This window comes from Brevibacterium salitolerans, assembly GCF_039531405.1.
GTDB classification, from domain to species: domain Bacteria; phylum Actinomycetota; class Actinomycetes; order Actinomycetales; family Brevibacteriaceae; genus Brevibacterium; species Brevibacterium salitolerans.
This window is the reverse complement of record NZ_BAAAPZ010000003.1, coordinates 1-56,587: the sequence shown is the minus strand read 5'-3', so window position 1 is coordinate 56,587 and position 56,587 is coordinate 1. Positions and strand designations below refer to the sequence as shown.

The 56,587-nt window shown below is 71.1% G+C and carries 49 protein-coding genes and 1 riboswitch (1 of these 50 cut by a window edge); of the genes, 25 read left to right on the top strand and 24 right to left on the bottom strand.

Going from position 1 to position 56,587, the window contains the following annotated elements; translation table 11 throughout:
* Window positions 1-560, top strand: partial view of a hypothetical protein gene (locus tag ABD240_RS04935; RefSeq protein WP_344335746.1) — the 3' portion only. Its footprint begins 205 nt before the window's first position; the window shows 560 of its 765 coding nt (coding positions 206-765); the start codon falls outside the window, past its left edge; its stop codon occupies window positions 558-560.
* Between the two features lie 33 nt (window positions 561-593).
* On the opposite strand, the gene ABD240_RS04930 is transcribed toward ABD240_RS04935, so the two are convergent.
* From ABD240_RS04930 to ABD240_RS04910, 5 genes are all read right to left on the bottom strand, one after another.
* Window positions 594-1,085, bottom strand: a complete 492-nt coding sequence (locus ABD240_RS04930) for a hypothetical protein (RefSeq protein ID WP_291799257.1) — start codon at window positions 1,083-1,085, stop codon at window positions 594-596.
* Between the two features lie 155 nt (window positions 1,086-1,240).
* Entirely contained in the window at window positions 1,241-1,879 is a 639-nt protein-coding gene (locus ABD240_RS04925) for a signal peptidase I (RefSeq protein ID WP_344335743.1), read from the bottom strand.
* Window positions 1,876-2,715 carry a SipW-dependent-type signal peptide-containing protein gene (locus ABD240_RS04920; protein WP_344335740.1) on the bottom strand — a complete coding sequence of 280 codons (840 nt, stop codon included), beginning with the start codon at window positions 2,713-2,715 and terminating at the stop codon, window positions 1,876-1,878. The genes ABD240_RS04925 and ABD240_RS04920 overlap by 4 nt, the downstream gene beginning before the upstream one ends.
* Window positions 2,716-2,722: 7 nt before the next feature.
* On the bottom strand, window positions 2,723-3,331 hold the full coding sequence (locus ABD240_RS04915; protein WP_291799265.1) for a SipW-dependent-type signal peptide-containing protein: 609 nt from the start codon (window positions 3,329-3,331) through the stop codon (window positions 2,723-2,725).
* 281 nt (window positions 3,332-3,612) lie between these two features.
* Window positions 3,613-4,458, bottom strand: a complete 846-nt coding sequence (locus tag ABD240_RS04910) for a GNAT family N-acetyltransferase (protein WP_291799268.1) — start codon at window positions 4,456-4,458, stop codon at window positions 3,613-3,615.
* 61 nt (window positions 4,459-4,519) lie between these two features.
* Between ABD240_RS04910 and ABD240_RS04905 the strand changes: the two genes are divergently transcribed.
* Window positions 4,520-5,281, top strand: coding sequence for a DUF3152 domain-containing protein (locus ABD240_RS04905; protein WP_344335737.1), 762 nt, complete (start codon window positions 4,520-4,522; stop codon window positions 5,279-5,281).
* Between the two features lie 12 nt (window positions 5,282-5,293).
* A complete protein-coding gene (locus ABD240_RS04900; protein ID WP_291799274.1) occupies window positions 5,294-6,226 on the top strand; it encodes a LysR family transcriptional regulator in 933 nt (310 codons plus the stop codon).
* 219 nt (window positions 6,227-6,445) lie between these two features.
* On the opposite strand, the gene ABD240_RS04895 is transcribed toward ABD240_RS04900, so the two are convergent.
* Window positions 6,446-7,099 carry a GntR family transcriptional regulator gene (locus ABD240_RS04895; protein WP_344335733.1) on the bottom strand — a complete coding sequence of 218 codons (654 nt, stop codon included), beginning with the start codon at window positions 7,097-7,099 and terminating at the stop codon, window positions 6,446-6,448.
* Window positions 7,100-7,219: 120 nt separating this feature from the next.
* On the opposite strand from ABD240_RS04895, the gene ABD240_RS04890 reads away from it, so the two are divergent.
* The 4 genes from ABD240_RS04890 to purU all read left to right on the top strand — a co-directional run bounded on the left by ABD240_RS04890 (window position 7,220) and on the right by purU (window position 13,617).
* Window positions 7,220-8,437 (top strand): sarcosine oxidase subunit beta family protein, encoded by a 1,218-nt coding sequence (locus ABD240_RS04890; RefSeq protein WP_344335730.1) that lies wholly within the window; start codon window positions 7,220-7,222, stop codon window positions 8,435-8,437.
* A gap of 39 nt (window positions 8,438-8,476) precedes the next feature.
* On the top strand, window positions 8,477-8,893 hold the full coding sequence (locus ABD240_RS04885; protein WP_344335728.1) for a sarcosine oxidase subunit delta: 417 nt from the start codon (window positions 8,477-8,479) through the stop codon (window positions 8,891-8,893).
* On the top strand, window positions 8,890-12,630 hold the full coding sequence (locus tag ABD240_RS04880) for a sarcosine oxidase subunit gamma family protein (protein ID WP_425546995.1): 3,741 nt from the start codon (window positions 8,890-8,892) through the stop codon (window positions 12,628-12,630). Before ABD240_RS04885 ends, ABD240_RS04880 begins: the two co-directional genes overlap by 4 nt.
* A gap of 120 nt (window positions 12,631-12,750) precedes the next feature.
* Window positions 12,751-13,617: a formyltetrahydrofolate deformylase gene (gene purU / locus ABD240_RS04870; RefSeq protein ID WP_344335725.1), complete on the top strand. Its 867-nt coding sequence runs from the start codon at window positions 12,751-12,753 to the stop codon at window positions 13,615-13,617.
* A 78-nt stretch (window positions 13,618-13,695) separates the two neighbouring features.
* On the opposite strand, the gene fdhA is transcribed toward purU, so the two are convergent.
* Entirely contained in the window at window positions 13,696-14,910 is a 1,215-nt protein-coding gene (gene fdhA / locus ABD240_RS04865; protein WP_344335722.1) for a formaldehyde dehydrogenase, glutathione-independent, read from the bottom strand.
* 388 nt (window positions 14,911-15,298) lie between these two features.
* Between fdhA and ABD240_RS04860 the strand changes: the two genes are divergently transcribed.
* Both ABD240_RS04860 and ABD240_RS04855 read left to right on the top strand, forming a co-directional pair.
* A complete protein-coding gene (locus tag ABD240_RS04860) occupies window positions 15,299-16,603 on the top strand; it encodes an aromatic ring-hydroxylating oxygenase subunit alpha (RefSeq protein WP_291791299.1) in 1,305 nt (434 codons plus the stop codon).
* The gene (locus ABD240_RS04855; RefSeq protein WP_344335718.1) at window positions 16,600-18,075 is read left to right on the top strand and encodes a ferredoxin reductase; all 1,476 of its coding nucleotides are present in this window, start codon (window positions 16,600-16,602) and stop codon (window positions 18,073-18,075) included. The genes ABD240_RS04860 and ABD240_RS04855 overlap by 4 nt, the downstream gene beginning before the upstream one ends.
* A gap of 213 nt (window positions 18,076-18,288) precedes the next feature.
* Here ABD240_RS04855 and ABD240_RS04850 read toward each other — a convergent pair whose 3' ends face one another.
* Window positions 18,289-21,024 (bottom strand): GcvT family protein, encoded by a 2,736-nt coding sequence (locus ABD240_RS04850; RefSeq protein WP_344335716.1) that lies wholly within the window; start codon window positions 21,022-21,024, stop codon window positions 18,289-18,291.
* A 184-nt stretch (window positions 21,025-21,208) separates the two neighbouring features.
* Here ABD240_RS04850 and ABD240_RS04845 point away from each other — a divergent pair, with 184 nt between their 5' ends.
* On the top strand, window positions 21,209-21,943 hold the full coding sequence (locus ABD240_RS04845) for an IclR family transcriptional regulator (protein WP_291791308.1): 735 nt from the start codon (window positions 21,209-21,211) through the stop codon (window positions 21,941-21,943).
* 95 nt (window positions 21,944-22,038) lie between these two features.
* On the opposite strand, the gene ABD240_RS04840 is transcribed toward ABD240_RS04845, so the two are convergent.
* The 3 genes from ABD240_RS04840 to ABD240_RS04830 all read right to left on the bottom strand — a co-directional run bounded on the left by ABD240_RS04840 (window position 22,039) and on the right by ABD240_RS04830 (window position 25,080).
* Window positions 22,039-22,467, bottom strand: a complete 429-nt coding sequence (locus ABD240_RS04840; protein ID WP_291791311.1) for a type II toxin-antitoxin system VapC family toxin — start codon at window positions 22,465-22,467, stop codon at window positions 22,039-22,041.
* Window positions 22,464-22,751, bottom strand: coding sequence for a type II toxin-antitoxin system Phd/YefM family antitoxin (locus ABD240_RS04835; protein WP_291791314.1), 288 nt, complete (start codon window positions 22,749-22,751; stop codon window positions 22,464-22,466). Before ABD240_RS04835 ends, ABD240_RS04840 begins: the two co-directional genes overlap by 4 nt.
* A 139-nt stretch (window positions 22,752-22,890) precedes the next feature.
* Entirely contained in the window at window positions 22,891-25,080 is a 2,190-nt protein-coding gene (locus ABD240_RS04830; RefSeq protein ID WP_344336062.1) for a RecQ family ATP-dependent DNA helicase, read from the bottom strand.
* Between the two features lie 209 nt (window positions 25,081-25,289).
* Here ABD240_RS04830 and ABD240_RS04825 point away from each other — a divergent pair, with 209 nt between their 5' ends.
* From ABD240_RS04825 to ribH, 5 genes are all read left to right on the top strand, one after another.
* On the top strand, window positions 25,290-25,781 hold the full coding sequence (locus ABD240_RS04825; RefSeq protein WP_291791316.1) for a pyrimidine dimer DNA glycosylase/endonuclease V: 492 nt from the start codon (window positions 25,290-25,292) through the stop codon (window positions 25,779-25,781).
* 303 nt (window positions 25,782-26,084) lie between these two features.
* A riboswitch (FMN riboswitch) is annotated at window positions 26,085-26,219 on the top strand.
* A gap of 135 nt (window positions 26,220-26,354) precedes the next feature.
* Window positions 26,355-27,620 (top strand): bifunctional diaminohydroxyphosphoribosylaminopyrimidine deaminase/5-amino-6-(5-phosphoribosylamino)uracil reductase RibD, encoded by a 1,266-nt coding sequence (ribD, locus tag ABD240_RS04820; RefSeq protein ID WP_344335711.1) that lies wholly within the window; start codon window positions 26,355-26,357, stop codon window positions 27,618-27,620.
* Window positions 27,621-27,623: 3 nt separating this feature from the next.
* Window positions 27,624-28,412, top strand: a complete 789-nt coding sequence (locus ABD240_RS04815) for a riboflavin synthase (RefSeq protein WP_291791322.1) — start codon at window positions 27,624-27,626, stop codon at window positions 28,410-28,412.
* Window positions 28,409-30,001 carry a 3,4-dihydroxy-2-butanone-4-phosphate synthase gene (ribB, locus tag ABD240_RS04810; protein WP_291791324.1) on the top strand — a complete coding sequence of 531 codons (1,593 nt, stop codon included), beginning with the start codon at window positions 28,409-28,411 and terminating at the stop codon, window positions 29,999-30,001. Before ABD240_RS04815 ends, ribB begins: the two co-directional genes overlap by 4 nt.
* A gap of 160 nt (window positions 30,002-30,161) precedes the next feature.
* Window positions 30,162-30,689, top strand: a complete 528-nt coding sequence (ribH, locus tag ABD240_RS04805; RefSeq protein ID WP_344335705.1) for a 6,7-dimethyl-8-ribityllumazine synthase — start codon at window positions 30,162-30,164, stop codon at window positions 30,687-30,689.
* Window positions 30,690-30,837: 148 nt separating this feature from the next.
* Here the strand turns inward: ribH and ABD240_RS04800 are convergent, their stop codons facing one another.
* The 4 genes from ABD240_RS04800 to ABD240_RS04785 all read right to left on the bottom strand — a co-directional run bounded on the left by ABD240_RS04800 (window position 30,838) and on the right by ABD240_RS04785 (window position 35,498).
* Window positions 30,838-31,461, bottom strand: a complete 624-nt coding sequence (locus tag ABD240_RS04800; protein ID WP_344335702.1) for a DUF421 domain-containing protein — start codon at window positions 31,459-31,461, stop codon at window positions 30,838-30,840.
* 319 nt (window positions 31,462-31,780) lie between these two features.
* Window positions 31,781-32,050: a YHS domain-containing protein gene (locus ABD240_RS04795; RefSeq protein WP_291794888.1), complete on the bottom strand. Its 270-nt coding sequence runs from the start codon at window positions 32,048-32,050 to the stop codon at window positions 31,781-31,783.
* A 90-nt stretch (window positions 32,051-32,140) separates the two neighbouring features.
* Window positions 32,141-34,471, bottom strand: coding sequence for a heavy metal translocating P-type ATPase (locus tag ABD240_RS04790; RefSeq protein WP_344335698.1), 2,331 nt, complete (start codon window positions 34,469-34,471; stop codon window positions 32,141-32,143).
* Window positions 34,458-35,498, bottom strand: a complete 1,041-nt coding sequence (locus tag ABD240_RS04785) for a heavy-metal-associated domain-containing protein (protein ID WP_344335695.1) — start codon at window positions 35,496-35,498, stop codon at window positions 34,458-34,460. The genes ABD240_RS04790 and ABD240_RS04785 overlap by 14 nt, the downstream gene beginning before the upstream one ends.
* 159 nt (window positions 35,499-35,657) lie before the next feature.
* On the opposite strand from ABD240_RS04785, the gene ABD240_RS04780 reads away from it, so the two are divergent.
* Genes ABD240_RS04780 through ABD240_RS04750 form a run of 7 tightly spaced genes read left to right on the top strand, consistent with a single transcriptional unit; the run spans window position 35,658 to window position 41,772 of the window.
* Window positions 35,658-36,713: a phytoene/squalene synthase family protein gene (locus ABD240_RS04780; protein WP_344335692.1), complete on the top strand. Its 1,056-nt coding sequence runs from the start codon at window positions 35,658-35,660 to the stop codon at window positions 36,711-36,713.
* Window positions 36,710-38,614 carry a phytoene desaturase family protein gene (gene crtI / locus ABD240_RS04775; protein ID WP_344335689.1) on the top strand — a complete coding sequence of 635 codons (1,905 nt, stop codon included), beginning with the start codon at window positions 36,710-36,712 and terminating at the stop codon, window positions 38,612-38,614. The genes ABD240_RS04780 and crtI overlap by 4 nt, the downstream gene beginning before the upstream one ends.
* Complete coding sequence (locus ABD240_RS04770) at window positions 38,611-38,961, top strand: lycopene cyclase domain-containing protein (protein WP_291794878.1); 351 nt, start codon at window positions 38,611-38,613, stop codon at window positions 38,959-38,961. Before crtI ends, ABD240_RS04770 begins: the two co-directional genes overlap by 4 nt.
* Entirely contained in the window at window positions 38,958-39,380 is a 423-nt protein-coding gene (locus ABD240_RS04765) for a lycopene cyclase domain-containing protein (protein WP_344335685.1), read from the top strand. The genes ABD240_RS04770 and ABD240_RS04765 overlap by 4 nt, the downstream gene beginning before the upstream one ends.
* A complete protein-coding gene (locus ABD240_RS04760; protein ID WP_344335683.1) occupies window positions 39,380-40,291 on the top strand; it encodes a prenyltransferase in 912 nt (303 codons plus the stop codon). Before ABD240_RS04765 ends, ABD240_RS04760 begins: the two co-directional genes overlap by 1 nt.
* 45 nt (window positions 40,292-40,336) lie before the next feature.
* Window positions 40,337-41,062 (top strand): SatD family protein, encoded by a 726-nt coding sequence (locus ABD240_RS04755; RefSeq protein ID WP_291794872.1) that lies wholly within the window; start codon window positions 40,337-40,339, stop codon window positions 41,060-41,062.
* Entirely contained in the window at window positions 41,059-41,772 is a 714-nt protein-coding gene (locus ABD240_RS04750; protein ID WP_344335679.1) for a hypothetical protein, read from the top strand. Before ABD240_RS04755 ends, ABD240_RS04750 begins: the two co-directional genes overlap by 4 nt.
* A gap of 212 nt (window positions 41,773-41,984) precedes the next feature.
* On the opposite strand, the gene ABD240_RS04745 is transcribed toward ABD240_RS04750, so the two are convergent.
* Genes ABD240_RS04745 through ABD240_RS04735 form a run of 3 tightly spaced genes read right to left on the bottom strand, consistent with a single transcriptional unit; the run spans window position 41,985 to window position 43,497 of the window.
* Window positions 41,985-42,299 carry a DUF2516 family protein gene (locus ABD240_RS04745; RefSeq protein ID WP_291794369.1) on the bottom strand — a complete coding sequence of 105 codons (315 nt, stop codon included), beginning with the start codon at window positions 42,297-42,299 and terminating at the stop codon, window positions 41,985-41,987.
* Window positions 42,300-42,316: 17 nt separating this feature from the next.
* On the bottom strand, window positions 42,317-42,658 hold the full coding sequence (locus ABD240_RS04740; RefSeq protein ID WP_344335675.1) for an AzlD domain-containing protein: 342 nt from the start codon (window positions 42,656-42,658) through the stop codon (window positions 42,317-42,319).
* Window positions 42,658-43,497 (bottom strand): AzlC family ABC transporter permease, encoded by an 840-nt coding sequence (locus tag ABD240_RS04735; protein WP_344335672.1) that lies wholly within the window; start codon window positions 43,495-43,497, stop codon window positions 42,658-42,660. The genes ABD240_RS04740 and ABD240_RS04735 overlap by 1 nt, the downstream gene beginning before the upstream one ends.
* A 139-nt stretch (window positions 43,498-43,636) precedes the next feature.
* Here ABD240_RS04735 and ABD240_RS04730 point away from each other — a divergent pair, with 139 nt between their 5' ends.
* The gene (locus tag ABD240_RS04730) at window positions 43,637-44,263 is read left to right on the top strand and encodes a helix-turn-helix domain-containing protein (protein WP_291794363.1); all 627 of its coding nucleotides are present in this window, start codon (window positions 43,637-43,639) and stop codon (window positions 44,261-44,263) included.
* 111 nt (window positions 44,264-44,374) lie between these two features.
* Here ABD240_RS04730 and ABD240_RS04725 read toward each other — a convergent pair whose 3' ends face one another.
* The gene (locus ABD240_RS04725; RefSeq protein ID WP_344335667.1) at window positions 44,375-45,550 is read right to left on the bottom strand and encodes an FUSC family protein; all 1,176 of its coding nucleotides are present in this window, start codon (window positions 45,548-45,550) and stop codon (window positions 44,375-44,377) included.
* A 146-nt stretch (window positions 45,551-45,696) separates the two neighbouring features.
* On the opposite strand from ABD240_RS04725, the gene pepN reads away from it, so the two are divergent.
* Complete coding sequence (gene pepN, locus ABD240_RS04720; protein WP_344335664.1) at window positions 45,697-48,441, top strand: aminopeptidase N; 2,745 nt, start codon at window positions 45,697-45,699, stop codon at window positions 48,439-48,441.
* Window positions 48,442-48,705: 264 nt separating this feature from the next.
* Here pepN and ABD240_RS04715 read toward each other — a convergent pair whose 3' ends face one another.
* The 5 genes from ABD240_RS04715 to ABD240_RS04695 all read right to left on the bottom strand — a co-directional run bounded on the left by ABD240_RS04715 (window position 48,706) and on the right by ABD240_RS04695 (window position 55,487).
* Entirely contained in the window at window positions 48,706-49,791 is a 1,086-nt protein-coding gene (locus ABD240_RS04715) for a C40 family peptidase (RefSeq protein WP_344335661.1), read from the bottom strand.
* Between the two features lie 209 nt (window positions 49,792-50,000).
* Window positions 50,001-51,089 (bottom strand): LLM class flavin-dependent oxidoreductase, encoded by a 1,089-nt coding sequence (locus ABD240_RS04710; RefSeq protein ID WP_291794186.1) that lies wholly within the window; start codon window positions 51,087-51,089, stop codon window positions 50,001-50,003.
* A 126-nt stretch (window positions 51,090-51,215) separates the two neighbouring features.
* A complete protein-coding gene (locus ABD240_RS04705; protein ID WP_291794188.1) occupies window positions 51,216-53,180 on the bottom strand; it encodes a tripartite tricarboxylate transporter permease in 1,965 nt (654 codons plus the stop codon).
* A 94-nt stretch (window positions 53,181-53,274) separates the two neighbouring features.
* Window positions 53,275-54,360: a type 2 periplasmic-binding domain-containing protein gene (locus ABD240_RS04700; RefSeq protein WP_291794190.1), complete on the bottom strand. Its 1,086-nt coding sequence runs from the start codon at window positions 54,358-54,360 to the stop codon at window positions 53,275-53,277.
* Window positions 54,361-54,368: 8 nt separating this feature from the next.
* Window positions 54,369-55,487, bottom strand: coding sequence for a PrpF domain-containing protein (locus ABD240_RS04695; RefSeq protein ID WP_344335655.1), 1,119 nt, complete (start codon window positions 55,485-55,487; stop codon window positions 54,369-54,371).
* Window positions 55,488-55,723: 236 nt separating this feature from the next.
* On the opposite strand from ABD240_RS04695, the gene ABD240_RS04690 reads away from it, so the two are divergent.
* The coding region (locus tag ABD240_RS04690) for a LysR family transcriptional regulator (protein ID WP_344335650.1) at window positions 55,724-56,587 on the top strand (864 nt) is incomplete at its 3' end.

Here is a 56,587-nt window from a genome sequence, read left to right as displayed (position 1 = left end):
AGCCGGTCGCGCCCTCCATCGCGGAGGCCGTCGCGGAAGCGGAGGCCGCCGCCGAGGCCGAGGTCGCGGAGGAGGTCGCCGGCGCTCCCGCTCACCCGGAGGAGGCGAACGCACCGCGGACCGAGGCACCGGCTGCCGACGGCCTCGACGCCCCGGTCGCCGGTGACACGCGGGGGCTGGACGACCGGGTGGTTGAGCTGAAGACGAAGGTCATGGAGCTCAACGCCATGCTCACCGAGCTCTCCGTCTCGAACGAAGTCCTTCGCACGGAGAACGCCGCGGCCGCAGGCGTGGCGGAGGAGCTGCGCGCCGAGGCCGCGGAGCTCCGCGCGCGGAACGACGAGCTGCAGGAGCGCCTCTCACAGGCGGAGGCGCGGGTCTCCGCAGAGCAGGACGCTGGCCGGCAGGCGCAGGACCGGCAGGAGTCGCATCAGCAGGAGCAGACCGACAGGATCTCCGAGCTCACGGCGGAGAACGCCGCGCTCTCCGAGGAGAACACCCAGCTCGCAGCCCGCCTGCGGCAGCTGACCTCCGAGGCGTCCTACCGCCTGCGCCGCTAGTTCGGATCCGGAGGGCTTCCGGGAAGAGGCAGCTCAGGAGAGATTGCGGCAGCTGCCGCCGATCCCTGCGAGCAGGCCCGCATTCGTCGCCACCGACGCACGCTGCGAGGTCCAGCCTCCCGGCCCCTTCACCCTGACCGCGATCTCGAGCTCGCTGCCCAGTCCGAGCAATCCGCCCAGCAGATTCGTGGGAACCGTGGTCGTCAGGGTGCCGTCGGAGTTCTGGGCGGTGCTCCCGGAGAGGCTGAACCCGGTGAGGGGCGCGAGCACGGACCCCAGCCCGCTCGTCGAGGCCACCACCTCCGCATCGGAGAGCGCGTACCCGGCGGGCAGTCGCCAGTGGATCAGCACCCTCGCACCGAGGCCCAGGAGTCCGGGCCGGAACTCGCACGCGCGGGTGAGCGCCGGAGCGGGCACCGTCAGCGCACTCGCCTCCGCCTGGACCGCGGCAGTCCTCGTCCAGCCGGCCTCGGTCGCCTCCGCCAGACGCGGCAGCGCGAGACCGGCGCACAGCAGTACGGGCACCAGGAGGCCCGCCAGCAGTGCGCGCAGGCGCGCTCCCCGCCTCGGGTCCGGACCCGGTCTCGTCGCCGAGCCCCGGCTCCACCCTCCACCCCGAGGCTCCATCCGGTTCCGGGACCGGCGTCGAATCCCGCTCCGACCCCGGATCAGCCTCCGGCTCACGTTGCCTCCGAGCGTGGAGCAGGAACCTCGGCCTCTCGCGCGTCTGGCTTGGTCCCTGTCCCCGTCCCTGCCTCAACACCAGCACCAGCGCCCCCGTCGTCGCGCCGGCGGGGCCACAGCGCCCAGACCACCAGGGCGCTCACCGCCAGGGTGACGGAGCCCAGTACGTACGGGGAGCCGAGTGCCGCCACCGGCGCGGCGAGCCCCGGCACTGCGAAGAGCACGGTGCGCACGGTGGTGACGTCGTAGGGGGCCGGATCCGGGACCGGGTTCGCATCGCCCTGCAGGGTGAGGCGCGTGGCACCGCCGTCCGTGTCCTCGAGGCCGATGACGCGGTGGGTGACCGGCAGTCGGCCCTCCCGGTCCACGGTCACGATGTCACCCACGGAGACCTCGGAGGCGGGGATCTCCTTCACCACGGCGAGCGATCCCTGGGGGATCGTGGGATCCATCGAACCCGTGCGGAACAGGATGAGGCTGATATGCATCGCCACGGCCAGGATCACCAGCAGGATGCAGATCGCCCCGCCCACCGCCACCGCGTTGAGCACGCCTCCCAGCAGCAGGGAGAGCGCCCGCCGCCGGGGCGCGCGGCGGGGACGGGTGGCAGGTGCCGAATGCACTGCGCGATTCATGGCGTCTCCGAGATCGCGGTGATCCGCCAGTTCGCGGTGGCGGTCCCGCCCTGCAGCGCATTCGGCGCACCGGCGGGCAGGGTCAGCTCGAAGCACATCCGGACGGGAGTGCCCGGTGCGCTCGCCGCCGCGGCGGGGAGGGCCAAGGGTGTCGCCTCGTCCTGGCCCGTGGTCAGCCGCACGGCCCCGGAGGCTCCAGCAGCCCCCACGAGGTAGCGGGCGCCGGAGGAGAAGGCTGTCTCCGCACAGGTGTCCGCGACGACGACCCGATACCGCAGTGCGGCGCCGAGATCCGCCTCTCCGGCCCCCGAGGAGGTGACCTGCGCCGGCCCGAGGACGGCGCTCCCTCCCAGCGACCCAGCGCCGGTGCGCAGAGCCAGCGGCGCATACCGCACGGAGCCGGGGGCGAGGCCGCTCGCGTCGAAGCGGAGCACCGCGACGTCGGAATCCGCGGAGGTCCACGGGCCGGAGACGGAGTACGGCTTCGAGGCGTTGGCCTGCACGGAGAAGGTCGAGGCCGCGAACTCACCCTTCACCACCGCCTCGTCCGTCCAGGCGGCCAGCGTGCTCGTCGCACCGGCGCCCAGCACGAGGCCGCCGGCGAGGAGCGCGCGGACGCGCAGGAACAGACGCCGCCGGGCGGCTGCCGAGCCGCGCACAGGGCCCGAGCCCGCACGTCCGGAAGCGGTGCGTCCGGGCTCCGTGCGGCCGGAGGCCGTACCGCTGGAGGACGTGCCGCCGGACGGCCTGCGCCCGGAAGCGGCCGCACGCATCAGGTCGAGTGCGGACCCGACGACGCCGCCCGTGCGGCGCGCCGCATGCCTGCCGGTGCCCACAGCCGTGTCAGCTGTCCGATTCGGCCGCGAACTCCCAGGTCGCGGTCCCCGACTGGCCCTGCTCCAGCGAGGAGCCGGCCGTCACGGTGAAGCACACGTTCACGGGAGCGCCGGCGGCACCACCGCTCCCCGCCGCGAGGGTGAGCGGCGCATCGCTGGCTCCCGAACCCAGGGCGGTTCCGGGGGCCACCAGCACCGTGCCCGCCTGGGCCGCGTCACACCCGAAGGCGCTCTGGACGGTCAGCCGATAGGTGAGACCGGAGACAGAGCCCTGGGTCCCGGCCGCCCGCACCCGCAGAGCGGCGTCGTAGGTGGTGTCCGCATCGAGACGGACGGCGAACGGCGCGGAGACCACATCACCGGGAGAGAGGTTCGCCGCGTCCACGCTGAAGCTCAGCGGCGCGGCGGCGGTGGAGGGGTGCTCTCCGTAGGCGCTGCCGTCGGTGCTCCCCTCCAGGTTGAAGGAGCCCGAGTCGAACTCGCCGAGGGCGAACTCGGAATCGTTCCAGTTGGCCAGGGTGATGGCGGCTCCCACGCCGAGCACGAGACCCCCGGCGAGCAGCGCGCGGATCTTCTTGGAACGGGCAGGACGGGCTGAGGTGGTGTTCTGGGACATGGATTCCCCTCATTGGGAAAGGCACACGGGATGCGGTGGATGAGACGAGTGGACATGCCCTGCGGAAGAGGGCCGGAAATGCACACTCGCGAGGATCGTACAGCAGCCTCGGGCGCGCGGACCCCGCTTTCGGCGCTCCGTTCCCAAACCGATATGAACCTTGTCGTCAGCGGGCCACGCGGCGCGGGAACACGACCGCCGTGAGCCAGACGGCCGCGACCCCGGAGGAGAGATGGGGCAGGCAGAGGAGGACACCGCAGACCCGCCTGGCGGGCGCAACCTCAGGCCGAGTGGAACGCGCGGCTGGACGCGCCTTCGCGGAAGCCCAGGGCCGTGTACATGGCCCGCGCCGCGGCCTGCTCCTCGCTCACCGTCAGCCGCATACGGTCCCCGCCCAGCAGGCCCACCATGCCTGCGAGCAGCGAAGCGCCCACGCCCTGCCTGCGCGCCTCCGGATCCACGGCGAGGAAATCGATGTAGAGCGCATCGCCTTCGGACTGTGCCGCGATGTAGCCGGCCGCACGTCCGTCCATCTGCGCGACCAGCACCGCGTACGGCTGACCGGGATCCAGCAGCTGCCGGGCGGTGGCGTAGGCGTGGGGGAACTCCGCCTCATGGAGCCTGGCGATGTGCGGTTCGTCCTCGTCGTGCGGCAGCCGCAGCACCAGGGAGGGATCCTGCGCAGGAGCCTCCACCGGGCCGGCGAGCACGTACTCGAAGTGGGCGGGCCCCGCCTTCCAGCCGGCCGCCTCCGCCAGGCGCGCGATCCGCTGATTCCGTGTGGAGGCGTACATCTCATGCGCCGTGACCGGGGACTGCGCGATCACCGAGCCCAGCAGGGCATGCGCCTCCTCACAGGTGACCTCGTCGCTCAGCCAGGGCCCGTGGACCCACGAGCGGCCCACCTCCTCATCCCATTCGATGACGGCCGCACCCGTGATCTCCCCCTGCGCGCCCGTCGTCACCCGCAGCGTCTGCGCCCACGGCTGGTCGAGATCGAGGAGATCGGCCTCGACGCTGGCGGCGTCCGTTCCCAGATATGCGCAGGCTGTGGCCGGGTGACGCTGCTGCTCCGCGATGAACTGCAGCGCACCTGTGCGATCAGCCGTGTGATGCGGTTGGCCCATGCTTCGATACTAGCCCTGATGTGACGCAGCACACCACAGGCGCATCTGCGATCCTTGCCCCATGCCCCACGCACACCCCTTCGCCCTCACCAGCGCCGTCGCCGCGGCACTGGTGGTAACGGGCTGTGCTCCGGCGGGTGCGCGGCCACCGGAGGAGGACTCCGGGACCGTCTCGCCGCTGGCCGCGGAGGAGGTGGGAGGCCTCCGCGAGGACTCCGCCGAGGCGGCCCCTGCAGGGGAGGATTTCGCCGCGCCCTCACTCGCCGACCCCTCGCCCCTGCCCACGGATGTGCCCGCGGCGGGCAGCGGAACCTGGACCTTCGCCGATCCCGCACGCGACTCCGGCCCCACCGGCGAGGGACGACGCTTCGCCGTGGCCGTCCGCGTGGAGGACGGCCTGCCCGTCCCACTGGAGGAGACCGCGGACTTCACCATGGCGACGCTGCGGGACGAGCGGGGCTGGCAGGACCGTGACGGCGTGTCGTTCGCCCTGGTGGGCGCGGCCTCGGGCGCGGATGCGATCATCTCCGTAGCGAGCCCGGACACCACCGACCGCCTCTGCAGCCCCCTGAGCACGCACGGCGAGCTCTCCTGCCGCAGCGGCGACGACGTGGTGCTCAACGCACGTCGCTGGCTGTCCGCCACGGCGGAGTTCGACTCGCTGACCGTCTACAGGCAGTACCTTGTCAATCACGAGGTGGGCCACGCACTGGGTCACGGGCACGAGAGCTGCCCGGGACCCGGCGAGCCCGCACCCCTCATGCAGCAGCAGACCAAGGGTCTGCACGGCTGCACGCCCAACCCCTGGCCCTCTGCGGACTGAGAGGCATCAATCATGCTGGACCACCGTCTCGTCGTTCTGCGCACGTTCGCCGTGTGCGGCACCGTCACCGCCGCTGCCGCCGCGCTGGGCTACTCGCCCTCCGCGGTGTCCGCACAGCTGCGGGAGTACCAGCGTGCGCTGGGCGTGAAGCTCGTCGTCAAGGATGGACGCGGACTGCGGCTCACCGCGGCCGGCGCCGCCCTCGTGGAGCGGGCGGACGACCTCATCGCCCTCTGGGAGGAGGTCCACGGCCAGGTCCGCGCGGCCGACCGCGAGGTCGCGCCCGCGCTCATCCGGCTCGGCGGCTTCTCCACGGCCACGGCCTCGCTCCTCTCCCCCGTCGCCGCCCGCCTGCGCCGCGACCACCCGTCCCTCGACGTGCACATCATCGAGGCCGACCCGGAGCGATGCGTGGACCTGCTCATCGCGGAGCGCCTCGACCTCGCCGTGATCGTGAGCATGCAGGCCCGGCCCGAGGCCACGGACAGCATGATCGAGCAGGTCCCCCTGCTGGACGACCCCCTCGACGTGCTCGTGCCCGCGGCCCACCCGCTCGCGGAGAGGAGCGCGGTGAGCCTGGAGGAGCTCGCCGGGGAGCCGTGGATCACCGACCGTCCGGGCACGCCCTACCGCGCGCTCTTCGTCACGGCCTTCACCTCGGTCGGAGCCACGCCCAAGGTGGTGCACCAGGTCTCGGACTGGGGCTCGCAGGAATCGCTGGTGAGCAACGGACTGGGCGTGGCCTTCATCCCCCGGCTCATGCGGCTGGGCAGCGACTCCGGCGCGGTCCGGATACCGCTGAAGGGGGACACGGCACCCACCCGCCGGATCCTCGCGGTGCTGCGCCGCGGCTCGCGCTCCCACCAGATCTTCGCGGAGGCGCTCGACGCGCTGGGTGCCGCAGCTCGGGAGATCCAGTCCCTCACCGCCCCGCAGGGCGGCTGAGGCACGGCACACGCACGCCGCCGCTGCGCGAGGTGCTGCGTGAGGCACCACAGGTCCGCAACCCGGCTCCGACGCCACGCAACCCGGGCGCAAGGCCCCTCCTCCGTAGGTTACGTCTGCGTAGCGGCCGTGTAGGGCGGCCGCTACGCAGACGTAACTTGCCGGATTGGGGTGCGGGGTGCAGAGCTGCGGGCTCACGGAGTCACGCGCCCCGCGGGCTCAGAGAACGGCGCGGACCTCGGCGTCGAAGTGGCGCACGTGCTCACGGGCGAGGCGCTCCGCCTCCCCCTCGTCCCCGTCGAGGATCGCCTGCATGAGCGGGAGGTGCTCCTCGATGTGGTCGCGCATGACGGGGAGGCGTTCCATCATGAGGCACCAGAGGCGGGTGATGAGTCCGTCGAGCCGCACGAGGATCTCCTCGAGGTGCGGGCTGCCCGCCGCAGAGGTGATCTGCCGGTGGATGCGGGCATCGAGCTCCATGAGCGCACGGCGGCTCTCCTGACCGCTCAGCGACCGCACCTCCGCGATCGACTCCGCCAGTGCCTCGGCGACCGCACCTCCGCCGCTCGCGGCCGCGGAACGAGCCGCCAGCGGGAACAGCGCCTCGCGGATATCGGTGATCTCCGCGAGGTCCGTGAGGTCCACGCTGGCCGCGAAGGTGCCGCGCCGGGGGTAGGAGACCACCAGATGATCCGCCTCGAGGCGCTTGAGCGCCTCACGCAGCGGGGTCCGGCCCACACCCACCTCGTCCGTGAGCGCCGCCTCGGAGATGGGCTCGCCGGGAGCGATGTCCAGCATGATGAGCCGGTCGCGGATGATCCTGTACGCACGGTCCGCCAGGGACTCCGCCTCGATGGCATCCAGCCGGCTCACATCTGCTCCGCTCTCTTGCGTCATCTCTCTTGCATCGTCGGATCCGACGGATCTACTATAGATGCACTTCTGATATATCAGTTGCCTTCCACCATCCGACCAGCGCGAAGGAGCGCATCCGTGGCCGATCTCCTGCCCGAACACCCGGCGTTCCTGTGGCGGAACCCCGACCCCAGGCCCAGCTACGACGTCGTCATCGTGGGCGGTGGAGGGCACGGCCTCGCCACCGCCTACTACCTCGCCAAGGAGCACGGCATCACCAATGTCGCGATCCTCGAGCGCGGCTGGCTGGCCGGCGGCAACATGGCCCGCAACACCACGATCATCCGCTCGAACTACCTGTGGGACGAGTCGGCGGGGATGTACGAGAAGTCACTCAGGCTGTGGGAGGGGCTGCCGGAGGAGCTCGAGTACGACTTCCTCTTCTCCCAGCGCGGCGTGCTGAACGTGGCGCACACGCTGCAGGACGTCCGCGAGTCCCGCCGCCGGGTGAACGCCAACGTCCTCAACGGCGTGGACGCGGAGTACCTCGACCCCCGGCAGGTGAAGGAGGTGTGCCCCATCATCAACATCTCCGACGGCATCCGCTACCCCGTCATGGGCGCCACCTACCAGCCGCGGGCCGGGATCGCCAAGCACGACCACGTGGCCTGGGCCTTTGCGCGCAAGTGCGACGAGATGGGCGTGGACATCATCCAGAACTGCGAGGTCACCGGCTTCGTCAAGGACGGCAACCGCGTGGTGGGCGTGGAGACCAGCCGCGGCCGGATCAGCGCCGGCAAGGTGGGCCTCGCCGCCGCCGGGCACTCCTCCGTGCTCGCAGAGCTGGCCGGCTTCAGGCTGCCCATCCAGTCGCACCCGCTGCAGGCGCTCGTCTCCGAGCTGTTCGAGCCGGTCCACCCCACCGTCGTCATGTCCAACCACGTGCACGTCTACGTCTCCCAGGCGCACAAGGGCGAACTCGTCATGGGCGCCGGCGTGGACTCCTACAACGGATACGGCCAGCGCGGCGGCTTCCACGTCATCGAGGAGCAGATGGCCGCGGCCGTGGAGCTGTTCCCCATCTTCTCCCGGGCCCACCTCCTGCGCACCTGGGGAGGCATCGTCGACACGACCTTCGACGCCTCGCCCATCGTCTCCCCCACTCCCATCGACGAGCTCTACGTCAACTGCGGCTGGGGCACGGGCGGCTTCAAGGGCACACCGGGCGCGGGCTTCACCTTCGCCCACACCATCGCCACCGGCTCCCCGCATCCGCTCAACGCGCCCTTCGTCCTCGACCGGTTCGAGACGGGACACCTCATCGACGAGCACGGCGCCGCAGCCGTCGCCCACTGACGCGCCCGGCAGCACGCAGATCCCAGAAAGGCACAGATCATGCTTCTCATCGACTGCCCCCACTGCGGGCCGCGCGACGAGGTCGAGTTCCACTACGGCGGGCAGGCGCACGTGGCCTACCCCGAGGACCCCGCCGCGCTCAGCGACCGCGAATGGGCGGAGTACCTCTTCTACCGCGAGAACCCCAAGGGCCTGTACGCGGAGCGCTGGCAGCACTCCGTGGGCTGCCGCAAGTGGTTCAACGCCGTCCGCGACACCGCCACCTACGAGTTCCTCGCGGTCTATCACATGGGCGAGCCCTCACCGGATCTCGCCTCCCTCGCCGCGGCGCGTGCCTCCGAGGCCGGGACCGCGCCCGAGGTGCCGGCAGGCTCCTCCGGCACCCCCACCTCGGCGGACGCCCCCTCCAGCCCCACCCCTCAGACCTCCGCACACCTCGGGAGTGACCGCGCATGACCCTCACACGACTGGGAGCGGAGAGCGCTCCGGGGCACAGCATCGACCGGAACCGGCCGCTGACCCTCACCCTCGACGGCAGCACCCTCCCCGCCTTCGCCGGTGACACCGTCGCCAGCGCAGCGGTCGCCGCGGGCCGCCTGGGCTGCGGCCCCTCCCTCTACCTCGCCCGTCCCCGCGGCATCCTCGCCGCCGGCGTGGAGGAGCCCAACGCCCTCCTCCGGGTGGACGGCGCGGTCCCCGGAGCGCCCTCGGAGTCCATGCTCGCCGCCACCACGGTGGAGGCCGCCGACGGCCTCACCGCGCACTGGCTGCAGGGCATGGGCGTCCTCGATCCCGCAGGCGACGATGCCCGCTACGAGCACCGCCACGTCCACACGGACGTCCTGGTCGTGGGCGCGGGCCCGGCAGGTCTGGCCGCCGCGCGCGAGGCCGCGAAGACGGGCGCCCGCACCCTCCTCGTCGACGAGCAGCCGGAGGCGGGCGGTTCGCTGCTCTCCGGCCGCGGCGAGCGCATCGACGACGAACCCGCTGTGGACTGGGCCCGGCGGACGCTCAGCCGCGCCCAGGAGCAGCCCGAGTTCACGTGGCTGCCGCGCACCACCGCGATCGGGGCCTACGACTCCAACTACGTGGTCGCCGTCGAACGGCGGGCGGACGATGCCGCCGTCGCCGCGCGCCCGGGGCTGGCGCGCCAGCGGGTCTGGCACATCCGCGCCGCACGCGTGGTGCTCGCCACCGGCGCACACGAACGTCCGCTCGTCTTCGCGGACAACGACCGGCCCGGCGTCATGCTCGCCGGTGCCGTGCGCACCTACCTCAACCGCTACGCCGCTGCCGCCGGTGAGTCCGTCGCCGTCGCCACGACCAATGACAGCGCCTACGACCTCGTCGAGGACCTCGCCGCCTCCGGCATCGCGGTGGCCGTGGTCGCGGACTCCCGCCCCCAGCCGTCCGCACGGGCCCGGCAGGTGCTGGAGTCCACGGGTGCGCGCGGCGTGTTCGGCGCAGCGGTGGTGGGCACGGACGCCGCCGAGGCCGGAACGGCTGCCGGCGACGAGGCAGGCTCCGGCCGCCTCACCGCCGTGCGCATCTCCGCGCTCGACCCCGAGGGCCTGCCCACAGGAGAGGTCGAGACCGTCGCGGCGGACACGCTGGCCGTCTCCGGCGGGCACTCCCCCGTCCTCCACCTCCACACGAACCGGCAGGGCCGTGTCACGTGGAACGAGGAGCTCGCCGCCTTCGTGCCCGCCGCCGGCGTCCGTGATCAGGCCGTCGCCGGCGCGGCGAACGGCTCCTTCTCCCTCGCCGCGGCTCTGGCCGAGGGCGCACGCGCCGGCAGCGATGCCGCGGCCGCCACCGGGCACACCGCCCCGCTCGTGGTGCCCGCGGCACCGGAGACGGCCTCGGGCCCGGTGCGTCCGCTCTGGCTCATGCCCGCGGCCGGCGACGGCGGCGCCGCCACCGGTGAGGCCCTGCACTCGCCGGAACTCTGGCGCACCCACTTCGTGGACCTGCAGCGTGACCAGACGGTGGCGGACGTGCTCCGTGCGACGGGCGCCGGCATGCGCTCGGTGGAGCACATCAAGCGCTACACCTCCATCTCCACCGCCAACGACCAGGGCAAGACGAGCAGTGTGGCGTCGATGGGCGTGATCTCCGCGCTGCTGGCCGACGCGGGCGTCCCGGACGCCTCCCCCGGCGCCGTGGGCACCTCGTCCAACCGCCCGCCCTACACGCCCGTGCCCTTCGCGGCGCTGGCCGGACGCCGCCGCGGGGAGCTCTTCGACCCCGCTCGCGTGACCAACATCCAGCCCTGGCACGTGGCCCACGGCGCGGAGTTCGAGGACGTGGGCCAGTGGAAGCGCCCCTGGTACTACCCGCAGCCGGGCGAGGACATGGACGCGGCGGTGGCGCGCGAGTGCCTGGCCGTCCGCACCTCCGTGGGCATGCAGGACGCCTCCACGCTGGGGAAGATCGAGATCCGCGGCGAGGACGCGGCGGAGTTCGTCAACCGCATCTACACCAACGGCTTCAAGAAGCTGAAGCCGGGCAGGGGCCGCTACGGTCTCATGTGCACCCCGGACGGCATGCTGTTCGACGACGGTGTGACGCTGCGGATCGCGGACAACCGCTTCTACATGACGACCACCTCCGGCGGCGCCGCGAAGGTCCTCGACTGGCTCGAGGAGTGGCACCAGACGGAGTGGCCGGAGCTCGACGCCTGCTTCACCTCCGTCACGGAGCAGTGGAACACCATCGCCGTGGCGGGCCCCAGGTCGCGTGAGGTCATCCGGAGGATCGCGCCGGGGATCGACGTCTCCAACGAGGGCTTCGGGTTCATGGAGTACCGCGAGACGGTGCTGTCGAACGGCATCCCCGCGCGGATCGCCCGCGTCTCCTTCTCCGGCGAGCTCGCCTACGAGGTCAACGTCGAGAACTTCTTCGGGCTGGCCGCCTGGGAGCTCGTGGCCGAGGCCGGGGCGGAGTTCGACATCACGCCCTACGGCACGGAGACCATGCACGTCCTCCGCGCGGAGAAGGGCCTCATCATCATCGGCCAGGACACGGACGGCACCGTGACCCCGCAGGACGCGGGCATGGAGTGGGCCGTGTCCAAGCTGAAGAAGGACTTCATCGGCATGCGCTCGTACTCGCGAGCGAACACGGCGCGCGAGGACCGCAAGCACCTGGTGGGCGTCCTCACCGCGGACGGGCGGACCCGCCTGGACGAGGGCGCGCAGCTCATCGCCGCAGGCACCCCGGTCACACCCGAGGCCGGCCCGGTGCCGATGATCGGCCACGTCACCTCCTCCTACCACTCCCCCGTGCTGGGCCGGCCGTTCGGCCTCGCGCTCGTGGAGAACGGCCGCAACCGCCTGGGCGAGATCGTGCAGTCCCCGGTGATCACCGCGGACGGGAGCACGGAACTCATCGACGCGGAGCTCGTCTCCTCCGTCCTCTACGACCCGGAGGGGCTGCGCCGTGACGGCGACCCCGAGGAGGTGGCCGCGGAGACTGCCGCGCGCGAGGCCGCGGGGGCAGACGCCACGGGTGCGGACGCCACGGGTGCGGCTGCGGAGGGCGCGGATCCTGCCGCCGGCACCGCGGACTACGATCCCGAGGCAGTGCGCGCCCTCCGCCGTTCCCCCGCCCAGGACCGTGCCGAGGAGATGGCTGCGGCCTCCGTCGAGGGCGCGGTCACGCTGCGGGAGCTCCCGTTCCGCCCCCAGCTGGGCGTGCGTGCGGTTCCGGGGTCGGCCTCGGGCGCACGGGTGGAGCGCGCGCTGGGCGTGGCGCTGCCCACCCGCAGCGGCCAGGTCACGGGTGAGGCGCGGGGCCTGCACTGCATCTGGATCTCCCCGGACGAGTTCCTCGCGGTGGACGCCTCCCGGGAGCAGGAGCACGGGGAGGCCGAGGCCCTCGCCGCCGTCCTCGACGACGACCGTCCGGGTGCGGGCAGGCTGCCGGGCCAGATCATGGACCTCTCCGGCAACCGCACGATCCTCGAGCTGGCCGGGCCCCGCTCCCGCGAGGTGCTGGAGAAGGGCGCTCACGTCGATCTGCACCCGCGTGCGTTCGCAGTGGGACAGGCCGCCTCCACGTTGCTGGGTCCGGTGCCCGTGATCATCCACCGGACCGAGGAGCAGACCTACCGGATCTACCCGCGGTCCTCGTTCGCGGACTACATGGTCCGGTGGCTGCTCGACGGCATGCTCGAGTTCCAGCCCGTCTGAGGCGGTCCGTCCGGCGCGGGCCTGACTCGGCCGGCCCCGGGCCGGCCGGGTCCTCACCCACCGGCCCGTCAGGTCGGTCATCACCATCCACACCCAGCCCCAGAACCCCAGGAGGTCTTCATGACCGCTCAGCCTCCCGCTCACGACCAGGTCCTCACCTTCGCCTGCCCGCAGCGCGCGGGCATCGTCCACGCGCTCACCGGCGTGCTCGTGGAGCACGGCGGGGACATCATCGAGCTCAAGCAGTTCGACGATCCGCGCACCTCCCGCTTCTTCTCCCGCATCCGCTTCTCGCTGGACGCGGGGGCGGACCTCGCGCAGGTCCACGCCGAGTTCGCGGCGCTGGCGGAGGAGATGGACGCCGAATGGGGCCTGCGCCCCGCGGACCAGAAGCAGCGCGTGCTGATCATGGTCTCCAAGTTCGGGCACTGCCTCAACGACCTGCTGTTCCGCGCGCGGATGGGCGAGCTCAACGCGGAGATCGTCGCGGTGGTGTCCAACCACCCGGACCACCGGCAGACCGTCGAGTGGCACGGCGTGCCCTTCTTCCACGTGCCCGTCACCAAGGACACCAAGCCGGAGGCGGAGCAGCGCCTCCTCGACCTCGTGGACCGCTTCGAGGTGGATCTGGTGGTGCTCGCCCGCTACATGCAGATCCTCTCCGACGAGCTCTCGCACGAGCTCACGGGCAGGGCGATCAACATCCACCACTCGTTCCTGCCCTCGTTCAAGGGGGCCAAGCCCTACCACCAGGCGTACGAGCGCGGTGTGAAGACGGTGGGCGCCACGGCCCACTACGTCAACGACGAGCTGGACGAGGGCCCGATCATCGCGCAGCAGGTCATCCCCGTCGACCACACCTACGGGCCCGAGGACCTCGTCGCGGCCGGGCGCGGCTCGGAGAGCAGGGCGCTGGCGGACGCCGTGAAGTGGCACTGCGACTCGCGGGTGTTCCTCAACGGTGCGAGGACGGTCATCCTCACCTGACTGGAAGCGCAGAAGCTCGGGTGCGCCATGCAATTGCATGGCGCACCCGAGCTTCTGCGCTTCCGGACGGTCAGACCGTCAGCGGGCGATCATCCCGTGCGGGTCGAGGACGAACTTGCGTGCCGCTCCCTCGTCGAACGCGGCGTAGGCGGCCGGGGCGTCGTCGAGCGCGATGGGAGTGGCCTTCACGTTCGCCGCGATGCTCACCTTGTCGTGCAGGATCGCCTGCATGAGACCGCGGTGGTACTTCATGACCGGGCACTGTCCCGTGACGAAGGTGTGGGACTTGGCGAAGCCCAGACCGAACCGCATGGACAGCGAGCCCTCCTGGGCGGCCTTGTCGACGGCACCGGGGTCGCCCGTCACATAGAGGCCGGGGATCCCGAGGCTGCCGCCGGCGCGCGTGATCTCCATGAGGGAGTTGAGCACGGTGGCCGGGGCCTCGGTCGCGGCGTCGCTGCCGTGCCCGCGGGCCTCGAAGCCCACCGCGTCGATGCCGCAGTCCACCTCCGGCACACCGAGGATCTGCTCGATCTGGTCCGCGGGGTTCCCCAGCGAGACGTCCACGGTCTCGCAGCCGAAGCTGCGGGCCTGCTCCAGCCGGTCCGCGTTGAGGTCGCCCACGATGACCACGGCGGCGCCCAGCAGCTGCGCCGAAGTCGCCGCGGCCAGACCCACGGGCCCCGCTCCCGCCACGTAGACCGTGGAGCCCACCGTCACCCCGGCGCCCACCGCACCGTGGAAGCCGGTGGGGAAGATGTCGGAGAGCATCGTGAGGTCAAGGATCTTCTCCATCGCCTGCTCGCGGTCCGGGAACTTCAGCACGTTCCAGTCCGCGTACGGCACGAGCACGTACTCGGCCTGGCCGCCCACCCAGCCGCCCATGTCCACGTAGCCGTAGGCGGAACCGGGACGGTCCGGGTTGACGTTGAGGCAGATCCCCGTCTGCCGCTCCTTGCAGTTGCGGCAGCGCCCGCAGGAGATGTTGAAGGGGACGGAGACGACGTCGCCCACCTTCACGAACTCCACGTCGCGCCCCACCTCGACCACCTCACCGGTGATCTCGTGCCCGAGCACCAGCCCGGCCGGCGCGGTCGTGCGCCCGCGGACCATGTGCTGGTCGGAACCGCAGATGTTGGTCGCGATGGTCCGGAGGATGACGCCGTGGTCCACCTTCCTGCCCACGTTGGCCGGGTTCACGCCTGGCCCGTCCTTGAGCTCGAACTCCGGGTACGGGGTGTCGATGACCTCGACCTTGCCGGGTCCTACGTAGCTGACCGCCTTGTTGCTCACCGTTGAGCCTCCGATCTGGAGATATATCAGTGTGTGGATCAGTGGGATATCCCACCGTCCCGAGCAGTCTGTGCGGCGTGGAAACCCGCTGTCAAGGCTCCCGGGAGGCACGCCGACCCCACTGAGCGGGAGCCCGCGAGAGGCTTCCGCGCGATGCCGCGGATGCGTGCCCGTTCATGCGTCCGCACCGCACGGTTTCCCGCACAGACTCGCGCTTTTCGCGCAGGAACGGATTCTCTACTCTTGCCTGTGAGCAACCGCACCCTCGGCATACGGTGCTCACTCCGGTCGCACGGGCACTGAGGCCCCACGCGCCCACCCCGTCCACCCGCATCCCGGATGCTCGGCACCCGTCCGCTCCTCCCCTCACCGCTCCAGGAGAGTACCTATGGCACCTGCAGTGAACCTGACCCCCAAGACGCGGGGACGCCTCACCGCCTCGCTTCCCGAGGACCGTCTCGCCGAGCTGCGCAGTCTGCTCGACACGCGCAGGAAGGGCTTCTCCCTCGAGGCGCCCTTCTACACGGACCCCGCCGTCTTCACGGCGGACATGGAGGGGATCTTCGGGAATCACTGGGTCTTCGCCGCCAGCGTGGCGGAGGTGCCGGAGCCCGGCGACTACGTGACCGTGGACTACGGCCCGTACTCGCTCATCGTGCTCCGCAACGACGACGGCGGCATCAACGTCCTGCACAACGTCTGCCGGCACCGCGGCGCGCGGGTCCTCACGGAGGACTCCGGCACGACGGGCAACCTCGTCTGTCAGTACCACTCGTGGACCTACAACGCGGAGGGCACCCTCATCCACGCCTCGGCCCCGGGCGAGGCCGACTTCGCCAAGGGCTGCTACAACCTCAAGCGCGCGCACTCCCGCGAGGTCGCCGGGCTCATCTTCGTGTGCCTGGCGGACGAGCCGCCGGAGGACTTCGACGAGGTCGCGAAGATCTTCGAGCCCTACCTGGGACCCCACGAGCTGGCGAAGACCAAGGTCGCCTACCAGCAGAACATCGTGGAGGAGGGCAACTGGAAGCTCGTCATGGAGAACAACCGGGAGTGCTACCACTGCGACGGCCACCCGGAGCTCGCCTGTTCGCTCTTCCCCACCTGGGGCCTCACGGACGGGATCATCCCGAACCACCTCGAGGACGTCTGGCAGCGCAATCTCAATGCGCAGGACGCCCTCGAGGAGCGGTGCAGGCGCTACGGTCTGCCGTACGAGGTGGTCGAGGAGCTGGACACCCGGATCGCCGGGATCCGCATCTCCCGCGAGTCCCTGGACGGGGCGGGCGAGTCCTTCTCCGCCACGGGCCGCCGTCTGTCCAAGAAGCTGCTGGGCGATCTGCGCGACTTCCGCCTGGGCCGCTGCTCCATGCACCTGCAGCCCAACTCCTGGTTCCACTTCCTCTCCGACCACGTCATCACCTTCTCCGCGTTCCCCATCAACGAGCACCAGACGCTGGTCCGCACCACCTGGCTCGTCGCCGACGACGCCGTGGAGGGAGTCGACTACGACCTCGACGAGCTCACCCACACCTGGAAGCAGACGAACCTCCAGGACAAGAACTTCGTCGAACTCTGCCAGCGGGGTGCGGCGAGCCCCGCCTACGAATCCGGCCCGTACATGAAGAGCGAGTACCAGGTGGAGGCATTCATCAGCTGGTACGTGGCTCGGATGCAGGAGCACATGGCATGACGGTGGAGATCTCGACCTCCGCTCTGCCCTTCGCCCAGCGCATCCGCGGCCTGGAGATGCCGTGGAACCGGGTCCTCCAGGCCACCTCGGGCCCTGCCGGTGCCGCCACCGCACTGGGACCCTGGCACCCCCAGGAATTCACCGCCGAGTGCGTGGAGACCGTGCCGGAGGTCGGCGACATGATGACCTTCGTGTTCCGCCGCACGGACGGGGCACCGCTCGCCTTCCGCTCCGGGCAGTATCTGAACATCGCCTTCCCGGTGGACGGGCCGGACGCGGAGCCGGTGGACCGCAGCTACTCCCTCTCCAGCGCGCCCACGCAGCCGTGGACCTTCTCCATCACGGTCAAGCGCGAGGCGGGCGGACGGGTCTCACCGTGGATGCACGAGAACGTGCGGCCGGGCACCGTGCTGGAGATGCTCGGCCCGGTGGGGGCCTTCCACCTGCCGGACGCGGACAGGCGGGCACGGTACCTCTTCCTCGCCGCAGGCTCCGGCATCACCCCACTCATGTCCATGATCCGCACCATCCACACGCTCCCGGGCTCCGCGGACATCGTCATGCTCTACCACGGCGCCGCGCCCGGGACCTTCGCGTTCTCCCGCGAGCTCGAGTACCTCGCCTCCGTCGACTACCGCATCGTCGTCTACTACTCGCTGGGCGACCGCAGCGTGGAGGGCACGTGGGAGGGGATGGTCGGCAGGCTGACCAGCTCCATGATCGAGGAGATCGCCCCTGACGCCAACGGCAGGCACGTCTACGCCTGCGGCCCGGAGGGCTACCTCAATGCCGCGGAGGAGCTGCTGCGCGAGCTGGGCGTGGACGACACCTCGGTGCACATGGAGTTCTTCTCCGGCACCCGCGAGACCAAGCTCGAGTACAAGGAAGAGGTGGCGATGGCCGGGGAGCTGGCCGAGGAGATCGCCGCCTCCGAGGAGCTGCTGGAGGGTCAGCCCGCGGCCTTCGACGTGTACGGCATGGGCCTGAGCACGGATGCGCCCCCGCCCGAGGCCGTGCCGGCGGAGGACGGCGATGCCGAGGCGCCGTTCGACTGGGACGACCCCTCCCCGTCCACCGGGGCACTCCCCCTCGTCGCAGTGGACGGCAGCGGGCTGCTGGCGGAGGACGCGGCCGCCGGCGCGACGGACTCCGCCTCCGCGGAGGAGCAGGCGCCGGCCGATCCGTCCGGCTTCGAGACGGTGGGCGAAGGCGGACTCACGATGTCCTTCATGCGCAGCCGTCTCAACGTGCGCATCGACGAGGGCGAGAACGTCCTCGAGAGGGCCTCCGCTGCAGGCATCCGGATCGCGATGAACTGCAAGGAGGGCATGTGCGGCTCCTGCAAGTCGGTCAAGCTCTCCGGTGAGGTCGAGATGAACCACCAGGGCGGGATCCGCGCACGCGAGATCGACGCGGGCAAGTTCCTCCCCTGCTGCTCCACCGCCCAGTCGGATCTCGTCATCGACGCCTGAGACCGAGGCCGCCCGCAGGAAGGGTGCTGACGCGGAGCCGGCCCGCGGGCGTGCAGCCGAGGCCGTTTGCAGAAGGGTGCCCGCCTCCGTCACGGAGGCGGGCACCCTTCTGCGTATGCCGGGCGGGAGACGAGGCACGCCGCCTCCGGAGTCCCCGGAGGCGGCGTGTGCGGGTGTTCTCGTGTCAGCTGCGCCGGCAGCCGCACCCCGGCCTCAGCGGCGGATGCGTGCCATGCCTGCGTCGTAGACCGGCTCCGCGAGCACCTCTGCCGTGTGCACCCGGCCGAAGCGCATGATGCCGAGCTCCGTGCCCGGTTCGGAGAGCTCGCTCGGCACCCAGGCCAGCCCGATGACCTGCCCGGTGACGTAGCCGAAGTCCGCGCTCGTCACCCAGCCCACGGCGTCGCCCTCGGCTCCCAGCCGGGCAGCTGAGCCCGCGCCGGCCGCGAAGACGGGCGAGCCGGCCTCGGGCCTGCCCGCGTCCATCCGCATGCCGAACGCCACCAGCCTGCGGCCGCGGGACGGCTGCGCGGCCAGCGCCTCCTGACCCAGGAACCCGCCGTCCTTCTCCATGCGGACGGCGAAGCCCAGGCCGGAGTCCTCCGGGGTGTCCTCCCGCGTCATGTCCGAACCCCAGGAGCGGTAGCCCTTCTCCAGCCGGAGGCTGCTGAAGGCGGACCGTCCCGCAGGGATGATGCCGTACTCCGCGCCCGACTCGAAGATCGCATCCCACAGCCGGAGCCCGTGGGCGGCCTCGGTGTAGAGCTCCCAGCCCAGCTCACCCACGTAGCTCACCCGCAGAGCGAGGACCGGCACGCCGGCCACCCTGATCCGAGCGGTGCGGAAGTACCGCAGGCCCTCGTGGCTGATGTCGCCCTCGGTGAGCGGGGAGAGGACATCGCGGGCGTGGGGACCCCACAGTCCGATGCAGCAGGTGGAGGTGGTGATGTCGTCGATCACCACGGAGCCGTCCTCCGGCAGGAGGCGCGAGAGGCGATCGAGATCGAGCGGACCGTTGGCGCCGATGAAGTAGTCGCCCTCGCCCAGCACGGCCACCGTGATGTCCGAGAGGATGCCGCCGTTCTCATCGAGCATGAGCGAATATGTGACGGCACCCGGCTTCTTGCCCACCTTGTTCGAGTTGAGACGCTCGAGGAACTCCTTCGCACCGGCACCGCGCACACGGTAGCGGGTCAGGGAGGACATGTCGTAGGCGGCTACCCGGTTGCGGGTGGCCCAGGCCTCGGCTGCCGCGATGGGCGACCAGTTGGCCTGGTCCCAGGCGTCCCTGCGCGGCACGGCGACCGGGACCGGCGCGGAGAGGTCCTCGCTCAGCGCAGGGTCGTCCAGCGCGAAACCGGAGCGCGCCGCCTCACCGAAGGCCTTGACCGGACGCGAGCAGAACTCCGGGTCGTCGAACAGCGCCGCATTGCCGGCGTGCCACAGAGCCCGCTCCCAGCCGTTGGCCTCGGCCATGTAACCGCCGGCGTCGAGAATCCTGGTGTGGAACGGACTGGTCTTGAGACCGCGCGTGACCAGGGTGGACTGGTGGGAGAACGAGACGTCGTAGACCTCGTCATAGGCCTCGGCGGCCCGTCCGCGGATCCACGCGTCGCTGAGGAGAGCGGGGTCGAACCGGGCGAAGTCGAGCTCATGGGTGTCGAGGCCCGGGTTGCCGCTGACGATCCAGTCCGCCAGGACCTGTGCGCAGCCCGCCGACTGCGTCACCCAGATGGCCTGCGCGGCCCAGAAGCCCTCGAGCTGCGGCGACGGTCCCAGCATGGGGCCGCCGTCCGGCGTGAACGAGAAGACGCCGTTGAACTCGTCCTCGAGCGGGAGGTCCGCGACCGCCGGCAGCACGCGCGCCACCTCGGACCGGCAGAACTCGAAGTCCTCGACGGTGAATGCCCGCTTCGCCGGCTCCTGGCCGGTCTCCAGCAGGTGCGCGGTGTCCGTGAGGTCCTCCGGCGCCACCGGGATGGGCCGGTGCTCATAGGCACCGATCCCGATCCTGTCGCCGAACTCCCGGAAGTAGAGGCCCGAGCCCTGGTGCCGGACCATGGGGCGACCGGCCTGATCGTCCCCGAGGGCGGTGCCGTCCGGCGCGGTGCCGGGCAGCGCGGGCACCGGAGCCGTCCAGGCGAAGCCGTGCTCCATGGGGTGCATGGGCAAACGCAGCCCGCCGAGCTTGCCGAGGAGGTGGCCCCAGATGCCGCCGGTGGCGACGACGACGTCCGCCGGCAGCGTCCGGCGGTTCTCCCCGGTCTCCGCGTCCTCGACGATCACACCGGTCACGCGGGCGTCCGCGGACTCGACGTCGACCACGCGGGTGAGTGCGTGGAACTGTGCGCCGCCGGCTTCTGCGCGCTTGGCCTGGTACTCGACGGCACGGGAGGAGAAGACGACGCCGTCCGTAGGTGTGTGCAGCGCGCCGATGATCTCCGAGACGTCGAGGTCCGGCCAGAGCTCCGCCACCCTCTCCGGGCCGATGAGCTCGGCGGGGACGCCCCAGGCCCGGGCGTACCCGTAGCGGCGACGCAGCTCCTGGAGCTGGCCGTCCGTCGTCGCGATCTCGATGCCGCCCACGCGGTCGAGGAGCTTCCGTCCGTCGAGCTCCAGTCCGTCGAGCTTGTCCAGCGTCCGCTGGGCGAGCTGGCACATGATGCGCGAGCCGTTGGTCTGGAACACGAAGCCGGGTGCGTGTGAGGACGAGCCGCCCGTCTTGTAGAGCGGGCCCTGATCCACGACCGTGACGTCCGTGCAGCCGCGCGAGACGAGCTCGTCCGCCAACGCGGCACCGACGACGCCGGCGCCGATCACGACGATCCGCGCCGCTGGATCGACCGGCTGAGGCTCTCGTGCGGTCACGCGTGAGGGAACCGTGAGGGACGCGCTGGTGGGCGGCGCGCCCGCAGGAGCGCCGGCGGTGGAGGGGGCGGGGACGGTCATGGTGCCTCCTTGCAGATGACTGTGTGCCGAGGGTGGGTTGTGCCGATGGTGGCGGTGAGATGTTCACCCGAGTGGGTTGCACATTGAGCAACAAACGCTTATTGTGCAACCATTCAATCGTCTCTCCACGGACCAGTCAAGAGACGATCCGTGCCGGTTCGAAGAGTTTCAGGAAGGGATCCGGATGGGCATCCAATCCGTCGATCGCGCGATGGAGGCGCTGGAGGTCCTCGCCGCCCTCGGAGAGGCAGGGGTGGGCGATGTCGCCGGCCGGCTGGAGGTGCACAAGTCCACGGCCTCCCGCCTGCTGTCCTCGCTCTCCGATCACGGTCTCGTGGAGCAGCAGGTGCCCGGCGGCGCCTACCGCCTGGGCTTCGGTCTCGTGAGGCTCGCCAGCGCGGTGACCAGCCGGATGGACTTCTCACAGGTGGGGCAGGCCCTGTGCGACGCCACGGCGAAGGAGCTGCATCTGACCAGCAACGTCGCGGTCCTCGACGACGTCTTCGCCGTCAACGTCTCGCAGGCGGTGGGTGACGGGCTCATGGCGCCGCGCCACTACGTGGGCCTGCGGACGCCGGGGCACGCCACGAGCTCCGGCAAGGTGCTGCTGGCCTGGGACGAGGCCGCAGCCCAGCGGGCGGCGGCCGGCGAGCTCGAAGCCCATACGGCGTACACGCTCGTGACCGCAGGCGCGCTGCAGCGCGAGCTCGAGTACGTCCGTCAGCGGGACTGGGCGGCCTCGAACGAGGAGTGGGAGGAGCACGTCACCGCCGTGGCCATTCCGCTGCGACTCCCCTCCGGCGCGGTCGAGGCCGCGCTCACCGTCACCGGTCCGGTCCACAGCCTGCCGCCGGAGTCGTTCGTCCAGACTGCGGAACGCCTGCACGAGCTGGCCGCGGCCTCCGGCAGGTGGGTCTGAGCCGGCTTCAGGTGGGCGGGTCTGAGCAGCAGCCTCCGGCAGATGGGGCTGGCGCTGCTGGCTGCAGGAGGGGCTGGTGGGTCCGAGCAGCGGCCTCAGACGGCCTCCGGCAGATCCTCCGGATAGACGATGTCGATCTCCCGGATGTCCCGCGAGAAGTCCTTGCGGTTGTTCGTGAGAAAGCGATCGGCACCGCCGGCCACTGCAGTTGCGAGGTGTGCAGCATCGGCACCGCGGAGGCCATAGGCGATGGAGAGCGTCAATGCCAGCCGAGCCGTGGCCGCATCACAGGGCAGGAGCGTGAGCCGCCCGAGGAGCCCCAGAAGCACGCGCACTTCAGCGGAATCAGGGTTGTCCCGCATAGGCTTGGCAAGCGTCTCCGTGAGCAGCAGGACTGAGCCGATGCCGGCCGCCGCCGCGCCCGCTTCTGCCGCGAACAGCCTTCTCACCCGGGAACCGAGAGGGTGACCCTTCGACGCCGCATAGATGAGCACATCAGCATCGAACGCCGTTCGCACGCTCATCGCGCAGCACGAGCGGCCCGCACGTCCTCCGCAAGCTCCTCAGCTCGCTGCCGGGTGAGCACCGGCTCAGGGAGAGCCTCCGCAGCCGCACGCTGCAGCATGGCATCAACGCGGTCCGCCTCCGCCCAGGCATCAGCTGCCCTGCGCGTCCTGAGCACGTCCGGATGCACGAGCACGGCGACGACCCGGCCATGTCGGGTGATCGAGACCTCTTCACCGGCCTCGACCAGATCAAGCTGTGCCGGAAGGTTCTGCCGCGCAGCGCTTGCGCTGATAGTGGACATGTACGACATTGTACGCTCCTGTACGTTCGACCGTGCTTCTTGCTGAGAAGAAGTCCGCCACCTGCCTCCGCAGCCGCAGGCTGCAGCCGCAACCGCACTCTGCAGCATGGCATCAACACGGTCCGCCTCCGACCGGCTTTCAGCCCCGCAGCGCCAGCGCGAAGGGCAGCACTGCCTGCGCGCCGGCCAGTCGCAGCTCACGGGCACAGACGGTCATGGTCCAGCGGGAGACCACCACGTCGTCGACGAGGAGCACCACCCGGCCGCGCACAGCCTCGGCCTGTTCCGGGGAGAGCGCATACGCGGCGTGCACATCGCGCAGCCGGAAGGCACTGTTGACGTCAGGACCGCCGTGGTCGCGCACCAGCTGGAGGTCCCCCAGATCCTCGAGCCGACCCGCAGCGGCGAGGTTGGCGGCGAGTGAGCGCACCGTGACAGGACGACGGGTGCTCGGAACCGCGATCACGCAGTCCGGCCGCTGCTGCCAGCGCCAGCCCTTGAGCGTCTGGATGCAGAGCCCGCCGATGTCGTCCGGCACCGGCGCGTCCGGCGCGGTGGGGGCGAGGAACTCCCGCAGCCGCTGCCCCGCGCCCAGATCCGTGAAGCGCGCGATGGCACGCCCCTCCTCCGCGCGCTCCTCCGGCGGGATCTTCCCCTTGAGGCTCACCCCAAGGTTGGCCATGCCCGTGGGCCACTGCCCGCGCACCTCGATGGGCAGACCCACGCCGCCGAGCACCTCGCGGGCGCGGTGGCGCGAATCGTCGCTCACGTGTTCGTCCCACCACTGGGCGTCACAGTTATCGCACCGGCCGCAGTCCTGCGGATCCGGGTCGTCGAGCGCCTCGGTGAGGAAGCGCATGCGGCAGGTGGTCGCGGACTCGTAGTCCAGCATGGCCTGCGCCTCCGCTCGCCGCACCTGGGCCACGTGTGCGTAGCGCTCCGCATCGTAGTGCCAGCCGGCGCCGGTCGATTCGTAGCCGCCGCGCACCCGCCGCACCGCGCCGTCGACGCTCAGCGTCTTCAGCAGCAGTTCGAGACGGCCGCGGCGCACGCCCACGCGCGTCTCCAGCGCCGGGACGGAGAGCACGCCCTCCGCGTCCAGTGCGGCCAGCACCCCGCGCGCGTCCTCCTCCGCGGGCATGGACGCCGTAGCGAAGTACTCCCAGATGTCCTTGTCCTCCGCGCCCGGCAGGAGCAGCACGTCCGCCGAGGCCGCCGCACGGCCGGCACGGCCCACCTGCTGGTAGTAGGCCACGGGTGAGGAGGGCGCACCCAGGTGGATGACGAAGCCCAGGTCCGGCTTGTCGAAGCCCATACCCAGGGCCGAGGTCGCGACGAGCGCCTTGAGCTCGTTGTCCTTGAGCGCCTGCTCCAGCCGCTCGCGCTCCTCCGGATCCGTGCCGCCGGTGTAGGTCGCCACGTCCCAGCCCGCGTCCCTGAGCGCCCGCGTGGTGTCCTCAGCGGCGGAGACCGTGAGGGTGTAGATGATGCCGGAGCCCCAGAAATCGCCCAGGTGCTCGGACAGCCAGGCCAGGCGCACGGTGGGCGGACGCACCGGGGAGACGCCCAGCCGCAGGGAATCACGCGCGAGCCTGCCGCGGATCACGAGGGTGTCGTCGCCCAACTGCTCCGCCACGTCCGCGACGACGCGGGAGTTCGCAGTGGCGGTGGTCGCCAGCACCGGCGTCTGTGCGGGGAGCTCGCGGATCATCGAGCCTATCCGCCGGTAGTCCGGGCGGAAGTCGTGTCCCCAGTCGGAGATGCAGTGCGCCTCGTCCACGACGATCATGCCGATGGACGCGAGCAGATCCGGCAGCACGGTGTCCCGGAAGGAGGGGTTGGTCAGGCGCTCCGGCGACACGAGGAGGACGTCGACGATGCCGGCGCGCAGATCCTCCTGCACGGAGTCCCACTCCGCGGCATTGGCGGAGTTCAGCGTCCGTGCGACCACACCGGCGCGTGCGGCGGCCCCCACCTGGTCGCGCATGAGCGCGAGCAGCGGTGAGACGATGAGCGACGGACCGCGGCCGGCCTGCCGCATGAGCTTGGCTGCCAGGAAGTAGACCGCGGACTTGCCCCAGCCGGTCCGCTGCACCACCAGCACGCGGCTGCGGCGGGCGACCAGCGCCTCGATCGCCTCGTACTGACCGTCCCGCAGCTGTGCATCCGCTCTGCCGGTGAGGTGCGTGAGCAGCCGCGTCGCCTCTGCGTGCAGCGAGCTCTCCGGTGCGCTCTGGCCGCCAGGCACACCCTGGTCTCCCAGCGCGTCCCGCCCATCCGGCACGCCCAGTGCGTCCCTGCCGCCCTGCATGTCCTGCGCGTCCTGCATGTCCACCCTGCTCACCTCGGCCTCGGTCGGTTTCCGGTGTCCGGCGTCCGAGAGCGGCACCCGGTCTCCGGTAGTCTGCCCACCACTCTAGGAGGACCCACGGACATGGCGGGTTCGCGCCCTGCGGGGACGACTCCGCGTACACAGCGCAGTGCGAACTCGTCACGGCGAACGGCGGCTGCACCGGCAGCTGCAGAAGGAGGAGCACCATGAGGCTCTGGACAGTGCACCCCCGGCATCTCGACCGGCAGGGTCTGCTCGCATGCTGGCGGGAGAGCCTGCTGGCCCAGGCCGTACTGCACGACCCGAGCCGCGGCTACAGCCGCCATCCGCAGCTGATCCGCTTCCGCGCGCATTCCGATCCGGCCGCGGCCATCCGCGCGTTCCTCCTGGGGCTCCAGATGGAGGCGACGGTACGGGGCTACCGCTTCGACGCCTCCCGGATCCTCGATGCGGACGAACTGACCGCGCAGCTCCCCGCGACGGACGGCCAGCTCGCGTTCGAATGGCAGCACCTCATGGCGAAGCTCCACCACCGCAGCCCCGCCCTCGCACAGCGGTGGAGCGGGATCGAACTGCCGGAGGCCCACCCCGTCTTCAGCATCGTCCCCGGTCCCGTGGAGTCCTGGGAACGCGGTGCACCAGCCGAAAGCACAGGACCCACAGACGCCGGCGTCTCTACCTCCAACAGCAGCAGCTGAGGGAAGTCCTCGAGGACTTCGTCCACCGAAACACCCTCGGCGAGGAGTCCCAGCACATCGCCCACGCGCATGCGAGTCCCGCGCACCACCGGACGTCAGTGGGCAACCGCAGGATCGACGACGATTCGCTCGTGCAGATTCATGTCCCCATGGCATCTGTGTGTGATCGGCAGCGGAATGACCGGTCACGGCATCAGGCATCGCGCATCGCGGGCCGTCAAGTCCCACCACCGGCACCGCATCGTGACCTCGCATGACGAGCCCGTTGACGGTGCCGAGGACTCCACTGCTATGATCAGCAACACAATGTTCCGGGGACGGTGAGATTCCGTACCGGCGGTGACAGTCCGCGACCCGGCTCCGCTCTCACGGGCGGATCCGGCTGATTCGGTGAAATTCCGAGACCGACAGTGAAAGTCTGGATGGGAGGAACATCGTGATCGCTCAGCGCACCCGCGCAGATCACGGTCGGCAGTCCGTTCGGCTCGCCGCACCCTGATCAACGGCGACGGCGCGCGGCACCCGCCGCGCAGCACCTCCCATGCATCCCGGCCGAGGGATCGGGAGGGATGGATGAGCCGCACGCCGCAGCCTCATTCCACTGCCGCGCTGGAACGCGCCATGAATGCCGCGCTCTCCGCCGCGCTCCGCGGCCCACGAGGGGCGAATCCGCTGGTGGGGGCCTCCGTCCTCGCCGCTGACGGCACACTCGTCACCGGCCACCACGCCGGCGCGGGCACGCCGCACGCAGAGGTCGAGGCCGTCCGCGCCGCGCATGCCGCCGGCATCGACCTCACGACGGCGACGATGTGCGTGACCCTCGAACCGTGCACACACCACGGCCGCACCGGCCCGTGTGCACAGCTCCTCCTGGAGGCCGGAGTGCCCGAGGTCGTGATCGCCCGGAAGGACCCCAACCCCGGCGCCGCCGGCGGCATCGCGGTGCTGGAATCCGCGGGGGTGCGTGTGCGCACCGGCCTGCTCGAGGACCGCGCCACCGCCCTCAACGACAGATGGCTCAGCGCCGTGGAGCAGTCCCGCCCCTTCGTCACGCTCAAGCTCGCCCAGAGCCTCGACGGCAGGATCGCCGCGGCCGACGGCACCTCGCAGTGGATCACCTCACCCGCCTCGCGGGAGCGCGTGCACCGCCTGCGCGCCCTGGCCGACGGCGTCGTCGTGGGCACGGGCACCGCGCTGGCTGACGACCCCCGCCTCACCGCACGCATCGCCGCACGCGCCGGCACGGACGGGAGCCCGCACGACAGCACCGGCCTGCACTCCCGCACGGGCGGGAACACAGAGGAGGACACGCCCGCCTCCCAGCCCGTCCCGGTGGTCGTGGGTCTGCGCGCACCGGCCCCGAACTCGCACCTGGCCCGGAATCCGCGCACGGTGCATCTGCGCACCCGCGATCCCCTGGCAGCCCTGCAGGACCTGCACGCCCGAGGCCTCGAACACGTGCTCGTGGAAGGAGGCGCAGGCCTGGCAGGAGCGCTCGTCCGTGCTGACCTCGTCGACAGCCTCGAGGTCCACCTCGCTCCTGTGCTGCTGGGCGAGGGACGCCCTGCGCTCGCGGGGCTGGGCGTCTCCACCCTCGCCGAGGCCGTCCGCTGGCTGCCTGATCCCGCGGCGGACTGGGACACCGCCCCGCCTGCCGCTGCCACGGACACCGTGCTCCGGCTCGTTCCCGCAGCTCGGGATCGCGGCAGCAGCACACCGGACCACGCTCCTCACACCGGCACCGCTCCGCCCGGTCCCGGCGTCGCAGCCCCGGAGGCAGTTCCCGCAGCCTCGGCTCCCGCGGCCTCGGCCGCCCCGCACTCCCCCAGGAAGGACTGACACATGTTCACCGGAATCATCGAAGAGAAGGGGACCGTCACGTCCCTCACCCGCACCGAGCACGGCTCTGCGATCCTCATCATCCGTGCCGGCGCCGTGCTCGCCGGGCTGCCGGAGGGCGGCTCACTCGCCGTCAACGGCGTCTGCCTCACCCAGGCCGCGGCCGAGGCGAACGCGGCTCCGGCGGCCACCACGGCCTCGGCTGCGGAGCAGGTTCCCCCGGAGGCGCCCGGGGCCGGCCCGGCACCGAGCCCTGACACAGGATCCGCCCCGGAGGCGGCCACCGAGTTCCGCGCGCACGTCATGGGAGAGACGCTCGACCGCACGACGATCGGCACCCTGGCACCCGGCGACACCGTCAACCTGGAACGCTGCCCGCGCGCCGGCGACCGCTTCGACGGCCACATCGTGCAGGGCCACGTGGACGGCACCGGCGAGGTGCTCGCCAAGGAGGACCTGGGCGACTGGGTCCGCCTGCGGGTGAGTCTGCCCGCCCGCCTGGCGCCCTTCACCGCGGAGAAGGGCTCGATCGCCCTCGACGGCATCTCACTCACCCTCACCGCCGTGAGCCCGCCGGCCACCCAGCCGCACTGGGTCGAGGTGGGGCTCATCCCCGCCACCCTCGCCGCCACGCGCATGGGAGACATCCGCCCCGGCGACCCGGTGAACATCGAGGTGGACGTGATGGCGAAGTACGCCGCCCGCCTCGCGGAGTTCGACCGCCCGGCGGGCTCGCACCCCGCCACGACCAGCGGGGACGCCTCGCACACGCACGAAGGAGCACACGCATGATCCGCCTCGACAGCATCGACGCCGCCCTCGCCTCGCTCCGGGACGGCCGCCCCGTAGTGGTCGTCGACGACGAGGACCGCGAGAACGAGGGCGACCTCATCCTGCCCGCCGGCACGACCACCCCGGAGTGGATGGGCTTCGTGGTGCGGCACACCTCGGGAGTGGTCTGTGCCCCCATGCCCGCGGCTCGCGCCCGCGCCCTGGAGCTGCCGCCCATGACCGCGGTCAACGAGGACGCCAAGGGCACCGCCTACACCGTCTCCTGTGATGCGCGCGAGGGCGTGAGCACCGGCATCTCCGCGGCTGACAGGACCGTGACGGTCCACGCACTGGCGGCGGGCACACCGGATCCCCGCGCGATCACCCGCCCCGGCCACGTCTTTCCGCTCATCGCCCGCGACGGCGGCGTGCGGGAGCGCGCCGGCCACACGGAGGCCGGCGTGGAGCTGTGCCGGCTCGCGGATCTGGGCGAGGTCGCGGTGATCGCGGAGCTCGTCCACGACGCCGGTGACATGATGCGCGCACCCGCGCTGCGGGAGTTCGCGGACGACCACGGGCTCACGATGATCTCGATCGCAGATCTCATCGCCTGGCTGGAGGCGCGCGAGGCCGGGCGGGCAGATGCCGAGGTACCGGCTGCTCGCGAGGCCGCACCCTCCGCAGACCCGCAGGCAGGCGCAGACTCGCGGATCGCCGCAGGCGAGCAGGCTGCTGCCCGGGAACCGGCCAGTGCCTTCGACCATGCCGCCGCCGAGGTGGCGGGCACCGAGCCGATCGCGCTCCCCACCCCCTATGGCACCTTCACCACGCGCGCGTGGCGCGCGCTGGACGGGGCCGGAGCTCCCACGGGGCCGGAGCATCTCACCCTGGTCAGCCCGGGAACCGGCGCACCTGCGGGTGCAGCCTCGGGTGCCGGCGCAGGCGCAGCTGCGGATCCGACGGCTCTGCTGCCGGGCGCGGTGCGCGGGGCAGGCACGGCAGCGGAGGCGGCCTCGGGCACAGGGGCATCTGCAGGCACCGCGCCGCTGGTCCGGGTGCACTCGGAATGCCTCACCGGCGACGTCCTGGGCTCGCACCGCTGCGACTGCGGGGAGCAGCTCACAGCCTCGCTGCGGATGATCGCGGAGCGCGGCGGCGTGCTCGTGTACATGCGCGGGCACGAAGGGCGCGGGATCGGGCTGTGGGAGAAGCTGCGGGCCTATGCGCTGCAGGATTCCGGCGCGGACACCGTCGAGGCGAACCTCCGCCTGGGCCATCCGGCCGATGCCCGCGACTACCGCGACGCCGCCGCGATCCTCCGGGAGCTGGGGGCGAGCACCGGCATCCGCCTCCTCACCAACAACCCGGCGAAGATCGCGGGCCTGCGCGCGCTGGGCATCGAGGTGGTGGAGCGGGTTCCCGTCGAGGTCCCCAGCCGCGAGGAGAACGCCCGCTACCTGGCGACCAAGCGGGACAGGATGCAGCACCTCCTGGGCGGTTCCGTGCTGCCTTCCAGCGCTCAGCCGTCTGCGATGCAGCCGCCCAGCAACCAGCCGTCTGCGACGCAGCCGCCTCGCACCCAGCCGCCCGGCGCGCTCACCTGCGCCTGACAGGTCTCGCTCGCGCACCGACCGGTCACCGCGTGGTCCTCCGGGCACTGCGCTGACCTCCGGGGCAGAGCAGGACAGCCCGCGCGGACGTACCCGCGCACCTCCCCGGCGGCATCCCACCGCCTCCCCACACCCCCCCCAGCAGAAGGAACAGACACCCATGGCACACCACGGAGCACCCACCACCGCCCTCTCCCCCACCGACCCGACGTCCCCGGAGGACTCACTCAGCGATCTGCGGCTGGCCGTCGTGGCCGCCTCCTGGCATGAGACCGTCATGGACGGCCTGCTCGCCGGCGCACGGAGGGCGGCTGCGGACGCCGGCATCGAACCGCACATCGTCCGCGCGCCCGGCAGCTTCGAGCTGCCGGTGGTGGCGGCGGAGCTCGCACGGCGCTTCGACGCCGTGGTGGCGCTGGGAGTGGTGATCCGCGGAGGCACCCCGCACTTCGACTACGTCTGCTCTGCCGCGACCGAGGGGCTCGGCCGCGTGGCCCTGGACTCCGGCACACCGGTGGGCTTCGGGCTCCTCACCTGTGACGACGATGCGCAGGCCCTGAACCGCGCGGGCCTCGCGGATCGCGGGGACGGACAGCCGTCCGCCGAGGACAAGGGCTATGAGGCAACGGCCGCGGCCCTGGAGACGGCCGCCGTGCTGCGCCGGGAGAGGCGCACGGCAGGGAACTGAACTGGGGAGGTCTGCCGGGCCAGGCGGCCTGGCGAGGGCAGGACCGCCGCCGAGGCCGGGGCTGGACCTGGGCCGGTCCGGCCGGGGCAGGGAAGGGTGGGGTCGTGAGGCAGTGAGGGGCACTGAGCCGCCCGCGCAGGCCTGCCGCTCAGTCCCGCCGCTCTTCCGCGTCCGGGTCCGGGTCCGCGTTCGAGTCCGCGTCCGGCTCCGGCTCCGCGAGGATGCGCGCGGCACCCTCGACGTGCGCCAGGACCTCGAGGCTCACACGCGCTCCCACACGGATGACGGAGTAGCTGCCGTTGGACTCCATGATGATGCCGCGCACCTCGGCCGGATGGGCGATGCCGGCCCGGCGCATGGCGGAGTGGAGGTCCGCAGGGGAGGTGTGCGTGCGGCGGCAGGCCTCCTCGAGAGGGGCGCCGTGCGCGAACACCGCGATGGGACCGGCGCTGATCAGACGTTTGGCCTGCCACGTCCGCTCCACCGCCCCGAAGACGGCCTCCATGAGCATGAGCGTGCACAGGCCGACGACGCCCGCAGCGACGGTGGGCGGATGGCCCAGGACCACGCGCCCGGCGACCGCCCCGAACATCACGAACACGACGGCGTCGAACCCGCTCGTCACCGTGAGCACACGCGGGCCGAAGAGGCGCACGAGCAGGAGGAACACGAGGTAGATGACCACCGCGGAGAGCACCACCACCGGTACCCGATAGGGCTCCATGCCCACGTGCTCGAGCAGATAGGCGCCCCAGCCCTCCTCCGGCTGCATCGCAGGCGTTCTCCCTTCTCCGTGCCCCGCCTCCCGGAAGGCACGGTGCACTGCTCCGCGCTCTCCGGCAGTTCCGGCAGTTCCGGCAGTTCCGGCAGTTCCGGCAGTTCCGGCAGTTCCGGCAGTTCCGGCAGTTCCGGCAGTTCCGGCAGTTCCGGCAGAAGCCTACGCCGCAGGCGCCCGACCGCTGGGCGCGGGGCGCGGGGCGGCCGGCCGCTCGGCGCCCAGCGCGGGGGCTGCGTGCTGAGTGCGGACCTGCGCGGAACGACCGCCGCCCTCCCCGTACGGCGGCGGGGAGGGCGGAGGCGCGCGGACAGTCCTATGCCGCGTAGGCGTAGCGCTCCGGCTCAGCATCGAACCGAGGCCCGCAGGCAGCGCAGCAGAACCAGTAGCGCTGCCCCTCGTAGTCGCGGTAGAGTCCGGCGGCCTCGGCGTCGGCCTTCACGACCGGTGTGCCGGCCATGACCTGGCACTCGGCCATCTCCTCGGCCGGGGTCTGTGCGAGGGCGGCGGCGCTGGGCGCGTGTCCGCAGCAGCTGCCCGCTCCTGCGGATGCGTCGGTCAGGTTCAGATCCTCGTGTGCAGTCATCAGTGGTTCCTTTCGCCGGTGGTGTCGGTGTGCAGTGTGTCGATATGCGGCATAGCGGTGTGCTGCCAAGTGATGCACAGCAGGCGGCACTCAGGCCGTCTGCGGCTCGCGGGCCTGTGGCGGCACGGTGTCCGCCTGCAGGGTCCGCTCGTCCGCGCGGGCCCTGAAGGTGCGCAGCCGGAGGCTGTTCGAGACGACGAACACGCTGGACAGGGCCATCGCCGCACCCGCGAGCATGGGGTTGAGCAGCCCGAACGCGGCCAGCGGGATCGCCGCCGTGTTGTAGGCGAACGCCCAGAACAGGTTGGTCCTGATCGTGCCCAGCGTCTTCCGCGAGAGCCGGATCGCGTCCGCCGCCGCCCGCAGGTCGCCGCGCACCAGGGTGATGTCCGCGGCCTCGATGGCGACATCCGTGCCGGTGCCCATCGCCAGCCCCAGGTCCGCCTGTGCGAGGGCGGGGGCGTCATTGACGCCGTCTCCCACCATCGCCACGACCTTCCCCTCGTCCTGCAGGCGGGTGACGACGTCGACCTTGTCCCCGGGCAGCACCTCGGCGATGACCTGAGAGATGCCGACCTCGGCGGCGACCTGCTCCGCCACGGCCCGGTTGTCTCCCGTCAGCAGCACCGGGGTAAGACCCAGCTCGGTGAACTGGGCGACGGCCTCGGCGCTGGTGGCCTTGATCCGGTCGGAGACGACCAGCACGCCCTGCGCGGCACCGTCCCAACCGACTGCGATCGCGGTCCTGCCTGCCGCCTCGGCGGTCTGCTTGGCGGTCCGGAGATCCTCGTCGAGACGGATGGACCAGTCCTCCAGCAGGGACTCGCGTCCGGCAACGACGGCATGGCCGGCGACGACGCCCTGCACGCCCTTGCCCTCGACATTGCCGAACGACTCCGGTGTGGGCAGCTCTCCCACCTCGCCTGCGGCCCCGGCGGCGATGGCCTGCGCGATGGGGTGCTCCGAATAGCCCTCCAGCCCGCCGGCCACCCGCAGCAGCTCGGCACGGTCCGTGCCCGCGGCGGGAATGACCTCCGTGAGCGTCATCCTGCCGGTGGTGACGGTGCCGGTCTTGTCGAGCACGATGGTGTCGACCCGCTTGGTGGACTCCAGCACCTCAGGCCCCTTGATGAGCACGCCCATCTGCGCGCCGCGGCCCGTGCCCACCAGCAGGGCGGTGGGGGTGGCGAGGCCCAGTGCGCAGGGGCAGGCGATGATGAGCACCGCGACCGCGGCCGTGAAGCCGGCGGAGAGCGGGAAGCCCGCACCGATCCACGCGCCCAGGGTGGCGACGGCGACGGCGATCGCGATGGGCACGAACACGCCGGAGACGCGATCCGCCAGCCGCTGGATCTCGGCCTTGCCCGACTGTGCGTCCTCGACCATCTGCGCCATCTGCGCGAGCTGCGTGTCGGTCCCCACCCGGGTGGCCTTCACGACCAGGCGTCCGCCGGCATTCACCGTGGCGCCGGTGACGGTGTCGCCCTCCCCCACCTCGACCGGCACGGACTCGCCGGTGAGCATCGAGGCGTCGATCGCGGAGCTGCCCGAGGTGACCACGCCGTCGGTGGCGATCTTCTCACCGGGCCGCACGACGAACTCGTCGCCCACCGCGAGCTCGTCGATGGAGACGCGCTGCTCCACGCCGCCCCGGAGGACGGTGACCTCCTTGGCGCCGAGCTCCAGCAGGGCGCGCAGTGCGGCTCCCGCGCGGCGCTTGGAGCGCTTCTCGAAGTAGCGGCCCATGAGGATGAACGTGATCACCCCGGCCGCGACCTCGAGGTAGATGTGCCCCATCCCGTCCGAGGGCGAGATGGTCAGCTCGAAGGGGTGCACCACGCCGCGGTCCCCGGCAGTGCCGAAGAAGAGGGCGACGAGCGACCAGAGCATCGCCGCCGTGGTGCCGACGGAGATGAGGGTGTCCATCGTCGCCTCGCCGTGGCGCAGGTTCATCCAGGCGGCACGGTGGAACGGCCAGCCCGCCCACACCACGACGGGCGCGGCGAGGACGAGGGAGGCGAAGCCCCAGTAGTCGAACTGCAGCGCGGGGATCATCGCCATCGCGATGACGGGCACCGCCAGGACGGCCGCACCGATGAGGCGCTGCCGCAGGGACCGCAGCTCGGCGTCCTCGCGGGATTCGCCCTCCTCGCCGTCGCCGGCCTCGCCCGCGCTGTTCTTGGGAACGGGGAGCTCAGCGGTGTAGCCGGTCTTCTCCACCTCCGCGATGAGCAGCTGCGGATCGTAGTCCGCGGGCACGGTGACGCTGGCCTTCTCCGTCGCGTAGTTCACGCTCGCGCTCACGCCGTCGAGCTTGTTGAGCTTCCTCTCGATCCTGTTGGCGCAGGAAGCGCACGTCATGCCGCCGATCTGCAGCTCGATGCCCGTGCCGTCCGCAGTGGTGTGCTCAGCCGTGCTCATGTCCGCTCCCCTCCTCGTGCTCCGTCTCGTCCTGGGTGCTTCCATGCTGGGTGGTCTCGTCCTGCGCAGGCGTGCTCTTGGCGGGCGCCTCACCGGCCGTCGCCGTGTCCAGCACGAGCGGGGCGGTGTGGACCTGTCCGTCCACCTGGAAGTCCAGGTAGAGCAGGTACCGGCCCTCGGTGGGGGCATTCGCCTCGAAGACGATCTCCGGGCCCGAGGTCTCGCCCGGCTCCGGCGCATCGCCGTGCGGGTGGACGTGCAGGTAGGCGAGGTCCCCGTCGCGCAGGGCGACCAGGTGCCCGAACGCACCCAGGTACGGTTCCAGCGCAGTGACCGGTTCGCCCTCCCGGGTGACCGTCATCGTGAGCTCCGAGCTCTCGCCCGCCACGAGGTCACCGGCGACGGAGACGGTGTAGCCGTCGACCTCGGTCTCCGTCACCGCCCCCTTCGCGGGTGCCGGGGCGACGTCACCGGCGACCTGGACCGTGGTCGAGAGGGTGAGTCCTTCCTCGGCGCCTCCGGGAACGAAGTCGGTGAAGACCCGGTAGGAGCCTGCGGCCTCCCACTCCCAGGGGATCGACCAGGTGCCGTCCTCGTCCCGCTCGGGATGGACGTGGCGGAAGTGCTGCCCGTCGGAGCGGACCACGATCAGGTGCAGCTCCTTCTCGTGCTCCGGTTCGTAGTCCGTGACGGTGCCCCCGTCAGGGCCGGTGACCGTCAGTGCCAGCTCCCCGGCCTCACCGGTCTCGGCGGGGGCCGTGACGCCGGTGAGCCGGTAGCCGTCCTGCTCCAGCCCGAGGCCCGGGGAGGCGGCGCCTCCGGCCTCATGGCCCGCGTGCGCATCGTCGTCCGTCATGGCCTGTCCTCCTGTGTGCTCGCCCCCGGCCGCGTGGCCGCCCTCGGCGGACTCCTCCGCCCAGGCCCGCACGGTGTCCTCGGGAACCACCGCGTGCGCCGTGAACGCGGCGACCGCGAACACCGCCACGAGGACGAGCCCGTACAGACCGAGCCGTACTGGTGCCTTCATCTGAACTCCTTCGCCGCGTGCTGACCACTCCAACATATACCCCCTGGGGGTATATTTCAATGGTGTGTGTGCTCGTGGTCACCATGCTCACCTCCTCCCCGCCGGAACCCGCCCCTCCCGCGGTGCCGCACGTCCGTGCCATCGGGGACAATGGAGACCATGCGCCCACGTCCTCGCCTGCCCTTCCTGCCCGCCCGGAGCGCAGAGCCTTCGCACGCCTCGGATCCGCAGACGGGCACACAGCGGGACGCACGGCTGGCCGCCCGCGCCGATGCGTCCGCGCAAGCGGCCGCACGCTATGCCGCGGCCTCCCAGTCAGCCGCACGCACCGTCATCAAGCGGTACTCCTCCTCGTTCTCCCTGGCCTCCTCCGCCCTCCCCCGCGCCGTCCGCGCACACATCAAGGCGATCTATGCGATGGTCCGCGTCGCCGACGAGACCGTCGACGGCGCCTGGACCGGGGCCTCCCCAGCGCAGGTCCGCGCGGAGCTCGACGCCTTCGAGTCCCGCATCGCCCGGGCGGTGGAGACCGGCTTCTCCTCGGATCTCCTCGCGCACTCCTTCGCACGCACCGCCCGCGCCACCGGGATCAGCAGCACGCAGTGGGGACCGTTCTTCGACTCGATGCGCGCGGATGCCATCCCCGCCCCCGATCCCGCCTCGCCGGCGCACTCCCGCAGGGACCTCTCCGCCTACATCCACGGTTCGGCCGAGGTGGTGGGCGAGATGTGCGTCCTCGCCTTCTTCAACGGCGCCCCGCTGCCGGCGGATGCGCAGACCACCCTCCTGCCCGGTGCCCGCGCCCTGGGCTCCGCATTCCAGAAGGTCAACTTCCTGCGCGACCTCGCCCACGACTCCCACGGCCTCGCGCGCGGCTACCTCTCCTCCCCCGGTCGCGCCGCGACGGACTTCACGGAGGAGGACAAGGAGGCGCTCACCGCGGAGATCTTCGCGGAGCTCTCCACCGCCGCCGAGGCCGTCGACCTGCTGCCGCCGCCCGTGCGCCCCGCCGTGTGGACGGCTTTCGGGATCTTCGGGGATCTCACGCACCGGCTCGCCGGCACCTCGGTGGAGACGATCCTCTCCGGGCGGGTCCGCGTGCCGGGCGCCGTCAAGCTGCGCTACGCGGCGCTGGCGGCAGCCGGACGCCCCGTGCGCACATGGCCCGGAATGCCGGCGCGGTATACGTCAGAGCGCCCGGGGACGCAGCCATGAGCAGCATCGTCGTCGTGGGCGCCGGCATCTCAGGGCTGGCGGCGGCCGCGCTCATGGCCCGTGACGGCCACGAGGTCACCGTGCTGGAGCAGTCCGGGACCGTGGGCGGCAGGGCCGGACGACTCACGGACTCCGGCTTCGTCTTCGACACCGGCCCCTCCTGGTACCTCATGCCCGAGGTGTTCGACGCCTTCTTCCGGCGCTTCGGCACCACGGCCGCGGAGCAGCTGGACCTCGTGCCGCTCGACCCGTCCTATCGCCTCTACCCGCACCACGGCGCATCCGCAGGAGCACAGCCACTCGACGTCCGTGCCGATCGCACCCACCTCCACGCGCTCTTCGAGTCCCGCGAACCAGGCTCCGCCGCAGCCCTCGACGCCCACCTCGCCGAGGCCTCGGCTCTCTACGACCTCGCCTCGGACCATGCGCTCCGCACGGATTTCGGCCGCGAGCACCGTGGGCTCACCGGGCTTCCCCGCCGTCTGCACTCCCTGGTGCGCACGCTCACGGCGGCGGCCGCGAGCAGGCGTGCGGGCACCGGCATCCCTGCCGGCACAGGCGCGGCGGCAGACACAGGTGCGCCGGCAGACACAGGCGCCCCCGCCTCGGCCGCGTTCCTCACCCGTCTCCCCGGCCTGCTCGCAGGCTCCTACCAGGACCTCGTGCACTCCCGCTTCCGCGACCCCCTGCTGCGGCAGATCCTCCTCTATCCCTCCGTCTTCCTCGCGACGGACCCCGCTCGTGCGCCCGCGCTCTACCACCTCATGAGTCGCATGGACCTCATGGACGGCGTGGCCTATCCGCGCGGGGGCATGCACCGGATCGTCGCCGCGTTCGCCTCCCTGGCGCGCCGGGAGGGCGCGCGGATCAGGACGGGCGCGGAGGTCGTCGCGCTCACGCAGGATCCCCGCGGCAGCCGCACCGTCGCCGAGGTGGTCGCTCGCGTCCGGGCTCCCGGCACCTCGCCCGCGGGCACTGCGCCCACAGACACCGTGCGCGCGGAGGCCTTGCGCGCGGGCGCCCCGCCCGCAGCCACCTCGCACACGCGGCTGGAGACCTTCACTCCGGACTGGGTGGTGGCCGCCTGCGATCTGCACCATCTCGAGACCCGGCTGCTGCCTCCCGCACTGCGCAGCGTGTCCGCGCGCCGCTGGCATCGCCGCGACCCGGGGATGGGGGCGCTCGTCGTCATGCTGGGGATCGAGGGGCGGATCCCGGGCCTTGCCCACCACTCGCTGTTCTTCACCGACGACTGGGACGCGAACTTCGCCCAGGTGTTCGGCGGCCGCACGGCGGAACTGCCGGAGCCGGCGAGCGTCTACGTGTGCGCCCCTTCCGTGACCGACCCGGCCGTCGCTCCACCGGGCTGCGAGAACCTCTTCGTGCTCGTGCCCGCACCGGCGAATCCGTCGCTGCGCGCGGGGCAGAAGCAGGTGGAGGAGTACGTGGACAGAGTCATCGACGCCGTGGGCGAGCGCGTGGGAGCTCCGGATCTGGCCGCGCGCGTGCGGGTGCGGCATGTGCGCGCACCCGGCGACTACGCGGGTGGGGACGCAGCGGACGGTGACCGCGTGAGCGGCTTCCACGCATGGTCCGGGACCGCGCTGGGACCGGCTCACACCCTGGGCCAGAGCGCGATGTTCCGCGACTCCGTGGTGTCTCCGCGCGCCAGGAACCTCCTGCGCACCGGGGCGTTCACCGCTCCCGGCGTGGGCCTGCCCATGTGCGTCATGAGCGCGGAGAACGCCGCCGAGGCCCTGCGGACTCTTGAGGGCGAGTCCTCCATGGTCAGGGCTCACCCGGCCACGCAGGCCGTGGAACAGGAGGCAGACTGCCCTGCAGCGCGCACTGCCTGTGGAGGGCCGCCCGCAGACACGGCCCTGAGAGGAGCACCGCAGTGAGCGCGCTCGAACCCTTCGCATACCTCGCGTGCCTGCTGTTCAGCATGTTCGGCATGCTCATGCTGGACTGGCGCCACCGGCTGTTCTGGTTCGCGGACCCCGGGCGTGCGGCGATCGTCCACTCCGCGGGCCTCGCGACGTTCCTGGTGTGGGACGCGTTCGGGATCGGGTTCGGCGTGTTCTTCCGCGGCGAGACCTCGTACATGACCGGCCTGCAGCTGGCCCCCGAGCTGCCCGTCGAGGAAGTCTTCTTCCTCACCTTCCTCTGCTGGCTGACGATGAACGTCTACACCGGCAGCCGGCGTCTGCTGGAACACCGTCGTGCACGGCGCGGAGGGACCCCATGACCTACTGGCTCATCAACGCCGGCTTCCTCCTCGCGGCTGCGGTGCTCTTCGCCTGCGCCTGCCGCCGCGGTCCGGACTCCACCCGGCGGACACCTCGGGCACAGCTGTCCCGCGCCGCCGCCCTCCTCACCGCCGCGGTCCTGCTCACGCTCACCGCAGTGTTCGACAACATCATGATCAGCGTGGGGCTCGTGGACTACGGCGATGCCCAGATCTCAGGCATCCGACTGGGCGTCATGCCCGTCGAGGACTTCTCCTACACCGTGTTCGCCGTGCTCGCCCTGCCCGCGCTGTGGACGCTGCTGGGCAGGCGGATGCAGCGGTCGGCCGGCTCGGCCTCGGCAGCGGACACCGCCCCCGAGGCTGACCGGTCGGAGGGCGAACGGCCGGGACGTGCTCAGCAGGGAGACACACGCTGATGCCGGCGCAGGAGCCTCGCCCCCGGGAGACCCCGCGGTCCGCCCCGCTCACCGTGCGCCGCGCGCTGCGGCATCTGCTCATGGCCTCGCGCCCGCTGTCGTGGATCAACACCGCCTACCCCTTCGGCGCGGCCTGGCTGCTGTCCGGCGGTGGGCTCGACGTCCGCTTCTGGGTGGGCTGCCTCTTCTTCCTCGTGCCCTACAACCTCGCGATGTACGGGATCAACGACGTGTTCGACTACGAGTCGGACCTGCGCAATCCGCGCAAGGGAGGCGTCGAGGGCGATGTGCTCGACCGGCGGATGCACCGCACGGTGCTGTGGGCCTCTGCGCTCACCTGTGTGCCTCCGGCCGCGTTCCTGCTCGCAACCTCGCACGTCGCGCTCCTCCCGGTGCTGGGGCTGAGCCTGTTCGCGGTGGTCGCGTACAGTGCGCGCGGCCTGCGGTTCAAGGAGGTGCCCGTCCTGGACGCGGTCACCTCGTCGACCCATTTCTCCTCCCCCGCCTGGTGCGCGCTCGCGGCCCTGGGAATCTGGCCGAGCGCGGCGGGGTGGTGTGCTCTCGCGGCGTTCTTCGTGTGGGGCATGGCCAGCCAGGCCTTCGGTGCGGTCCAGGACATCGGGCCGGACCGCGAGGCCGGGCTCGCCTCCGTCGCCACGGTCCTGGGCGCACGGACGACTGTCCGGCTCTCACTGTGCGGGTATGCCGCTGCCGGGATCCTCGCCGCCTTCACCGGCCCGCTCACCGACTGGGCGGCACTGGGCGCGATCCCCTACCTCGTCTCCGTGGCCCGGTTCGCACGGATCACGGATGCGACAGCCGCACAGGCGCATCGCGGCTGGACCACGTTCCTCTGGCTCAACTACGCGGTGGGTTTCGCGGTCACGATGCTTCTCATCGCTCAAATATAAGCAGATAGCTTATACCTTCAGACTTATAAGGCATACGCTACTCTCATGTCCGCAGATGTCCCGACGCTCACCGATCCCGGCACGAGCCCCCCGGACGAGGCCCGCACGGTCGCCGTCATCGCCGACATCGTGCGCTCCCGCTCCCACGCGGACCGCTCGCGCCTGCAGGAGCAGATCGAAGCCGTGCTCCTCGACGCGGAGGAGGCCGCAGAGGCCCATGAGCCGTTCACCGCCACGGTCGGCGACGAGTTCCAGGCGGTCTACGGCTCCCTCACCGCAGCGCTCGCCGCCACACTGCACATTATGCTGGCACTCCCCTCCGGCACCTCACTCCGGTTCGGCCTCGGCCTCGGCGGCGTCACACCCGTGGACAGCCGCACCTCGACGGCCATCCAGGACGGGCCCGGCTGGTGGCGCGCACGCGAGGCGCTCGTCCGGGCGGAGGAGGCAGAGGCACACCGCCCCAGCCGCCGCACATGGCTGCGAGGGCCGGACCCGGCACAGGAGGCGACCGTGAATGCGTATCTGCTCCTCCGCGACATGCTCATCGACGGCATGAACGACCGCACCCGCAGCTATGCGCGCGGCGCGGCGCAAGGGAAGCCCCAGGCCGCCATAGCCGAGGCGCACGGGGTCTCGCAGTCCGCGGTCTCGCAGGCGCTCCGGCGCTCCGGCGCCTCCGAACTGCTCGAGGGGATGCGCCTGCTGGAGCAGGCGAGCGCGGCCGCAGACCCGAACGCAGCGGAGGAACAGGAGGCGGATCCCGCATGACGCTCCTCGGCCTCCTCCTGCTGGGCATCGGCAGCACCGACGCCGTACGGGCTTCCGGCACGCGCCGGCGGCGGCTCGCCTCCGCCGCCGTCTGGCTCGCGGTGCTCCTCGCGGCCGGCCTGCTCCACGCCGCGCCCTGGTGGCTGCTGCCCGTCCCGCTCGTGGCCGGCCTCGCCTGGAGCGCCGGGGTGCAGGTGGGCGAAGGGCCGCCCTCCGACCGCCGGTCCCCACGTCCCCGCGCACTGCTGCTGGTGAGCGCGGCGCTGCTCGCGGCGACCGCGACGGTGACCGCGGAGACGCTCTCCGCGGGGGACCTCGCCGGGCGCGTGCATCTCGGCGATCTGGGCGGCGACACCCTCGTCCTCGCCGCCGGACTCACGGCCTTCCTCGTCGTCAGCTCCAACGCCCTGGTGCGCGGGGCGCTCCGGAGGGATGCGCGGCCGGGCGCAGAGGAACGCCTGAGAACGGCCTCCCAGCTCAAGGGCGGGCGCTGGATCGGGCCCCTCGAACGGATCGCGCTGGCAGGACTGCTCGTCGCCGGCGCCTTCCCGGTGGCGGCCGGCGTCATCGCTGCGAAGGGCATCGTCCGTTTCCCCGAGATCCAGCAGGACTCCGGCGGCACGAAGGCGGAGCAGTTCCTCGTGGGGAGCCTCGTGAGCTGGGTGCTCGCGCTCGCCGCAGCGGGGCTGCTCCGGCTCTCGATGCAGTAGCACGCCTCCCCACACCCGCCCACCCACAAGTTACGTCTGCGTAGCGGCCGCCCTGCACGGCCGCTACGCAGACGTAACTTCCGAGGAGGAGGGCGGGGACGGAGCGCAGACGCCGCGCGAACCGCCCGGAAGGCTCAAAGGTTCAGACGTTCGGCAGTCCAGAGGCTCAGCAGCTCAGACGCAGCGGCCCAGGACTCCCGCGTCCCGGACGTTCAGCGGCCGCGGCGACGAGGATCCACCTGACGGAGCCGGGGCCGCACGTCCAGCCAGTAGACCGCAGCGGCCACCAGACCGGCGATCGAGAGGAAGCCCAGACGCCCGCCGCCCAGCGGCGGCAGCGCCAGGAACGCCACGACCGCGGCGGCGACGAGGATGAGCGACCAGAACTTCTTCGACTTCCTGTCCGCGGCCCGGTACATCTCGTCCGTGTACAGCAGAGAGGAGATCAGCGATGCGACGGACAGCGCGAAGATGCCCACCACGATCGCGAGCATGAGGATTCCCTGAAGCGAGCCGAGCATCTGCATGCCCCCAGCCTACCCAGTCACCATCCGAACCCGCTGAGCCGGATGAGCGCGCACACCGCCATCCCCAGCAGCACGCAGAGCAGCATGGGCACACGCAGCAGCCCCGCGGCCATGCCCGCACCCACTCCCAGCACGTGGCCGGCATCCGCGATCTCCTTGCCGTCGAACAGCCCGCCCGTCACCGCGACCGCGAGGATGAGGACCACGACGGCGCGATCCATCCAGATGCGCGCGGCAGAGGCCTCGGTGCCCTCGCCGCCGGCACGGGCGCGTGCCCCCAGCCGGACCCCCAGCAGGCGCATGAGATAGGTGACCCCGGCCAGCCCCGCAAGGGCGAGCAGGAAGGGTGTCGTCTCCATCAGGGCCGCCTTCCTTCCGCATCGGACGCATCGGACGCACCTGCGGCGCCGAGGACACCTGCAGCACCCGAGACGTCCTCTCCATCCCGGGAATCCACAGCACCGGACGAGCCTGCAGCGCCGGCGGTTCCCGAGGCCTCGGGAACCTCGTGCCACAGTCCGACCTCCGCAGCATCCCCGGCAGCGGCCGCAGCAGCATCCACGGCCTCCGCACCTCTCCGCCTCCGCACGGCGAGGAAGCCGGCGGCGGTCAGCAGCGCGAGCAGCGCCGCGACGGAGCCCAGCCCCAGTGGCAGCGCCGGCGTAAGGGCGATCGCCAGGACCGCACCGCCGGCCGCGGCCACACCCAGGAACGGCGAGCGGATGTCACCCACCACCAGGCAGAACAGCAGGACGGGCAGAGCGGTGTCCAGGCCCAGCACCTCGGCGTCGATGACGGAACCCAGCAGCTGCCCCAGGGCCGCACCGCACACCCAGCAGACGAACAGCATGACGGCGGAGACGACGAAGCGATGCCAGCGCTCACGGTCCGTAGTACCCGCGCGGCCGAAGGCAGTGGTCTCGTCGTTCGCCAGATGCGCGGCGAGGAACGACCGCCAGCCCGACGGCGCGTACTGTCCGATGCTCAGCCCGAACGCGAAGTTCCGCGCGTTCACCAGCAGCCCGCCCAGCACCGCCAGCACGGGTGCGCCGCCGGCCGCGATCACTCCGACGAACGTCAGCTCCGCGGCCCCGCCGAGCGCGAGAGCCGCAAGGAGGAGCGTCTGCCAGAGCGGGAACCCCGCCGCCTGGCTGATGGCCCCGTAGGACAGCGCGACGAACAGGATCATGAGGTTCATGACTGCGGAATCGCGATACACGCGCAGGCGCGCACCTCTACTGTCCGTTCGTTTGAGTGAACTCACGTTCTCTATAGTGGTCGATGCGGACGGGGCCGTCAAGGCATCGGGGACGGCCCCGTTCCATAGAATGAACAGCATGGAACCCGCGCCGCACACTCCGGACGACGAACCGGCCACCGCATGCAGAACCGCCGCCGGTGCGGAGGTCTCAGCGGAGCCCTCCCCTGTCCTTCAGCTCGCGACGGCCCTGCGGCGGGAACGGGAGCGGCTGGGACTCTCGCTCACGGAGACCGCGAAGCGCGCGGGCGTGGGCAAGTCCACGCTGTCCCAGCTGGAGAACGGCAACGGGAACCCCAGCATCGAGACGCTGTGGGCGCTCGCGACGGCGCTGAACGTGCAGCTCTCCCAGCTCATCGCACCCGCACGGGAACCGCTCTCCGTCATCCGCATGGGCGAGGGGACGACACTGCCGTCCTCCGCGGCGGAGTACTCCGCGACGCTGCTCTCCGCCTGCCCGCCCGGGGCGCGCAGGGACGTCTACCAGATCCGGATGGAGCCCGGCTCCCCGCGGGAGGCCCAGCCGCATCCGCCCGGCACCGTGGAGCACCTCATCGTGTGCGCCGGCAGCCTCACCCTCACCGCGGACGGCGAGACGGTGGAGCTGCACCCCGGCGACTACGCCCGCCATGCCGGCGACGTGCCGCACGTCTACTCGACCGCTGAGGCGGGGACCGTCATGCTCACCATCGTCGAATCACAGTAGGCCTCCGCAGGACGATGACGCCCGTTTCTCACCCAGACACCCAGTTGTTCCACGAGAAACGCGGGTGTCTGGGCGAGAAGCGGGTGCCGTCGCGGAGAGAATCAGGACTGATCACCCCTCGTCCTCCCTGTCCGGCTCCTCGACGACGCGCAGGGCACCGGTCTCCGGTTCCACCTCCAGCGCGGGCAGGCGGGAGTTCGCCTCCTCGAGCGAGGCGCCGGCGGCCTGCAGGAGGTCCACGGCGAGCGGCCGGAACAGGAGGAGCATGGTGGTCTGCTCGAGGTCCGCACGCACTCCCGGTGCCGGCCGGAGGGTGCGGGCGGCGTCCGTGAAGACCTCCTCTGCCTGGGCCCGGTCACGGCCCTCCAGCAGTGCGAGCCGCAGCAGACGCGTACCCTCCGCGAGCCTGCCCGCCGCAGCGGCGAGGAGCGGGTCCACGTGCCCGTGCTCGGTGGCCGTCACCGCCCGGCGGAGGATCACGCGGATGAGCCGGAGGGCGCGGTCCGCGAACTCGCAGGCGCGGGCCAGGCGGGAGACCTCGGCCGCGTAGCGCCGCGAGTTCGCGTTGATGCGCGCGGTCTCCTCGGAGATCCGCAGCGATGCCCGCCAGGAGTCCACATAGCTCTGGGAGTCCCGCGCGCGGGAGAGCGCTCTGCGCGCGGCCTGGGGGTCCTCGCGGCGGAGCGCGTCCTCGGTCTCGCTGAGCAGGCGCGCGATCTCATCGAGCAGCGCCGCCGCCTGGGACCGCGGCCGCTTGCGCGCGTCCGAGGGCATGATGAGCGCCAGGAGGATCGCGGTGGCCACGCCCACGGCGGCGTCCGCGGTGCGGCTGAACGTCCCGGTGGCGAGCTGCGCGGGGACGGTCACGACGAAGATCGACTGGATGCCGATCTGCGTGACGAAGATGGCGCCGGAGTTGAGGAACATTCCCGTGCAGACCGCGAGGAACAGGATGGTGCCCAGCTGCCAGATGCCGCCGCCGAAGAGGTGGACGAACAGATCGCCGAACAGCACGCCCAGCACCGCTCCGCAGCCGATCTCCGTCGCCCTGCGCAGCCGCCGGTCCTGCATGGGGCCGATCCCCACGACGGCCGCCACCGCGGCGAAGAACGGATAGGTGTGCCCGAGGACGAAGTAGCTGAACGAATACGCGGCCATCGCCGCGACGGTGAGCTGGAGGATCTGACCGAAGTTGTTGCGGATCCGCAGGCCGCCCATGCGCAGGCGGTTGCGGAGCACCGGCCCCGCTTCCTGTCCCCATTGCCTCAGCTTTGCGCTCGGGCCCACGGCGCTCCTCTCCTCGGATCCGCATCTCACTCTAGTCCGCCCGCCCCTCCCGCCCGCTCAGCCGTCTCCCACCCGTACGCCCGGACCCCTGCATGACTGCCGTGCCTTTTGTGTGCAATGCTTCAGCAAGGCTCACAGGAGGGACGATGCCGCACACCATGGCGACGACGACGGCGACCAATCTGACCAGGGCGGAAGCGCGCGAGCGCAGCGCCCTGCTCCGCACTTCCCACTACGCGGTCGACCTCGACCTCTCCACGGCCGCAGATCCCCACGCACCCACGTTCGGCACCCGCACCACGGCGGACTTCACGGCGGCCGACGACGGCGAGACCTTCATCGACCTCATCGCCCCGGCGGTGGAGTCCGTGACGATCAACGGCGAGGCACTCGACCCGGCCTCGGCGTTCGACGGCGCCCGCATCACCTTCCCCGTCCGCGCCGGAGAGAACCGCCTCGTGGTCGTGGCGCAGGGCGCCTACTCGCGGTCCGGCGAGGGCCTCCACCGCTTCACGGACCCCGCGGACGGCAACACCTACCTCTACACCCAGTACGAGCCCACGGACGCACGCCGGGTGGCGGCCGTCTTCGACCAGCCGGACCTCAAGGCCTCCTACACCTTCCAGGTGCTCGCCCCGGCGGGCTGGACGGTGCTGAGCAACACGGCGACGGAGCAGGTCACGGACCTGCCGGCAGGGACTGCGGGGACGTCCCCCGCCCGAGGCCCCATGCAGCTCACGCGGTTCTCCCCCACCCTGCCCGTGTCCTCCTACCTCACCTGCGTGTGCGCCGGCCCCTACGCCAGCGTCACGGGCTCCTACCGGCATCCGGAGACCGGGGAGGAGATTGCGCTGGGCGTGCACGCGCGGCAGTCCCTCGCAGCCCACATGGAGGCGGACGAGATCCTCACCGTCACCACCCAGGGGCTCGACTTCTTCCATGCGCTGTTCGAGATCCCCTACCCGTGGGGCAAGTACGACCAGATCTTCGTGCCCGAGTACAACCTCGGCGCCATGGAGAACCCCGGACTCGTCACGTTCACGGACTCCTACCTCCACCGCGACCGGGCCACCCGGGCGGACAGGGAGGCGCGCGCCAACACGATCCTGCACGAGATGGCGCACATGTGGTTCGGCGACTACACGACCATGCGCTGGTGGGACGACCTGTGGCTCAAGGAGTCCTTCGCGGACTACATGGGAGGGCTGGCCCTGGCCGAGGCCACGGAGTTCACCGACGGCTGGGTCACCTTCGCCCTCCGCCGCAAGGACTGGGCCTACCGGCAGGACCAGTACCCCACCTCCCACCCCATCGTCGCGGACATCCCGGACGTGGAGGCCGCCAAGCTCAACTTCGACGGCATCACCTACGCCAAGGGTGCGAGCGTCCTCAAGGCGCTGGTGGGCTATGTGGGCCGGGAGGCCTTCGTCGCCGGCTCGCGGGCCTACTTCGCCGCGCACGCGTTCGGCAACGCGCAGCTCGAGGACTTCCTGGCAGCGCTGGATGCGGCCGCGCCGGACCGCGACGTCCGGGCCTGGGCCGCCGCCTGGCTGCAGACGCGGGGCACCTCCGAGCTGCGACTCGAGGTGGAGGACTCCGGCACCCAGGACTCACCGGAGGCGGGAGCATCCCGCACCCGGCGGATCACACAGGCCCGTCTGACTCAGCGCGACACGTTCGCCGGAGAGTCGCGCACGCCCGTGCTCCGTCCCCACCGGCTCACGCTCGCGGCCTTCGACTTCGAGGAGCAGGGCGAGAAGGGCACAGCGCCCGAGGCCGGCCCCCGGCTCGTCCGCACCCGCACCTGGGACGTGGAACTCGCCGAGGAGTCCGCGCCGCTGCCGCAGCTCATCGGTGAGGAGCGGCCTGCCCTCCTGCTGCTCAACCACGGAGACGCGGACTTCGCCAAGGTCCGCCTCGACCCGCAGTCCACGGAGACCGCCATCGGCAGCGTCCGCCTCCTCGAGGACCCCATGGACCGTGCGCTGGTGCTCTCCGCCCTGGGCAATGCCGCGCGGGACGGCGAGCTTCCCGTGACCGCCTATCTGCAGGCCGCCGCCGGCGTGCTGGCCTCCGAGACGCATCCGGGGATCCTCAGCTCCGTTATGGCGACGGTGGGCACCGCCCTGGGCCAGTGGGTGCCGGGCGAGGAACGGGTCGACGCCGTCGCGGCCATGCTGGAGTCCGCGCTCGAGGCCGTCTCCTCCGTGCCCGCCGGCTCGGACCAGCAGGTGAGCCTCGCCCGCTTCGCACTCTCCCTCACCGCTCGCACCGCGGGAGCACGGGGCGCCAGCCGTGTCACCCGCGCCGGCCGTGCGTTCGCCTCCCACGTGCTCACGGTCGAGGTGGGCGATCCTCTCACGGAGACGGCCCCCGGCCTCCTGGCCGACCATGCGCTGCGCTGGGAGGCCCTGCGCGCGCTCGTGGTGCTCGGCTGGGCCGAGGTCGAGGACATCGAGGCCGAGGCCGCGCTCGACCGCTCGGGCTCCGGCGCGGTGAACGCCGCCAGCGTCCGCGCCGCACGCCCGCTGGCCGTGGCGCGGGACCGAGCGTGGGAGGAGGCCACACAGGACTCCTCGCTCTCCAACGAGATGCTCTCCGCACGGATCAGCGGGCTCACCGCGCCCGCTCCGTATCCGATGCTCGAGGACCGCGTGGACGACTACTTCGCCCAGCTCGAGAGCTGGTGGACGCACAGGCCCATCGAGATCTCCCGGCGGCTGGTGGTGGGGCTGTACCCGCGCTGGTCCGTGAGACCGCGCCGGGTGGCCGCCCGGACCGACGAGTGGCTCATCGCCCATCCGGACGCCCCGGCCGCGCAGCGGCGCCTGCTCATCGAGGCCCGCGACGATCTCGCCCGTGCCATGCGCCTGCGCGGAGAGGCAGGCTGAAGGGCTGCGGACAGGTGGGCTGAGCGGTGAAGCCGCGGCCCGCCGCCGCCTCGGCTTCGCGCTGCGAGCTCAGCTCCGCGCCGCCTCGGCTCCGCGTTGCGAGCTCACCTCCGCCTCACAGCACTGCGCCTCCGTGTTCCCACGCTCCAGCGTGGGAACACGGAGGCGCAGTGAGCGGAACTGCGGCGGAGGCCACCGGCCAGGACGGCGCATCGCAGCCGGCGGACCGGCGCCCGCACATCGCGGGCACGCCCGGGGAGCGGCTCAGAGGTAGCGCTTGGCGCCGGCGAACTGGCCGCCGGTGTCCCACGACCGCCAGTTGACGATCTCGACGTCCTTCGAGGCGTTCGGCGCGTGGATCATCTTGCCGTCGCCGATGTACATCCCGACGTGGTGCGCCCGGCCGCTGCCGCCTCGGGCGAAGAACAACAGGTCCCCGGCCCTGAGCTTGGACGAGCTCACCGTGGTGCCGGTGTTCTGCTGGTCGCCGGCGTCGCGGGGGAGCTCGATGCCGTGGGCGCGGAACACGGTGTACGTGAACCCCGAGCAGTCGAAGCCTATGGGGCTCACGCCGCCCCACAGGTAGTCGACGCCCTCGAACTGCCGGGCGGTCTCCACGAGGTCGCCGCCGGTGGGTTCGTCGAGCTCGAAGCCGTGCTCCGGGTCGTCCACACGGACGCTGCCCACGGGAAGCCACGCAGCACCTCCGCCGGGCAGGGCGACGCGGACGTCGTCCTCGTCCTGGGCGATGAGCGGCAGCTCGGCGTTGATCGGAGCCTCCGGCGCCTCACCGTCGAACTCGGCGTAGTCGATGTCCGACAGCTCTGCGAACTTCGCCGTCACGACGGCGGTGGGCTGCTCGTCGCGGAGCTCCGCGAAGCGGTCGTTCTCCACGAGCTGTGCGGTGGGCACCCACCCCGGATACCCGTCCTCGTTCTTGGGCGTCTCCTGGTCGACGACGGCCACCTTCGCCCAGCGACCGTCGACGTCCAGGACGCGCACCTCGGAGCCGTAGCCGGCCTGCGTCTCCACGAGGCCGGTGAGACCGCGCCGGGTCTCCGTGCTCCGGTCGAGTGCGCGGTCCCATGCGCGCAGGTCCGGCGAATCGCCCAGAGCGGGCTCGTCGACCTCGCGCGGGGAGTCCTTCTCGGACCACACCGTCGCCGCGGTCACGGCGACGAATGCGGTGTCGCCTTCGTCCAGGCTGCCGTCGGACTCGACGCGGAGGGCGCCGCCGTCGTCAGCGCCGGAGCTGAGGTCAGAGGCAGCCTGTGCGTGCACGGGCGTCGCAGTCAGTGCGAGCGCGCACACGCCCAGGGCAGGCAGAAGTGCTTTCGCTTTCACGTTCATACTCTTTTCGGTCTTGCACCGCAGGACCACCACGGCGCGGTGCATGGGGGAAGACACCGTTCAGACTACGACGATACCGGCTCACCCTTCCCGAGGGAACCTTCTCCCGCCCGCGCGTCACACTCCGAGTTCCGAGATGCCTCGGAGCGGCTGCATGCAGGGCGGCTTGCGGCCACGCCGTGGGCGGTCTCCGGACGGGGAGGCCGCGCTCAGGCGCGCTCGAGGTCGAACTCGCCGGCCAGCGCCTCCACCGTGTGCAGCCGGGCGGGGGCCGCGTCGATCGGATCGTCCGGGCGGGCACCGGCGATGGGATGGATCATGAGCTCGTCGACGTCGAAGCGCTCGGCGAGGTCGCGGAGCTTGGCGGCAACCTCCGCGGCGGTGCCCACTGCCCACGAGTCCCACATGGACTCGCCCACCCTGCGGTGCCCCTCCGTCATGACGGACTCGACGTCCTCACCCACGTAGCGCTGAGCCTCCAGGCCGGTGCCGAGGCGCAGGGAGCCCATCTGGTAGACGTGCGGCTGCACCAGCGCCCACGCCTCCTCCGTCGTCGCGCCCACGGCCGCGTTGACCGTGAGGAACGTGCGCGGCTCCTCTCCGTACTGGGTGGGCGTGAAGGAGTCCCGGTAGAGCTTCACCGCCGCCTCGGTCCCCCGCCCCATGAAGTGGTGCGCGAACACGTAGGGCAGGCCCATGGCCGCCGCCAGCTGCGCCGAGTATCCGCTGGATCCGAGCAGCCAGACCTGGGCCGCCTCGTCCACCCGCGGCGACGCGTGCAGCGCATGCCTGCCCTGGCGGGTGTCGAATGCGGCACCCGCCGGAGACAGGAGCGCGAGGATGTCAGCGATGTGCTGGGGGAACTGTTCGACCGGGTCGACGGCCTGTCCCTGGGCGTCGACGAGGCGGCCTTCCCCCAGGTGGCCGCGGAGCGCGAGGGAGGTGTAGGGATCGGTGCCAGGCGCGCGGCCGAGCCCTAAGTCGATCCTGTCCCCGAAGGCCGCGCTCAGCAGCGCGAAGCGCTCCGCGACGGCCAGCGGCGAGTGGTTGGGGAGCATCACTCCCCCGGAGCCGAGCCGGATGCGCGAGGTGCCCTGCCCCAGGTGCATGAGTTCGACGGCCGGGTCCGTCGAGGCCACCGCGGGCATGTTGTGGTGCTCCGCCACCCAGTAGCGGGTGTAGCCGAGGTGATCGGCCGCGCGCACCAGCTCACGCGACGCCGTGAGTGCCTGGCCGGTGGTCTGCCCCAGGCGGACGGGGATGAGATCGAGGACGGAGAGCGCGGGAGACTGTGCCATACCAGGGACAACGCTCCGCCGAGCGGGGTTCATTCCCCCTTCGGCGGAGCATGCCCCGGGCACCCACGCATACGCCATCGGCTTCCGTCTCCGACGCGTCAGGCCGGCCGGAAGGGGCTCCTGAGCTCAGAACAGATAGCCGCTGGGCGGGACGAGCTGCGCGAACTCCATGAGGACGTACAGCACACCCACCATGCAGGCGGTGTAGATCAGCGCGAACAGGATCTTCCTGCGAGCGGCGGCGAGGAGGAACACGAAGGTGAAGAGCCCGGAGCCGACGATCATCCCGAAGGCGAACACCAGCCAGATGTAGCCGATCACCCACAGCGTGGACTTCCCGACGACCTTCAGCCGCGCGATCCACACGTCGTCGAAGCGGCCCAGCCCGTCCGCCCGCGCCCGGCCGGCGTCACGTCCCAGGCTGATGAGCGCCAGCAGCACGCCCACCGAGCCCACTGCCACGGGGAAGAGGCGTCCGCTGTCCGAGAACCCCGAGGACAGCACGATGGCGGCGACGAAGAAGAGCAGCATCAGCACCGAGACCGCCATCTCCACGAACATGGGGACGGGCATGTCCGACTTCTCGGAGAACTGGACGTCCGCTTCCACGGTCCTGGTCCGCCTCCTCGCACGGCGGATGATCGGGACGACGATCGCGCCCACGAGGATGAGCAGCACCACCAGGACGAACGGCCGGGTGGCCCATTCGCTCACAGGGAAGGCATTCACCGTGAGGAAGTAGTAGCGCTCCAGGGGTTCGGCCAGGACGAAGGCGATGAGGAACGGGGCACGCGGGATGTTCACGACCTTGCAGACCCAACCCACGATGCCCAGGAGGAGCATGAGGTAGAAGACGTTGAGGTTGAGAGGCTCCTGGAACCCGCTCATGAACAGGATCGGGATGAGGGCTGCCGCGAGGACGGGGAACGGCACGTAGCTCAGTCGGGCCAGCGGCCGCGCCATGAAGAACGCGAGAATCGCGCCGATCACGCTTGCGATTGCGAAGGACCATACGATCACGTACACGAGGTCCAGGTCGTTGGTGATGAGCCCCGGACCGGGCTGCACGCCGAAGATCAGCAGCACGCCCAGCAGCAGCGCGAACGGTGCGGCGCCCGGCACTCCGAAGAGCAGCGTGGGGATGAGCGCGCCCGATTCGATGCCGTTGCTCGCAGCGGACGGCGCGATGACACCGCGCGGATCGCCGCTGCCGAACCGGTTGTCCGCCCGCCGGCTGGCGAAGGCCTGCGCCTGCCCGTAGGAGAGCCACGAGCCGGCCGTGGAGCCCACGCCGGGCAGGATCCCCACCCCGACGCCCACCGCGGATCCGCGGAAGACGTCCCACTTGTAGGTCACGATGTCCCTCAGGCCGGCGCCCCAGCCTCCGCCGAGGCTGATCTCCCTGTCCGACACCGCACTCTTCTTCGCCACCAGGTCGATGATCTCCGCGAGCCCGAAGATCCCGAGCGCTGCGGCGACCAGGCCGATCCCGTCGGTGAGGAACTCCGAGCCGAACGTGTAGCGGTACTCCGCGGAGACCGGAGAGACCCCCACGAGGCCGAGTGCGAGACCGAAGGCGGAGACCATGAGCCCCTTGACGACGTTCCCCTTCGACAGCATGGCCGTGAGGAACACGCCCATGACGATGAGCGCGAAGATCTCCGGCGAGCCGAAGGACGTGACGATGGGCGTGGCGATCGGCACCACCAGGGTGAGCGCGACGATGCCGACGAGACCGCCGATCGTCGACGCGATGAAGCTGGCGGACAGCGCCCGGCCGCCCTGTCCCTTCTTCGCCATCTCGTGGCCGTCGAGCAGGAACACCGAGGCCGCAGCGGATCCGGGTATCCCGAGAACCACGGAGGTGATGACGTCAGAGGTGTGCACCACCGCGACGGCGCCGATGATCATGGCGATGGCCTGGTTGGGCTCCAGCACGAACACGAAGGGCAGGAGCACGGCCACCGCGCCTGTGCCGCCGAGCCCGGGGATCACGCCGATGACGATTCCGACGACGACTCCCACTCCCAGGAACAGGAGCATCGCGGGATCGGCGAAGGCCGACAGCGCTTCGCCAGCTGCTTCAAACATCTTTGTTTCCTCAAGTCAGGTGAAATGTCCCGGCACCGGCGATTCGTCCGCGAATCGCCCCGGCACCGTGTGAATCAGGCAGGAGTGCAGCAGTTCAGTCGAGCACGGCGTCGTGCTTCTCCCTCAGCAGATCCTTGGCGAAGGCGAGGACCTCCGGGTCCATGCGGAGGGCCTCCCTGAAGGCATCCCTCGCCTCGGGACCGGCGACCAGCTCATAGCCGCCGAGGGCGTCCGCCGCCTCCTCCATGAACTGCTCGTCGCCGTTGAGCTCGTCCACCACACGCGCATAGTCCTCGATGACGCCGGGATCCGTTCCCGCATTCGTCCACAGGCCCTTCTGATAGAAGAAGCCCGGTACGGAGAACGAACGGAAGGCCTCGTAGGCGAGCTCATGGTGATCGCTTCGCCCGCTCAGACCCTCGAACACCTCGGTGAACGTCGGGATGTCGGGCACATTGGGGTCACGGACGATCTCTCCGTCTTCCAGGCTCCCCACGGAGAACAGCGCAACCGCGTCACCGGCGTCGACCATGGGCTTGACCTGGCTGAGATACGACGAGGTCGTCTGGAAGTCCAGGTCGGCTTCGCCCCTCTGCACGGCCAGCCGGGTGGGACCGCGTCCCTCCATCCCGAACACACCGCGGAAGTTCGTGCCCAGAGCCTCCAGCGCCAGCAGGGGGATGAAGTCGAGGCCCGAGGCCGACATGCCCGCATAGCGGTACTGCGCGGAGTTGCCGATCAGGTCCTCGACCGAGCGGATGCCGGTGTCAGCGCTCGTCCAGAGGACGGCACCGGTGCCGTTCAGCGCCAGCGGCTCCATGTCGAGGAAGTCGAACTCGACCGCATGCTGTCCCAGGATGCTCTGGAAGTAGGTCGTCGCGGACACCACGAGGGTCTGACGTCCGTCGGTCACTCCGTCACGCACGTAGGCGTTGGTGCCGGTGATGGACTCCCCTCCCGGGACGTTCTCGATCTGGTAGCGGGTGACGTGCGGCTGCCGTGCGGCGAAATAGGGCGTGATGAACCGGGCCCAGGTGTCGGTGCCTCCGGAACCGTAGGGTACGACGACGTCCACGATCCCCTCTCCGGACGGCGTGTATCCGGTCTGTGCGGGCGCGCACCCGGCGATCCCGGCCAGGGCCGCCAGCGCTCCGCCGCTCAGAAGTGCGCGCCTGGACATGGGGACGCTCACGAGGCCGCCCCCGCCGTGAGGAGCGCGGCCGCGCGCTCGATCTGACGATCGGGTACGAGGAGCTGCGCATCTGCCAGCGTGCGCGCAGTGCGCCGGATGCCGACCGTGCGGCCCTCCGGACGCTCCACCGTGGACGTGGACATCACACCCACCGGGATGCGGATGCGCAGTTCTGCACCCACCGGCCCCCGGAGGCACTCGGCCACCGTCGTGCCGGGGGTGCGTGCCGCAACGGTCACGCCCACGCTCCCGGTGATCGGCATCGCAGGGTGTGGGCGCCCCATGGACAGCATGAGCACCTGCACGTCCGATCCCGCCTCGACCGCCGCACTCACGAGCCCGATCTTCGGAATCGCACGTTCGGCCTCCTCGGGAGCCTCCACGAGCCGCATGGTGACGGCGGCGGCACGACGGATGCGGTCGAGCTCCGGCAGCCGATCCGCGATCAGATCGGCCCACATCGCATACTCCTCGGGCATGAGGCCGAAGCTCTCCGCATCGACCATGACCAGCGGAGCGCCGGCGTCCACGAGGCTCGCCCTCACCCGCCGGCCGTCCGCCGCACGGAACGCCGAGACCGCTTCTCCGGCAGGCAGCACTGCGCCGGTCGTCTTCCCCTCGGGTGCGACGAACCCGAGTTCCACTCCGTGCCCTGTGAAGACGGTGCCCGGAATCGAATCCTGCGGGTCCTCGGGCAGACGCGCTTCCGGAGTCGGGATCGTCTGGATGATCATCTGCCCCGTATTCATGTTGAGCGTGCGCACCTCCGTCACACCGGCTGTCATCGGCACCCATCCGTTCTCGAGGGCGAACAGGCCGACAGCCGCCGAGCAGTTCCCGCAGTTGCTCCCCCAGTCCACCGTGGCCTCCTCGATGCCCACCTGGGCGAAGGTGTAGCTCACGTCCGCATCGGCGATCCCGCCGGGTTCCACGATGAGGGCCTTGCTCGTCGTCGAGGTCGCACCTCCGACGCCGTCGAGCTGACGGAGATCCGGGCTCCCGAAGATTCTAGGCAGAGCCGAATCCGCGGAGAACCCCGTCTCCCGCAGATCCGCGGCATCGAACACCCAGCACTTGCTGGTGCCGCCCCTCATCCATCGTGCTCTGACCTTCACCGGCTTCTCCTCTCACGACATCCGAATACGCACCCATCGTGAGCGGGCCTCGCCTTAAGCACAATGTCAGTTCTGTACAGCTTGATGAAGCGGTGCTAACAACAGAACGGGTGGGAAAGCGGCAGATGAGCAGAACTCGGCGCGGAACGACGGAGGCGAGGCCGGCAAAGAGGAGGATTCGCCGAGTTCACGCTGATGTCATCCGAGACACACAGAGATGTAGGTACGCTAAAGAAATGGTCACCTTCGACTCGAAAAGACTTGAGGTCTTCGTGAAGACCGTGGAGACAGGATCCGTCACCGCCGCCTCGGACCTCCTCTCCTACACCCCCTCCGCGGTGTCCCAGCAGCTGCGCCGCCTGGAGCAGGAGGTGGGCCAGCCGCTCCTGCGCAGACGACCCCGCGGCGTTGTGCCCACGGAGGCGGGAATGGTGCTCGCCGCCCACGCGCGCAAGATCCTGCGCCACATGGACGCAGCACGATCCGACCTCGAGGACCTGACGGCCGGAAAGCGGGGATCACTGGTCATCGGCGCATTCCCAACCGTGGCCTCCTCGTTCCTGCCCCTCGTGATCGAACGATTCAGCTCCCAGTACCCGGCGGTCGCCCTGTCCATCCGGAGCACCCGCATCGACCAGCTGGTCACGGACCTCGAACGCGGCTTCTCACATCTCGCATTGCTCTGGGACCACCCCTGGCGTCCGTTCGACAGGGAGGGGATACGGGTCGAGGAACTGTTCCGGGAGCCTTTCGTCATCCTGGTCTCGCAGCACCATCCCCTGGCCCACGCCGCGCACGTAGACATGGCGGACCTCGCAGACGAGTCGTGGGTGGTCCGGGCGGAGGAGCACCCGGTCGTCGAGGTGCTGGATCGCGCGGCCACAGCAGCAGGATTCCGCCCCACGATCGCGATGTACGCCAATGACTACCAGGAAGCACAGGCGATGGTCAGCGCGGGCATCGGGGTTGCGCTGGCACCGAGCAGCGCCGTCACGCTCACCCACCCGGGCATCAGAATCCTCAGCCTGGGAGCCAAAGCTCCGGAGCGCCGCATCATGGTCGGGCAGCGTGAGGAACGCGTCTACTCGCCTGCGGAGGTG

What these genes read in the sequence shown, in the direction of transcription:
- ABD240_RS04915 (WP_291799265.1), bottom strand. Translation starts at nt 3,331, where the DNA reads ATGTCCCAGAACACCACCTCAGCCCGTCCTGCCCGTTCCAAGAAGATC.
- ABD240_RS04710 (WP_291794186.1), bottom strand. Translation starts at nt 51,089, where the DNA reads ATGGCACAGTCTCCCGCGCTCTCCGTCCTCGATCTCATCCCCGTCCGC.
- ABD240_RS04700 (WP_291794190.1), bottom strand. Translation starts at nt 54,360, where the DNA reads ATGTCCAGGCGCGCACTTCTGAGCGGCGGAGCGCTGGCGGCCCTGGCC.
- ABD240_RS04785 (WP_344335695.1), bottom strand. Translation starts at nt 35,498, where the DNA reads ATGAAGGCACCAGTACGGCTCGGTCTGTACGGGCTCGTCCTCGTGGCG.
- ABD240_RS04925 (WP_344335743.1), bottom strand. Translation starts at nt 1,879, where the DNA reads ATGAATCGCGCAGTGCATTCGGCACCTGCCACCCGTCCCCGCCGCGCG.
- ABD240_RS04745 (WP_291794369.1), bottom strand. Translation starts at nt 42,299, where the DNA reads ATGCAGATGCTCGGCTCGCTTCAGGGAATCCTCATGCTCGCGATCGTG.
- ABD240_RS04765 (WP_344335685.1), top strand. Translation starts at nt 38,958, where the DNA reads ATGACCTACTGGCTCATCAACGCCGGCTTCCTCCTCGCGGCTGCGGTG.
- purU (WP_344335725.1), top strand. Translation starts at nt 12,751, where the DNA reads ATGACCGCTCAGCCTCCCGCTCACGACCAGGTCCTCACCTTCGCCTGC.
- ribD (WP_344335711.1), top strand. Translation starts at nt 26,355, where the DNA reads ATGAGCCGCACGCCGCAGCCTCATTCCACTGCCGCGCTGGAACGCGCC.
- crtI (WP_344335689.1), top strand. Translation starts at nt 36,710, where the DNA reads ATGAGCAGCATCGTCGTCGTGGGCGCCGGCATCTCAGGGCTGGCGGCG.
- ABD240_RS04780 (WP_344335692.1), top strand. Translation starts at nt 35,658, where the DNA reads ATGCGCCCACGTCCTCGCCTGCCCTTCCTGCCCGCCCGGAGCGCAGAG.
- ABD240_RS04850 (WP_344335716.1), bottom strand. Translation starts at nt 21,024, where the DNA reads ATGACCGTCCCCGCCCCCTCCACCGCCGGCGCTCCTGCGGGCGCGCCG.
- ABD240_RS04825 (WP_291791316.1), top strand. Translation starts at nt 25,290, where the DNA reads ATGAGGCTCTGGACAGTGCACCCCCGGCATCTCGACCGGCAGGGTCTG.
- ABD240_RS04880 (WP_425546995.1), top strand. Translation starts at nt 8,890, where the DNA reads ATGACCCTCACACGACTGGGAGCGGAGAGCGCTCCGGGGCACAGCATC.
- ABD240_RS04740 (WP_344335675.1), bottom strand. Translation starts at nt 42,658, where the DNA reads ATGGAGACGACACCCTTCCTGCTCGCCCTTGCGGGGCTGGCCGGGGTC.
- ABD240_RS04905 (WP_344335737.1), top strand. Translation starts at nt 4,520, where the DNA reads ATGCCCCACGCACACCCCTTCGCCCTCACCAGCGCCGTCGCCGCGGCA.
- ABD240_RS04900 (WP_291799274.1), top strand. Translation starts at nt 5,294, where the DNA reads ATGCTGGACCACCGTCTCGTCGTTCTGCGCACGTTCGCCGTGTGCGGC.
- pepN (WP_344335664.1), top strand. Translation starts at nt 45,697, where the DNA reads ATGCCGCACACCATGGCGACGACGACGGCGACCAATCTGACCAGGGCG.
- ABD240_RS04750 (WP_344335679.1), top strand. Translation starts at nt 41,059, where the DNA reads ATGACGCTCCTCGGCCTCCTCCTGCTGGGCATCGGCAGCACCGACGCC.
- ABD240_RS04885 (WP_344335728.1), top strand. Translation starts at nt 8,477, where the DNA reads ATGCTTCTCATCGACTGCCCCCACTGCGGGCCGCGCGACGAGGTCGAG.
- ABD240_RS04715 (WP_344335661.1), bottom strand. Translation starts at nt 49,791, where the DNA reads ATGAACGTGAAAGCGAAAGCACTTCTGCCTGCCCTGGGCGTGTGCGCG.
- ABD240_RS04840 (WP_291791311.1), bottom strand. Translation starts at nt 22,467, where the DNA reads ATGAGCGTGCGAACGGCGTTCGATGCTGATGTGCTCATCTATGCGGCG.
- ABD240_RS04860 (WP_291791299.1), top strand. Translation starts at nt 15,299, where the DNA reads ATGGCACCTGCAGTGAACCTGACCCCCAAGACGCGGGGACGCCTCACC.
- ABD240_RS04845 (WP_291791308.1), top strand. Translation starts at nt 21,209, where the DNA reads ATGGGCATCCAATCCGTCGATCGCGCGATGGAGGCGCTGGAGGTCCTC.
- ABD240_RS04705 (WP_291794188.1), bottom strand. Translation starts at nt 53,180, where the DNA reads ATGTTTGAAGCAGCTGGCGAAGCGCTGTCGGCCTTCGCCGATCCCGCG.
- ABD240_RS04790 (WP_344335698.1), bottom strand. Translation starts at nt 34,471, where the DNA reads ATGAGCACGGCTGAGCACACCACTGCGGACGGCACGGGCATCGAGCTG.
- ABD240_RS04735 (WP_344335672.1), bottom strand. Translation starts at nt 43,497, where the DNA reads ATGAACCTCATGATCCTGTTCGTCGCGCTGTCCTACGGGGCCATCAGC.
- ABD240_RS04830 (WP_344336062.1), bottom strand. Translation starts at nt 25,080, where the DNA reads ATGCAGGACGCGCAGGACATGCAGGGCGGCAGGGACGCACTGGGCGTG.
- ABD240_RS04760 (WP_344335683.1), top strand. Translation starts at nt 39,380, where the DNA reads ATGCCGGCGCAGGAGCCTCGCCCCCGGGAGACCCCGCGGTCCGCCCCG.
- ABD240_RS04795 (WP_291794888.1), bottom strand. Translation starts at nt 32,050, where the DNA reads ATGACTGCACACGAGGATCTGAACCTGACCGACGCATCCGCAGGAGCG.
- ribH (WP_344335705.1), top strand. Translation starts at nt 30,162, where the DNA reads ATGGCACACCACGGAGCACCCACCACCGCCCTCTCCCCCACCGACCCG.
- ABD240_RS04815 (WP_291791322.1), top strand. Translation starts at nt 27,624, where the DNA reads ATGTTCACCGGAATCATCGAAGAGAAGGGGACCGTCACGTCCCTCACC.
- ABD240_RS04910 (WP_291799268.1), bottom strand. Translation starts at nt 4,458, where the DNA reads ATGGGCCAACCGCATCACACGGCTGATCGCACAGGTGCGCTGCAGTTC.
- ABD240_RS04835 (WP_291791314.1), bottom strand. Translation starts at nt 22,751, where the DNA reads ATGTCCACTATCAGCGCAAGCGCTGCGCGGCAGAACCTTCCGGCACAG.
- ABD240_RS04800 (WP_344335702.1), bottom strand. Translation starts at nt 31,461, where the DNA reads ATGCAGCCGGAGGAGGGCTGGGGCGCCTATCTGCTCGAGCACGTGGGC.
- ABD240_RS04755 (WP_291794872.1), top strand. Translation starts at nt 40,337, where the DNA reads ATGTCCGCAGATGTCCCGACGCTCACCGATCCCGGCACGAGCCCCCCG.
- ABD240_RS04730 (WP_291794363.1), top strand. Translation starts at nt 43,637, where the DNA reads ATGGAACCCGCGCCGCACACTCCGGACGACGAACCGGCCACCGCATGC.
- ABD240_RS04855 (WP_344335718.1), top strand. Translation starts at nt 16,600, where the DNA reads ATGACGGTGGAGATCTCGACCTCCGCTCTGCCCTTCGCCCAGCGCATC.
- ribB (WP_291791324.1), top strand. Translation starts at nt 28,409, where the DNA reads ATGATCCGCCTCGACAGCATCGACGCCGCCCTCGCCTCGCTCCGGGAC.